At 71.2% G+C, this 56,183-nt stretch carries 54 protein-coding genes (1 of these 54 only partly in view); 30 read left to right on the plus strand and 24 right to left on the minus strand.

Features of this window, described 5'->3' with window-relative positions:
• Positions 1-126: 126 nt before the first annotated feature.
• From OG230_RS27185 to abc-f, 4 genes are all read right to left on the minus strand, one after another.
• Entirely contained in the window at positions 127-1,716 is a 1,590-nt protein-coding gene (locus OG230_RS27185; protein ID WP_328906343.1) for an MFS transporter, read from the minus strand.
• 68 nt (positions 1,717-1,784) lie between these two features.
• Positions 1,785-2,258 (minus strand): MarR family winged helix-turn-helix transcriptional regulator, encoded by a 474-nt coding sequence (locus OG230_RS27190; protein WP_328906344.1) that lies wholly within the window; start codon positions 2,256-2,258, stop codon positions 1,785-1,787.
• A gap of 72 nt (positions 2,259-2,330) precedes the next feature.
• A complete protein-coding gene (locus tag OG230_RS27195; RefSeq protein WP_443051602.1) occupies positions 2,331-3,500 on the minus strand; it encodes a macrolide family glycosyltransferase in 1,170 nt (389 codons plus the stop codon).
• Positions 3,501-3,587: 87 nt separating this feature from the next.
• The gene (gene abc-f / locus OG230_RS27200) at positions 3,588-5,195 is read right to left on the minus strand and encodes a ribosomal protection-like ABC-F family protein (protein WP_328906346.1); all 1,608 of its coding nucleotides are present in this window, start codon (positions 5,193-5,195) and stop codon (positions 3,588-3,590) included.
• Between the two features lie 153 nt (positions 5,196-5,348).
• Here abc-f and OG230_RS27205 point away from each other — a divergent pair, with 153 nt between their 5' ends.
• Complete coding sequence (locus tag OG230_RS27205) at positions 5,349-6,002, plus strand: TetR/AcrR family transcriptional regulator (RefSeq protein ID WP_328906347.1); 654 nt, start codon at positions 5,349-5,351, stop codon at positions 6,000-6,002.
• A 26-nt stretch (positions 6,003-6,028) separates the two neighbouring features.
• Here the strand turns inward: OG230_RS27205 and OG230_RS27210 are convergent, their stop codons facing one another.
• Entirely contained in the window at positions 6,029-6,913 is an 885-nt protein-coding gene (locus tag OG230_RS27210; RefSeq protein WP_328906348.1) for a helix-turn-helix transcriptional regulator, read from the minus strand.
• A 108-nt stretch (positions 6,914-7,021) separates the two neighbouring features.
• On the minus strand, positions 7,022-8,053 hold the full coding sequence (locus OG230_RS27215; protein ID WP_328906349.1) for a LacI family DNA-binding transcriptional regulator: 1,032 nt from the start codon (positions 8,051-8,053) through the stop codon (positions 7,022-7,024).
• Positions 8,054-8,193: 140 nt separating this feature from the next.
• Here OG230_RS27215 and OG230_RS27220 point away from each other — a divergent pair, with 140 nt between their 5' ends.
• The 4 genes from OG230_RS27220 to OG230_RS27235 are packed head-to-tail and all read left to right on the plus strand — an operon-like array spanning position 8,194 to position 13,770.
• Positions 8,194-9,501 (plus strand): ABC transporter substrate-binding protein, encoded by a 1,308-nt coding sequence (locus OG230_RS27220; RefSeq protein ID WP_328906350.1) that lies wholly within the window; start codon positions 8,194-8,196, stop codon positions 9,499-9,501.
• Positions 9,502-9,533: 32 nt separating this feature from the next.
• Entirely contained in the window at positions 9,534-10,481 is a 948-nt protein-coding gene (locus tag OG230_RS27225; protein WP_328906351.1) for a carbohydrate ABC transporter permease, read from the plus strand.
• Entirely contained in the window at positions 10,478-11,299 is an 822-nt protein-coding gene (locus tag OG230_RS27230; protein ID WP_328906352.1) for a carbohydrate ABC transporter permease, read from the plus strand. The genes OG230_RS27225 and OG230_RS27230 overlap by 4 nt, the downstream gene beginning before the upstream one ends.
• Complete coding sequence (locus OG230_RS27235) at positions 11,296-13,770, plus strand: beta-glucosidase (protein WP_443051387.1); 2,475 nt, start codon at positions 11,296-11,298, stop codon at positions 13,768-13,770. Before OG230_RS27230 ends, OG230_RS27235 begins: the two co-directional genes overlap by 4 nt.
• 86 nt (positions 13,771-13,856) lie before the next feature.
• Here the strand turns inward: OG230_RS27235 and OG230_RS27240 are convergent, their stop codons facing one another.
• The 7 genes from OG230_RS27240 to rpmG all read right to left on the minus strand — a co-directional run bounded on the left by OG230_RS27240 (position 13,857) and on the right by rpmG (position 21,531).
• Complete coding sequence (locus OG230_RS27240; protein ID WP_443051603.1) at positions 13,857-15,191, minus strand: endo-1,4-beta-xylanase; 1,335 nt, start codon at positions 15,189-15,191, stop codon at positions 13,857-13,859.
• A gap of 115 nt (positions 15,192-15,306) precedes the next feature.
• Positions 15,307-16,389, minus strand: a complete 1,083-nt coding sequence (locus tag OG230_RS27245; protein WP_328906354.1) for an endo-1,4-beta-xylanase — start codon at positions 16,387-16,389, stop codon at positions 15,307-15,309.
• 44 nt (positions 16,390-16,433) lie between these two features.
• Positions 16,434-19,637, minus strand: a complete 3,204-nt coding sequence (locus tag OG230_RS27250; RefSeq protein WP_328906355.1) for a glycosyl hydrolase 115 family protein — start codon at positions 19,635-19,637, stop codon at positions 16,434-16,436.
• A 159-nt stretch (positions 19,638-19,796) separates the two neighbouring features.
• Entirely contained in the window at positions 19,797-20,021 is a 225-nt protein-coding gene (rpsR, locus tag OG230_RS27255; protein WP_328906356.1) for a 30S ribosomal protein S18, read from the minus strand.
• Positions 20,022-20,032: 11 nt separating this feature from the next.
• A complete protein-coding gene (locus OG230_RS27260; protein WP_328906357.1) occupies positions 20,033-21,187 on the minus strand; it encodes a CobW family GTP-binding protein in 1,155 nt (384 codons plus the stop codon).
• Positions 21,187-21,336 (minus strand): hypothetical protein, encoded by a 150-nt coding sequence (locus OG230_RS27265; protein WP_328906358.1) that lies wholly within the window; start codon positions 21,334-21,336, stop codon positions 21,187-21,189. Before OG230_RS27265 ends, OG230_RS27260 begins: the two co-directional genes overlap by 1 nt.
• Before the next feature lie 30 nt (positions 21,337-21,366).
• Positions 21,367-21,531 (minus strand): 50S ribosomal protein L33, encoded by a 165-nt coding sequence (rpmG, locus tag OG230_RS27270; protein ID WP_328906359.1) that lies wholly within the window; start codon positions 21,529-21,531, stop codon positions 21,367-21,369.
• Between the two features lie 67 nt (positions 21,532-21,598).
• Between rpmG and rpmB the strand changes: the two genes are divergently transcribed.
• The 11 genes from rpmB to OG230_RS27325 all read left to right on the plus strand — a co-directional run bounded on the left by rpmB (position 21,599) and on the right by OG230_RS27325 (position 30,160).
• Entirely contained in the window at positions 21,599-21,835 is a 237-nt protein-coding gene (rpmB, locus tag OG230_RS27275; protein ID WP_328906360.1) for a 50S ribosomal protein L28, read from the plus strand.
• Positions 21,835-22,140, plus strand: coding sequence for a 30S ribosomal protein S14 (gene rpsN, locus OG230_RS27280; RefSeq protein ID WP_328906361.1), 306 nt, complete (start codon positions 21,835-21,837; stop codon positions 22,138-22,140). The genes rpmB and rpsN overlap by 1 nt, the downstream gene beginning before the upstream one ends.
• A 331-nt stretch (positions 22,141-22,471) precedes the next feature.
• Positions 22,472-22,768 (plus strand): hypothetical protein, encoded by a 297-nt coding sequence (locus tag OG230_RS27285; RefSeq protein ID WP_328906362.1) that lies wholly within the window; start codon positions 22,472-22,474, stop codon positions 22,766-22,768.
• 78 nt (positions 22,769-22,846) lie between these two features.
• On the plus strand, positions 22,847-23,629 hold the full coding sequence (locus OG230_RS27290; RefSeq protein WP_328906363.1) for an amino acid ABC transporter ATP-binding protein: 783 nt from the start codon (positions 22,847-22,849) through the stop codon (positions 23,627-23,629).
• Positions 23,630-23,690: 61 nt separating this feature from the next.
• Positions 23,691-24,527, plus strand: coding sequence for a glutamate ABC transporter substrate-binding protein (locus OG230_RS27295; RefSeq protein WP_328906364.1), 837 nt, complete (start codon positions 23,691-23,693; stop codon positions 24,525-24,527).
• A 100-nt stretch (positions 24,528-24,627) separates the two neighbouring features.
• Positions 24,628-25,293 (plus strand): amino acid ABC transporter permease, encoded by a 666-nt coding sequence (locus OG230_RS27300; RefSeq protein WP_328906365.1) that lies wholly within the window; start codon positions 24,628-24,630, stop codon positions 25,291-25,293.
• Entirely contained in the window at positions 25,290-26,225 is a 936-nt protein-coding gene (locus OG230_RS27305; RefSeq protein ID WP_328906366.1) for an amino acid ABC transporter permease, read from the plus strand. The genes OG230_RS27300 and OG230_RS27305 overlap by 4 nt, the downstream gene beginning before the upstream one ends.
• Before the next feature lie 126 nt (positions 26,226-26,351).
• Positions 26,352-27,401: an iron-siderophore ABC transporter substrate-binding protein gene (locus OG230_RS27310; protein WP_328906367.1), complete on the plus strand. Its 1,050-nt coding sequence runs from the start codon at positions 26,352-26,354 to the stop codon at positions 27,399-27,401.
• Between the two features lie 31 nt (positions 27,402-27,432).
• Entirely contained in the window at positions 27,433-28,470 is a 1,038-nt protein-coding gene (locus OG230_RS27315; RefSeq protein ID WP_328906368.1) for a FecCD family ABC transporter permease, read from the plus strand.
• Positions 28,467-29,531, plus strand: a complete 1,065-nt coding sequence (locus OG230_RS27320) for a FecCD family ABC transporter permease (protein WP_328906369.1) — start codon at positions 28,467-28,469, stop codon at positions 29,529-29,531. Before OG230_RS27315 ends, OG230_RS27320 begins: the two co-directional genes overlap by 4 nt.
• A 65-nt stretch (positions 29,532-29,596) precedes the next feature.
• Positions 29,597-30,160 carry a hypothetical protein gene (locus OG230_RS27325; RefSeq protein ID WP_328906370.1) on the plus strand — a complete coding sequence of 188 codons (564 nt, stop codon included), beginning with the start codon at positions 29,597-29,599 and terminating at the stop codon, positions 30,158-30,160.
• An 88-nt stretch (positions 30,161-30,248) separates the two neighbouring features.
• Here the strand turns inward: OG230_RS27325 and OG230_RS27330 are convergent, their stop codons facing one another.
• The gene (locus OG230_RS27330) at positions 30,249-31,133 is read right to left on the minus strand and encodes an SIS domain-containing protein (RefSeq protein WP_328906371.1); all 885 of its coding nucleotides are present in this window, start codon (positions 31,131-31,133) and stop codon (positions 30,249-30,251) included.
• A gap of 205 nt (positions 31,134-31,338) precedes the next feature.
• On the opposite strand from OG230_RS27330, the gene OG230_RS27335 reads away from it, so the two are divergent.
• The 10 genes from OG230_RS27335 to argF all read left to right on the plus strand — a co-directional run bounded on the left by OG230_RS27335 (position 31,339) and on the right by argF (position 42,241).
• Positions 31,339-32,139, plus strand: coding sequence for a DeoR/GlpR family DNA-binding transcription regulator (locus OG230_RS27335; RefSeq protein ID WP_328906372.1), 801 nt, complete (start codon positions 31,339-31,341; stop codon positions 32,137-32,139).
• Positions 32,140-32,255: 116 nt separating this feature from the next.
• Positions 32,256-32,660 carry a cell division protein SepF gene (locus OG230_RS27340; RefSeq protein ID WP_328906373.1) on the plus strand — a complete coding sequence of 135 codons (405 nt, stop codon included), beginning with the start codon at positions 32,256-32,258 and terminating at the stop codon, positions 32,658-32,660.
• 84 nt (positions 32,661-32,744) lie between these two features.
• A complete protein-coding gene (locus OG230_RS27345) occupies positions 32,745-33,104 on the plus strand; it encodes a nucleotide pyrophosphohydrolase (protein ID WP_328906374.1) in 360 nt (119 codons plus the stop codon).
• Positions 33,105-33,228: 124 nt separating this feature from the next.
• The gene (locus OG230_RS27350) at positions 33,229-33,735 is read left to right on the plus strand and encodes a DUF6099 family protein (protein WP_328906375.1); all 507 of its coding nucleotides are present in this window, start codon (positions 33,229-33,231) and stop codon (positions 33,733-33,735) included.
• A gap of 38 nt (positions 33,736-33,773) precedes the next feature.
• Positions 33,774-34,697 (plus strand): LLM class F420-dependent oxidoreductase, encoded by a 924-nt coding sequence (locus OG230_RS27355; RefSeq protein WP_328906376.1) that lies wholly within the window; start codon positions 33,774-33,776, stop codon positions 34,695-34,697.
• A 94-nt stretch (positions 34,698-34,791) separates the two neighbouring features.
• Positions 34,792-35,736, plus strand: a complete 945-nt coding sequence (gene mmuM, locus OG230_RS27360) for a homocysteine S-methyltransferase (protein ID WP_328906377.1) — start codon at positions 34,792-34,794, stop codon at positions 35,734-35,736.
• A gap of 43 nt (positions 35,737-35,779) precedes the next feature.
• Complete coding sequence (locus OG230_RS27365; RefSeq protein WP_328906378.1) at positions 35,780-37,267, plus strand: 3' terminal RNA ribose 2'-O-methyltransferase Hen1; 1,488 nt, start codon at positions 35,780-35,782, stop codon at positions 37,265-37,267.
• A complete protein-coding gene (locus OG230_RS27370; RefSeq protein ID WP_328906379.1) occupies positions 37,264-39,831 on the plus strand; it encodes a polynucleotide kinase-phosphatase in 2,568 nt (855 codons plus the stop codon). The genes OG230_RS27365 and OG230_RS27370 overlap by 4 nt, the downstream gene beginning before the upstream one ends.
• A 55-nt stretch (positions 39,832-39,886) precedes the next feature.
• Positions 39,887-41,119: an arginine deiminase gene (locus OG230_RS27375; RefSeq protein WP_328906380.1), complete on the plus strand. Its 1,233-nt coding sequence runs from the start codon at positions 39,887-39,889 to the stop codon at positions 41,117-41,119.
• A 105-nt stretch (positions 41,120-41,224) separates the two neighbouring features.
• A complete protein-coding gene (gene argF, locus OG230_RS27380) occupies positions 41,225-42,241 on the plus strand; it encodes an ornithine carbamoyltransferase (protein WP_328906381.1) in 1,017 nt (338 codons plus the stop codon).
• Here the strand turns inward: argF and OG230_RS27385 are convergent, their stop codons facing one another.
• Positions 42,242-42,706, minus strand: a complete 465-nt coding sequence (locus OG230_RS27385) for an ATP-binding protein (protein WP_328906382.1) — start codon at positions 42,704-42,706, stop codon at positions 42,242-42,244.
• Positions 42,707-42,952: 246 nt separating this feature from the next.
• On the opposite strand from OG230_RS27385, the gene OG230_RS27390 reads away from it, so the two are divergent.
• Both OG230_RS27390 and OG230_RS27395 read left to right on the plus strand, forming a co-directional pair.
• A complete protein-coding gene (locus tag OG230_RS27390) occupies positions 42,953-43,780 on the plus strand; it encodes an enoyl-CoA hydratase family protein (protein ID WP_328906383.1) in 828 nt (275 codons plus the stop codon).
• Positions 43,781-43,784: 4 nt separating this feature from the next.
• Entirely contained in the window at positions 43,785-46,067 is a 2,283-nt protein-coding gene (locus OG230_RS27395; RefSeq protein WP_328906384.1) for a bifunctional salicylyl-CoA 5-hydroxylase/oxidoreductase, read from the plus strand.
• Here the strand turns inward: OG230_RS27395 and OG230_RS27400 are convergent.
• Genes OG230_RS27400 through OG230_RS27415 form a run of 4 tightly spaced genes read right to left on the minus strand, consistent with a single transcriptional unit; the run spans position 46,054 to position 49,961 of the window.
• The gene (locus tag OG230_RS27400) at positions 46,054-46,605 is read right to left on the minus strand and encodes a hypothetical protein (protein WP_328906385.1); all 552 of its coding nucleotides are present in this window, start codon (positions 46,603-46,605) and stop codon (positions 46,054-46,056) included. The two genes, OG230_RS27395 and OG230_RS27400, sit on opposite strands and share 14 nt — an antisense overlap.
• On the minus strand, positions 46,602-47,426 hold the full coding sequence (locus tag OG230_RS27405; RefSeq protein ID WP_328906386.1) for a GNAT family N-acetyltransferase: 825 nt from the start codon (positions 47,424-47,426) through the stop codon (positions 46,602-46,604). The genes OG230_RS27400 and OG230_RS27405 overlap by 4 nt, the downstream gene beginning before the upstream one ends.
• 53 nt (positions 47,427-47,479) lie before the next feature.
• Positions 47,480-48,298: a PaaX family transcriptional regulator gene (locus tag OG230_RS27410; protein WP_328906387.1), complete on the minus strand. Its 819-nt coding sequence runs from the start codon at positions 48,296-48,298 to the stop codon at positions 47,480-47,482.
• A gap of 4 nt (positions 48,299-48,302) precedes the next feature.
• Positions 48,303-49,961: an AMP-binding protein gene (locus OG230_RS27415; RefSeq protein ID WP_328906388.1), complete on the minus strand. Its 1,659-nt coding sequence runs from the start codon at positions 49,959-49,961 to the stop codon at positions 48,303-48,305.
• A 91-nt stretch (positions 49,962-50,052) separates the two neighbouring features.
• Here OG230_RS27415 and OG230_RS27420 point away from each other — a divergent pair, with 91 nt between their 5' ends.
• Entirely contained in the window at positions 50,053-51,180 is a 1,128-nt protein-coding gene (locus OG230_RS27420) for an acyl-CoA dehydrogenase family protein (protein ID WP_328906389.1), read from the plus strand.
• Complete coding sequence (locus OG230_RS27425) at positions 51,177-51,578, plus strand: RidA family protein (protein WP_328906390.1); 402 nt, start codon at positions 51,177-51,179, stop codon at positions 51,576-51,578. The genes OG230_RS27420 and OG230_RS27425 overlap by 4 nt, the downstream gene beginning before the upstream one ends.
• A gap of 3 nt (positions 51,579-51,581) precedes the next feature.
• Here OG230_RS27425 and OG230_RS27430 read toward each other — a convergent pair whose 3' ends face one another.
• The 5 genes in view from OG230_RS27430 to OG230_RS27450 are tightly spaced (at most 53 nt apart) and all read right to left on the minus strand, a layout consistent with a single transcriptional unit that may run on beyond the window.
• On the minus strand, positions 51,582-52,715 hold the full coding sequence (locus OG230_RS27430) for an FAD-dependent monooxygenase (RefSeq protein ID WP_328906391.1): 1,134 nt from the start codon (positions 52,713-52,715) through the stop codon (positions 51,582-51,584).
• Between the two features lie 53 nt (positions 52,716-52,768).
• On the minus strand, positions 52,769-53,338 hold the full coding sequence (locus OG230_RS27435; protein ID WP_328906392.1) for a GTP-binding protein: 570 nt from the start codon (positions 53,336-53,338) through the stop codon (positions 52,769-52,771).
• 6 nt (positions 53,339-53,344) lie between these two features.
• Positions 53,345-53,752, minus strand: coding sequence for a DUF742 domain-containing protein (locus OG230_RS27440; protein WP_443051390.1), 408 nt, complete (start codon positions 53,750-53,752; stop codon positions 53,345-53,347).
• The gene (locus tag OG230_RS27445) at positions 53,749-54,186 is read right to left on the minus strand and encodes a roadblock/LC7 domain-containing protein (protein ID WP_328906393.1); all 438 of its coding nucleotides are present in this window, start codon (positions 54,184-54,186) and stop codon (positions 53,749-53,751) included. Before OG230_RS27445 ends, OG230_RS27440 begins: the two co-directional genes overlap by 4 nt.
• A protein-coding gene (locus OG230_RS27450) for a sensor histidine kinase (RefSeq protein ID WP_328906394.1) crosses the window boundary here: on the minus strand, positions 54,183-56,183 show its 3' portion. 738 nt of this gene lie beyond the right edge of the window; only the last 2,001 of its 2,739 coding nucleotides appear in the window; its start codon lies beyond the right edge, outside the window; its stop codon occupies positions 54,183-54,185. Before OG230_RS27450 ends, OG230_RS27445 begins: the two co-directional genes overlap by 4 nt.

Raw genomic sequence — 56,183 nt, forward strand, 5'->3', positions numbered from 1 at the left:
GCGCCCCGCGTGAACCGCGCCCCCCCCGACGACCCGTCCGGAGTCCCGACTCAACGGAAAGGCCCGGCCGTTGGCACGTCCGCCCTCACGGAGCGCGCCGACGGCCGGGCCACCCGCCCGCTGCCCTCAGTGGAGCGCGGGAGCCTCCGGGTCGCGCCGGACGCCGACCGCGGCGAGGACCGCACCGGCCACGCAGAGCACGCCCGTGACGAGCGCCGCGGTGTGCACCCCGTTCATGAACGCCTGCCCGCTGCCCTCGACCACCGCCGCCCGAAGCTGCGCGGGCATGTCGGCGGAGACCGGTGACACTCCCATCGCCACCGCGTCCTTGGCCTCCTGCAGCCCCGCGGCCATGGGTCCGGGGACCCCGGCGGAGGTGAGTTCACCGGTCAGTGTCGAACCGACCCGGCTGCTGATCAGGGAGATCAGTACGGAGGTGCCGAGCGCCCCGCCGACCTGGAGCGCGGTGGCCTGGAGACCGCCCGCCACCCCGCCGTCCTTCACGGGCGCGTTGCCGACGATCGCGTCGGACGAGGCGGCCATCACCATGCCGACGCCGAGGCCCAGGGCGATGAAGGGGGGCCACATCGCTGCGTACGAGGAGTGCACGCCCCAGCCCAGCAGCCCGAAGGAGGCGGCGGCCTGGAGCACCATGCCCAGCGGCATGGACAGCCTGGCCCCGAAGCGCTCCGTGATCTTGGCACCCAGTGGCGCCGCGACGACCGACGCGAGGCTCAGCGGAAGGGTCCGTATGCCCGCCTCGACCGGGGTGAAGCCGCGGACGTTCTGGAGGTACAGCATGACGAAGAAGATCACGCCGAGCAGGACGAAGAAGTTGACCGCGGTGATGACCGTGCCGATGGTCAGGGCCGGACTGCGGAACAGCCGCATGGGCAGCAGCGGATGGGCCACCCGGGTCTCGTACCGGCCGAACACCGCCAGCAGGACGACGCCCGCGCCGAGCGTGGCCAGGGTGGAGGCCGAACTCCAGCCCCAGGTCTCGCCCTTGACGACGCCGAAGACGAGGACGAGCAGTCCGAGCGCCAGCAGGAGCACGCCGGGGACGTCGAAGCGCTGCTCGCCGGCCGGGTTCTTGCTCTGCGGCAGGACGAACGCGCTGAAGGCGAGCGCGACGATGCCGATCGGGAGGTTGATGAAGAAGACCGATTCCCAGCTGACGTGCTCGACCAGCAGCCCGCCGACGATCGGGCCGAGCGCGGTGGAGACGGAGGACACCATCGCCCAGATCCCCACGGCCATACCGAACTTCCTCGGCGGGAACACCGCGCGCAGCAGACCGAGCGTGTTGGGCATCAGCAGTGCGCCGAAGAAGCCCTGGAGGGCGCGGAAGGCGATGACGCCCTCGATGGAGCCCACGAGGCCGATGGCGACCGAGGCCACGGTGAAGCCGGCGACGCCGACCAGGTAGTAGGTGCGCCGTCCGAAGCGGTCGCCGAGCTTTCCGCCGAGGATCAACGCGGCAGCCAGCGCGAGGAGATAGGAGTTGGTGACCCATTGCAGGTCGGCGGTGGACGCGTGGAGGTCCCGGCCGATCTCCGGGTTGGCGATCGCGACGACGGAACCGTCGAGGCCGACCATGAACAGGCCGAAGGCGACGGCGACGAGCGTCAGCCAGGGGTTGCCCCGACGGCCGGCCGGCCCATCGGGCAGGGCGCGGGTGGGCAGGGGGGAGTGGTCCACGGCAGTGGAGGGCATACGGATGCCTTGCTTCCTGAAAAAGGGTCGAGCGACGGGAGGGTGACCGACGGCCGCGCGGGGCGTCGTCAGTGAGAGGCGGCGCGCAGGTGCCGCGTCAGTCCCTGGAGCGCACCGAGGGCGGAGCCGATCGCATCGAGATCGCCGTCGGTCAGCGCCGACAGGGCCTCGGCCACATACCCGTCCTTGAGCGCCCCGACGACGGCGAGGCGCCTACGGGCCTCGGGCGTGAGGTGCAGGTGGGCGATCCGCCTGTCGGCCGGGTCCTGCCTGCGCTCCAGCAGCCCCTCGGCCGCCAGCTGGGTGACCAGCGCGCTCACGTTGTTCGGCTTCATGAGCAGCTCGTCGGCCGCCGCGCGCACGGTGATGGCCTCGCGGTCGCCGACGAGCCGCAGCAGCGCCAGCTGGCCCTCGGGGAGCTTGGGGTACGGGATGTCCTGGGCGAGACGCCGGTCGAGTGCCCGGTGCAGCGCGGGCAGGACAGCCGTCATCGCGGACGCGATGCGGCGGATGTCCTGTTCGGACGCGCTGGGGGCAGACATACGGGCATCATAAGTATGCCTGGATACCTATGTCAAAATAGCCAAGTGTCGCGATGGGCGGAGCGGTGCCGGTCAGTCCGCCGGTCCGTCGGCGAGAGCCGGCATGTTCTCGATGAGGTCGGCGGCGCGCCGGGTACCTCCCTCGGCCCGTGCGTCGGTGCGCAACTGTGCGGATCGGCGGGCGACTTCCGGATCGGTGACCAGGTCCTTCAGGGCCGCTCGCAGGGTCTCGGCAGTGGCGTCCGGGGTGTCGATGCGGCGGGCGATGCCCAGCTCCACCAGCCGGTCCGCGTTCATGAACTGTTCGGCGCCCTGCGGTACGGCGATCATCGGGACGCCCGCGAGGAGCCCTTCGCCGCAACCGCCCATTCCGGCGTGGGTGACGAAGGCGTCCGCCTGCTCCAGGATCGCCCTCTGCGGGACCCAGGAGTGCACCTCGACGTTGGGTGGGACGTCGCCGAGCTCGTCCGGGTCGGTGTACCTGCCGATCTGGAGCACGACGTGCCAGCCGGGCAGGTTTCCGTACGCGGCGACGCACTGCCGGTAGAACTCCGGTTGGCGCGTGTACGCCGAGCCCAGGGAGATCAGCAGTACGTTCTCCGCGTCCGCCGGCCTGGTCCAGCCGTCCGTGCCGGCGCGCACGTCGAAGCAGGGCCCGACGAAGGTCACCGCCTCCGTGTCGACCCTGTCGGCGTTCGGCTGCATCGCCTTGGGGATCAGGGCCAGGGCCTGCGCGGGAGGACCGGAGAAGGCGTCCACGTCGAGGGTGGTCGCCCCGCAGCCGGCGAGCCAGTGGGCGAACTTCTCCCGGTAGGCGTCGGCGCCGGGCACCTTCCGCAGGTGCGCGGCGACGTCCTCCTCGTAGCCGTCCCAGGCCACGAACGTCGGGGACAACTGCAGGAGGGGCCGGCCCTGCGCTTCGGCGAGCGCGCGTGCGGCGTAGGCGCCGATGTCGTACAGATACAGGTCCGCGGGGTCGTTGTCGTAGGCGGCGTGCAACTGGGGCAGTGCCTGGACGGCCTCGTCGAGGAAGAGGTCCATCGCGGCGATGGGGTCGGTGGGCCAGTTGTTGTCGGCGACCGGCAGCACGGAGGTGCAGGGCACCGGTTCGGCGCCGGTGGCGGCGATCCGGTCGGCCATGACGGGGGCGTTGGCGTAGGTGACCCGGTGGCCGCGGGCCACCAGCTCGCGGATGAGCGCGAGGCTGGGCAGGACGTGGCTGACGATCGGGATGCCGATCATCGCGATGTGGGAGCGGCGGCGGGACAAAAGTGATCACTCGTTTCGGGTGCGGGGCGGGCAGAAGCGGCGCGGTCGAGGTGGACGGGCCTACGTCACGGCTGCGGTGTGCAGGGCGAGGTGGGTTCCTCGCCAGCGCTGCCGGAGCAACCGGTCGTGGCTGACGAGGACGACGGTGCCGGCGAAACCGGCCAGGGCGGTCTCCAGTTCCTCGGCGAGGGCTGGAGACAGATGGTTGGTGGGCTCGTCGAGCAGGAGGACGTCCGCAGGCCGGCTCACCAGCCGCGCCAGGGCGAGCCGCTGCCGCTGGCCCGTGGAGAGCCGCGCCGTCGGGACGGCGAGCTGGGTGCGCTCGAACAGCCCGAGAGCGAGGAGCTGTTCGGCGTGCTCGTCGGCGTGCCCCGCCCGCCCACGGGCGTAGGCGGTCAGGAGGGTCTCGTCCGCCGAGCCGGGGTCCGGGTCCTGCGCGAGGTACCCGATCCGGCCGCAGCTCGTGACGTGCCCGCGGTCGGGGGCCAGGTCGCCGGCCAGGACGCGCAGCAGGGTGCTCTTGCCCGCGCCGTTCCCACCCGTGATCAGCAGGCGTTCGCCCGCCCGGACCGTCAGATCGATCGGGTCCAGTCTGCCGGCGACAGTGAGTCCGGCGGCGTCGAGCACGGCGCCGTGCAACTGTCCCGCGCGCAGCTCGGGCGAGAAGTTCAGGGGCTCAGGCGGGGCCGGGACCGGGGCGTCCAGCAGGCGGCGCAGCCGTTCCTCGGCGTTGCGGACGCGGCTGGCCAGGGACTGCTGCACACGGGCGCCGGCCCGGTCGTAGGCAATTTTGTTCCCGTCCTTCATCGGCCTCCCCGGGGCCACGCGGCGGGCCGTACCCGCAGCCGCCTCGCGCACCCGGTCGACCTCGCCACGCCACCGGTCGTGATGCTCGGCCCACCGCCGCCGCGCCGCCGCCTTCTCCGCGAGGTAACCGGCATAGCCGTTGCCGTACCGGACGACGCCGTGCCGGTCGCCGTCCACCTCCAGCAGGCTCGTCGCGACGTGTTCGAGGAAGCCCCGGTCGTGGGAGACGACCACGGTGGTGCCCCGCCGGCTGCGCAGGTGCTCCTCCAGCCACGTCAGGGCGGGCTCGTCCAGATGGTTGGTCGGCTCGTCCAGTAACAGCACCTCCGGGTCGGCTGCCAGAACCGCCGCCAGACGCAGCCGGATCTGTTCGCCGCCGGAGAGGCTGCCGATGGTGGAGGCGCGGTCCACCTGCCTCAGGCCGAGGCCGTGCAGGGCGCGTTCGAGCCGGGCATCGGCGTCGTAGCCGCCGCGCAGCTCGAAGGCCGAGACGGCCTCGCCGTACTCGTCCAGCACCGATGGGTGGCCTCCGGCCATCGCCTTCTCCAGGTGGCGCATCCGCGCTTCGATCGCGCGGAGATCGCCCAGGGCCCGGTCGATGACCTGTCGGGCCGTCATGTGCGGCGGCAGGCCCCCGTCCTGGGCGAGGTAACCGACGCCGCCGTCGGCCTGCAGGACGATCTCCCCCTGGTCGGGGCGCTCCCGCCCGGCGAGCAACCGCAGCAGGGTGGTCTTGCCCGACCCGTTCTCGCCGACGATCCCGGTGCACTCGCCCTTCGTGAGCGCACAGGTCACCGAGTCGAGAACGGGCCTGCCGTCGAAGGACTTGCTGACTGCGAGCGCAGTGATCTGTGTGGGCATGCGAGCAACTCCGAAGCTGTCGGGGACGGAACGGTCGGCTGGGACCGCAAGGCCGGAAGGACGCTTCGGAAGAGCATCGGCAACTCCACTAGTGCGACAACTGTTGCTTTAAGATGCTGGCATGAGCTGGCCCGCCGGGCAACCGGATTCACGATGACCGACGCACCGGACAACGTTCCGGAGCACGACGGCCCCACCGCGCCGCCCGACCGCCGACCGGGCGGCCGTACGGCCCGCATCCGTGCTCAGGTACTCGACGCGGTACGCGCCGAACTCGGGGAACACGGGTACGAGGGGCTCACGATGGAGGGCGTCGCGGCCCGTGCCGGCGTGCACCGCGCCACGGTCTACCGGCGCTGGCAGGACGTCGGTGGCTTGCTCGCCGATGTCCTCGACGCCGCAGGCGAGGACGACTGGCAGCCCCCGGACACCGGCTCCCTGCGCGACGACCTGACGGCTCTCAACGAAGAGATCCAGGAGTCCTTGGTCGCACAGCCGTCGATTCCCGAAGCCCTGATGGCCGCCTCGTTCCGCTCCGCACAGGCCGCCCACGCCCAGACCCGGCTGTGGGAGGACCGGTACGCGCGCTGCGAGGTCCTCGTCGAGCGTGCCGTCGAACGCGGTGAACTCCCGCCGCACACGGACGCGCGGCGTCTGCTGATCACCGCCACCGCACCGCTCTACCACCAGCTGGTACTTCTGCGGACCGCCCCTGATCCGCGGCTGCCCGCCCACGCGGCGACCACGGCGACCCTGGCCGCCGCCGCCGGAGCGTTCACCCGCCCGGCGCCGGGCGGAGGATCCTGACGGTCGGCCTGCCCGGGCCGCGTGCGTTACCGGGTGTTCCGTCGGTCCTCGCGGCCGGAGAGGGCCATGGGGTGGTCCGCGGCCCAGGACGCGAGGATGCGCAGCCCGTCGTGGGAGGGGGTGCCCGCCTCGGCCGTCCAGACGACGAGCTGCTGGTCGGGGTCGGTGCTGGCGGTGAGCGTGTCCCAGTCGAGGGTGAGATCACCCGCGACCGGATGGTGGAGCGTCTTCGTGCCGACACCGAGGGTGGCGACGTGGTGGGCGGCCCACCACCGGCGGAAGTCCGGGTCCTGGACGGAGAGTTCGCCCACCAGCGTCGTCAGACGGGGGTCGTCGGCGTATCTGGCCGCCTCCATGCGCAGCTGGGCGACGCAGGTGCGGGCGACGGTCTCCCAGTCCGCGTACAGCGACCTCATGGCCGGGTCGGTGAAGATCAGCCGGACGTAGTTCCGCCGATGCTCCGGAAGGCTGCCGAAATCGGCGACGAGGGCGGCGCCGAGCGTGTTCCACGCCAGGATGTCCATGCGCCGGCCCATGACGATCGCGGGAGTGGAGGCGAGATCGTCGAGGAGCCGCTGCAGCTGGGGCTGGACCTTCTGCCGGGTGCGCCGCCGGGGCCGCTTCTGTTCCTTGCCGGCCAGACCGAAGAGGTAGCCGTGCTGGTCCTCGTCGAGATTCAGGGCCCGGGCGAGGACGGCGAGCACGGCCGCGGACGCCTGGATGCGCCCCTGCTCCAGGCGGGTGTAGTAGTCGGTGCTGATCGACGCCAGCCGGGCCACTTCCTCCCTGCGCAGACCGGGCACCCGGCGCGGTGACCCGTCGTCGGGCAGGCCCACGCTGCGGGGGCTGAGCTCGGCCCGCCGGGCCTTGAGGAATTCACCCAGCTCGTCGAGATGTGCGTCGCGGGTCATGAAATCCAGTCTGCCACCGGCCGCCCGCGGTGTGAGGGGGAGAGTTCTGTCCCAGGGAGCGGCGATCCGAAGGGGCGGTCCGCCCGGCCGGTGGCCGTACGGGCCCGCTCACTCCTCGGGCGGCGGCGCCGTGCTCTTGCGTACGACCAGGCTGGTGGCCAGCTCCAGTCGCGTCGACACCGGTTCCTGGGCCCGCAGCCGCATCAGCATCTGTGCCGCCTCCTCCGCCATCTGACGCAGCGGCTGATGCACCGTCGTCAGCGCCGGGCTCGCCCAGCGGGCGATGGACACGTCGTCGTAGCCGACTACCGAGAGGTCGTGCGGAACACGCAGTCCGTTGACCCGGGCGGCCTCCAGGACGCCGAGCGCCTGGAGGTCGCTGCCCGCGAAGATCGCCGTGGGCCGCCGGGACCGGGACAGCATCTCCGCGGCGCGGTCGTATCCGCCCTCCACGTGGAAGTCGCCGAACATGATGAGCTCGGGGTCGACCTCCAGTCCCGCCATGCTCATCGCCGACCGGTAGCCGTCCAGGCGGGCCCGCGAGCACAGCATGTCCTCGGGTCCGGTGATGATGCCGATGCGCCGGTGGCCGCACTCGATCAGATGCCGGGTGGCGGCGAGTCCGCCGTTCCAGTTGGCCGAGCCGACCGACGGTACGTCGGGGTCGGGGTCACCCGCCGGGTCGATGATGACGAAGGGGATCGAGCGCGCCCTGAGCTGCTGCTTGACCTCGCTGGGCAGGGCGGAGAAGACCAGGACGACACCGAGCGGCCGGCGCTGGAGCATCGCCTCCATCCAGTCGGGGCTGGGCGAGTGCCGGGTTCCGCTCTCGGTGAGGACGACCCCGGCGTTGTGGGCCTTGGCGACGTTCTCCACCCCCCGGATCAGCTCCATCGCCCAGATGCTCTCCAGCTCGTGGAACACGATCTCGATGAGCGGTGCCTCGCGGGCCGAGCGCGTGGTGCGCCGGTACGCATGGGCCTCCAGCAGGCGCTCCACCTTGGCCCTCGTCGGGGGCGCCACGTCCTGCCGGCCGTTGAGGACTTTCGAAACTGTCGAAATGGAGACGCCGGCCTGTTGGGCCACCTGGGCGAGGGTGATGCGGCCCATTTCCTCGTCATCGCGCATGGCGAGGAGCATAAAGCACGAAACAAGAGCCACCGCGGCGTAACGCTTTGATAACCCGGTGACCGAGGGTTGACCCCCCAGATGAGGAGTCCTAGCGTCCCGACTCAGGAAGTTTCGGTAATGGTACCGAAAATGTTTCGAGAGGCGAGTCGATGAAGCAACGCGCACGGTTCCTGCGGACCGCTGTCGTCGGTGGTGCCGCGCTGGCCATGGTGCTGTCCCTGTCCGCATGCGGAGGTGGGGGTTCCGACTCGGCCGGCGGGGACGACACCATCCACGTCCTGGTCTACGGGGACGCGACGAACAAGGTGGAGAAGGAGCTCGTCGCCACCTTCAACAAGACGTCGAAGGTGAAGGCCGTTCTGGATACGATCCCGGGCGCCGACTACCAGGCCAAGCTCCAGACGATCATCAGCAGCAAGCAGGCACCGGACGTCTTCTTCAACTGGGGCGGCGGAAGCATCAAGCCGTTCGTCGACGCGGGCCTGCTGCTCCCGCTGGACGACTTCATCGCGGAGGACCCCGACCTCAAGGCGAAGTTCCTGCCCTCCGTGTTCAACAGCGCGGTGCTCGACGGCAAGTCGTACGGCGTACCCATGCGCGGCACGCAGCCGGTGCTGCTCTTCAACAACGGCAAGGTCCTCAAGGACGCCGGCGTCGAGGCGCCGAAGACCTGGGACGACCTCCTCGGCGCGGTCGAGGCGCTCAAGGCCAAGGGCGTCACCCCGATCGCGCTGGGCGGCGGTGACCGGTGGCCGACGCTGATGTGGTTCGAGTACCTCTACGACCGCATCGCCGGCCCGGAGCTCTTCCAGAAGGCCCTCGACGGCGACAAGGAGGCGTGGGCGAGCCCCGACAGCCGCAAGGCGCTGGGCATGATCAAGGAACTGGTCGACGCGGGCGCCTTCGGCACCAACTACGACTCGGTGAAGTTCACCGACCAGGGATCGCCGACCCTCCTCGCGACGGGCAAGGCCGCCTTCGAGCTGATGGGTTCGTGGGAGTACTCGACCCAGCAGGACGCCTTCCCCGAGTTCGCGAAGAGCGACCTCGGCTTCAGCGCGTTCCCGTCCGTCGCGGGCGGCAAGGGCGACCAGGCGAACATCGTCGGGAACACCAACAACTTCTACTCGGTGCTGAAGAAGACGAAGCACCCGGAGGCCGTCGCGGAGTTCCTGAAGCTCCAGTACTCCGACCAGTTCGTGAAGGCGCAGCTCGGCATCGGGAACCTGCCCACCACGACGAACACCGAGGGCTTCCTCGACACCGCCGCCAGCCCCGAGTTCGCGAAGTTCCAGTTCGACCTGGTCAAGGCCGCGCCGGCGTTCCAGCTCTCCTGGGACCAGGCGTATCCGCAGGCGGCGAGTACCACCATGCACCAGTCCCTCCAGCAGTTCTTCAACGGCTCGATGGACGAGGACGCCTTCATCAAGGCCATGCAGGCACTGCCGACCTCGTGAGCTCCCTGAAATCCGGACTCGGAACACGTGACATGACCGCAACTGCCACTGCCTCCGTGGACAGCGAGAAGGCCGGACGGACCGGTAAGCCCTCCGGTCCGTCCGGCATCGGAGCGGGCCGCCCGGGATTCGTCTGGGCGGCCCCCGCCGCTGTCTTCTTCGGCCTCTTCGCCATCGTCCCGCTCATCCTGGTCGCGGTGCTCTCCTTCGCCAGCTGGGACGGCCTGAGCGACCCCGAATTCGCCGGCCTCGACAACTGGAAGAAGCTCCTCGACGACCCCGTCATGATCAAGAGCCTCTGGCTCAGCGTCCTGCTCACCGTGCTCGGGGTTGTCGTCCAGACCCCGCTGAGCATCCTGCTCGGTGTCTGGGCGGCGGGGCACCAGCGCAACCGGGCCGTCCTGTCCGCCATCTACTTCGTCCCGATGCTGCTGTCCATCGCGGCCGTCTCCGTTCTGTGGCGTGCCGTCCTGGACCCCAACTTCGGGGTCCCCGCCCAGGCCACGTGGCTGTTCGGCGACGGCAATCTGTTCGGAGTGCAGTCCAGCGCGATCGGCGTGCTCGTCTTCGTCAGCACCTGGCAGTTCACGCCGCTGCACACACTGATCTACCAGGGCGCGGCGCGCGCGGTGCCGCCGGTGCTCTACCAGGCGGCGCAGATCGACGGCGCGGGCACGGTGCGGCAGTTCTTCCACATCACGCTGCCCCAGCTGCGCAACTCGATCATCACCTCGATGATCCTGATGGTGGTCGGCGGGCTCACGACCTTCGACACCGTCCTCATCCTGACCCAGGGCGGACCGGGCAGCGACACGACCATCAGCGCCTTCTACATGTACCAGAAGGCGTTCAAGAGCTTCGACTACGGAGCGGCGTCCGCCATCGCCCTCCTGCTGGTCCTCGTCTCCACCGTCATCTCGCTGATCGTGGTGCGGCTCTCCGGCTACGACAAGATGCGCAGCACCATGGAGGGACTGTGAGCAAGAGCCGTCCCAACTACTTCGCCGGATTCGGCTCGCTGGTCTGGCTCCTCGTGGTCGGGCTGCCGCTGTACGTGATGCTCGTCGCCACGTTCCAGTCGCGCCCCGACTACGCGGCGAACGGACCGCTGGCCTTCCCCGAGCACTTCACGTTCGACAACTACGTCAACGATCTCAACAGCGGCTTCGCGCAGTACTTCCTCAACACCGTGATCGTCACCGTGTGCGTGGTGGGCATCGTCGTGCTCCTCGTGCCGCCGCTGGCGTACACCATCGTCAGAAGCCGCGGCCGGGCCGCCGGCACGGTGTTCCGGCTGTTCCTCCTCGGCCTGGCGATCCCCTCGCAGGCGGTCATCGTCCCGATGTTCTTCGTCATCAGCGAGGCGGGCCTCTACGACCACCTCATCGGCGTCATCCTGCCGACCGCGGCCTTCGCGATGCCGGTGTGCGCCCTGATCCTCACGGGCGTGATGCGCGACATCACCCCCGACCTGTACGAGGCCATGACGATGGACGGTGCGTCGTCACGGCGGGTCTTCTTCCAGCTGGTGCTGCCGCTGTCCAGGAGCGGCCTCTCCACGATCATCGTCTTCTCCGCGCTCCAGGCGTGGAACGGCTTCCTCTTCCCCCTCGTGCTGACGCAGTCCGCGGAGACCAAGGTGATCACCATGGGTCTCTACGACTTCCAGACCGAACACGGAGTCGACACCCCCGGCCTGCTCGCCGCCGTCGTCCTCTCCATGCTCCCCATCCTGCTCGTCTACCTGTTCGCCCGTCGTGCCCTGGTCCAGGGGCTGATGGGGGTCGGAGGAAAGTGACCGCCAACATCGACAACGCCGGCGTGCAGACACCCGCCGAGGCCACGGAATCCCATGCGCCGGTCTCCGGCGCCACGGATTCCCGCACCCCGCCGTGGCGCGACCCCACCCTCGATCCCGGGACCAGGGCCGACGCCCTGATCGCCGCGATGACCCTTCAGGAGAAGATCTCCCAGCTCTTCGGCGTCTGGGTGGGAGCCTCCGACGACGGGGCCGAAGTGGCCCCGTACCAGCACGACATGGAGGAGGCCGTCGCCCTCGACGAGCTCCTTCCGTACGGCCTCGGCCAGCTGACCCGCCCGTTCGGGACGGCGCCGGTCGACCCGGCCCTCGGCGCGCTCTCGCTGGCGCGCACCCAGGAGCGGATCGTCGGGGCGAATCGATTCGGCATTCCGGCGCTGGCCCACGAGGAATGCCTCGCCGGCTTCGCCACCTGGGGCGCGACCGCGTATCCGGTGCCGCTGTCCTGGGGCGCCACCTTCCATCCGGCGCTGGTACGGGAGATGGCCGCGGCGATCGGCCGCGACATGCGTTCCGTCGGTGTGCACCAGGGCCTCGCCCCGGTCCTCGACGTCGTACGCGACGCACGCTGGGGCCGGGTCGAGGAGACGATCGGCGAGGACCCCTATCTCGTCGGCACCGTCGCCACGGCCTATGTCCAGGGCCTGGAGTCGACCGGTGTCGTCGCCACGCTCAAGCACTTCGCGGGGTACTCCGCCTCACGGGCGGGACGCAACCTCGCGCCCGTCGGCATGGGGGCCCGCGAGCGGGCCGACATCATCCTGGCCCCGTTCGAGATGGCCGTACGCGAAAGCGGCGTCCGGTCCGTCATGCACGCCTACACCGACACCGACGGGATCCCCTCCGCGGCCGACGGGCTCCTGCTCACCGGTCTTCTCCGCGACACCTGGGGCTTCGACGGAACCGTCGTCGCGGACTACTTCGGCATCGCGTTCCTCAAGACGCTGCACGGAGTCGCGGGCACCTTCGGGGAGGCGGCCGGCGCGGCCCTCGGCGCGGGCGTGGACGTGGAACTGCCCACCGTCAAGGCGTTCGGCCGCCCCCTCAACGAGGCGATCGCCGAAGGGCTGGTGCCCGAGTCCCTGGTCGACCGCGCGGTACGCCGAGTGCTCGTCCAGAAGGCCCAGTTGGGGCTGCTGGACCCGGACTGGAGCCCCGTGCCCCCGGCGCTCGCCGGTGCCGCGCCGGACACCGGCACGGACGGACCGGGCTCGGCCGCACTGCGCGGAACCGTCCGGCTGGACACCGGCGCGAACCGCGCGCTGGCCCGCCGCGTCGCCGAGCAGGCCGTCGTCCTCCTCCGCAACGACGGAACCCTGCCGCTCGCCGCCGACCCGGCCGCCGGGGCCCCGGCCCGTATCGCGCTGATCGGGCCCAACGCCGACACACCCACCGCGGTCCTCGGCTGCTACGCCTTCCCCGTCCACGTCGGCGGTCAGCACCCCGAGAGCCCGCTGGGAATCGAACTGCCCACGCTGCGTGCTGCGTTGGCGGCGGAGTTCCCGCACAGCGAGATCGTCACCGCCCGGGGGGCCGACATCGACGGCCTCGCCACCGACGGCTTCGCCGAGGCCGCCGAGCTGGCCCGGGGCGCCGACCTCGTGATCGTCGCGCTCGGGGACCGGGCGGGGCTCTTCGGCCGCGGCACGAGCGGGGAGGGCTGCGACGCGGAGAACCTGGCACTGCCCGGTGTGCAGCAGCAGTTGCTCGACACGCTCCTGGACGCCGGCACCCCGCTCGTCGTCACCCTGCTCGCCGGACGCCCGTACGCCCTCGGGGGCGCGGTGGACCGGGCCGCCGCGGTCGTGCAGTCGTTCTTCCCCGGTGAGGAAGGCACGACGGCCATCGCCTCCGTGCTCAGCGGCCGGGTCGCACCGTCGGGCCGGCTGCCCGTCGGTGTCCCGCGCCACCCCGGCTCCCAGCCCTCCACCTACCTGGCGGCGCGGCTCGGCCACTCCAGCGACGTGTCCAGCATCGACCCGACCCCGGCCTTCGGCTTCGGGCACGGTCTCACGTACACCGAATTCGAGTGGAGCGACCTCGTCGTGGAGCACGGACGGGCTTCCACGGAAGGGGAGTTCGCACTCTCCTGGACCGTCCGCAACACCGGGGCGCGCGAGGGGACCGAGGTGGTCCAGGTGTATCTGAACGACCCGGTCGCCTCCGTGGTCCAGCCGGTGCAGCGCCTCATCGGCTACGTACGCCTGGACCTCCGGCCCGGGCAGGCGGCGAGCGTGCGGGCGAGGGTCCCCGCGGACCTCGCCTCGTTCACGGGCCGCGACGGACACCGGATCGTCGAACCGGGCGATCTCGAACTGCGGCTGAGCGCGTCGAGCACCGACCCGCGGCTGACGGCCCGGGTCACCCTCACGGGGCCGGTGCGCACGGTGGACCACACCCGCCGGCTGCACATGGACCTCGGGGCCGAGATCCTGGCGGACGCGCAGTAGACCCCCACTTGTGCGGGAAGGGCCCTCGCGGGCGGTGGACCAGCCACCCGCGAGGGCTCTCTGCTTCTCCCGGCGGGGCTCCCGGGTCAGGAGGCGGTGCAGGCGCCGACGGTGGGCGGCGCGGTGTTGCCGTGGGTCATGACGGTGAAGCCGAAGCTCGTCGTCCCGCCGGCCGCGAGGCTGCCGTTGCCGTTCGGCGTCATGGTCATCACCTTTCCGGTGCCGTCCCAGCTGGGCGTGCCGTTCCAGGTGGCCGAGATCTCCTGCACGGAGGCGATGGTCACCCGTACGTTCCAGCCGCTGATCGCCGAACTCCCGGCGGTCACCGTCACCTTGCCGTTGTAGCGGTCTCCCCACTCCTCCTGCTTCGCGTAGGAGACCGAGCAGGTGCGGGTGCCGCCCCCGCCGCCGCTCGTGCCGCCGAGCGCGGCGAGTACGGAGTCGTAGGCCGGCTTCTTGGCGTAGTTGCCGTCGAACAGCAGCGGGGTGCCGCCGCTGCGCCAGGAGTACTTGTCCGTGACACCCCAGACGGTGATGCCGGTGCAGCGGGACACCGCCAGACATGCCTTCACCGCGTTGGCGTAACTGGTCGCCTGCGAGGATCCCGATCCTTCGATGTCCAGCTCGGTGATCTGCACGTCGACGCCGAGGTCGGCGAAGCGCTGAAGGTTCTGCTGGTAGTCCGCCGGGACGGGGGACTGGCTGTTGAAGTGGCTCTGGAAGCCCACGCAGTCGATGGGCACGCCGCGCTGCTTGAAGTCCTTGACCATGGCGTACACGGCGTTGGACTTCGCGTTCACCCCGTCGGTGTTGTAGTCGTTGTAGCAGAGCTTCGCCGCCGGGTCGGTGGCCCGCGCGGTGCGGAACGCCTCCTCGATGAAGCCGCTGCCGAGCTTGTCCTGGAAGGGCGAGCTGCGCCGGGCCCCGCTGCTGCCGTCCTGGAACGCCTCGTTGACGACGTCCCAGGAGTGGATCTTCCCCTGGTAGTGCCGCATGACCTGCGTGATGTGGTTGTTCATCGCCGTACGCAGGTCACTCGCGGCCAGCGTGCCCACCCAGGAGGGGAGTTGGGAGTGCCAGACCAGGGTGTGTCCGCGCACCTTCATTCCGCGGCCCTGTGCGTGGGCGAGGATCTGGTCCGCGGCTCCGTAGGTGAACGATCCCCGGGACGCCTCCAGGGCGTCCCACTTCATCTCGTTCTCCGGCGTCACCGAGGTGAACTCGGCGTTCAGCGTGGCGGCGTAGGGCGCCTCGCCGAGATGGTTCGCGGCGACCGCCGTGCCGAAGTAGCGGCCCTTGGCCGCGGCCGACTCGCCGAGCGTGCTCGCGGCGTGCGCGGTGCCGGACAGGGCGACGACGCCGGTGGCGGCGAGCAGCCCCGTGGTGGCGAGGACCAGCGCCTTGCGCGCGTGGGAGCGCAGAGGCACGCGGACTTCCCCGGGAGCGCGGGGAGGTGCGGTCCTCAGATTTGTACTGATCATGACAATCTCTTCCTTCTGTGGACGGACGGTGCGGGATGAGGGGTGGTGGGAGGGGTTACCGCTTGGTGCGCGCGGCGTTCCTCAGCTCGTCGGCGAGCGCGGCGTACGCGGGCTTCGCGGCGAAGTTCTCGTCCAGGATGTTGGCGGCGCCCTGTCCGTCGAAGACTCCGGGCACCCACGAGTACTTGTCGGTGAAGCCCCACACGGTGAACGAGGTGCAGGAGCGGACCGCGAGGCAGGCGGCCAGGAGCCGCCGGTAGTCGTCGGCCTGCCGGACCAGCGACGGGCCGTCGGCCGGCAGGGTCATCCGGATGTCGACTTCCGTGAACGCGGTCTCCAGGCCCAGCGCGGCGAAGCGCTCCAGGTTCGCCCGTACGTCCCCGGGGAAGCCGTACTGGATGTCCAGGTGGCCCTGGATGCCGAGACCCTGGACCGGCACGCCTTCGGCGAGCAGCTGTCGGGCCAGCTCGTAGTACGCGGTCGACTTGGCGTTGATCCCCTCGACGTTGTAGTCGTTGAAGAAGAGCGTGGCCCGGGGGTCGGCGGCGTGCGCCCACCGGAACGCGTCGGCGACGTAGGACGGGCCCAGCTCCCGCAGCCAGAGCGAGTCCCGGTAGCCGCCGTCCTCGTCGAAGATCTCGTTGACGACGTCCCACTGGTAGATCCGGCCCTTGAAGTGCCTGACCTCGGCCGTGATGTGGGCCCGCAGGATCGCGCGCAGCTCGGCCGAGTCGATCGAACCGTCGGCGACGCCCGAGGTGAGCCAGGCCGGGAGCTGGCTGTGCCAGAGCAGGGTGTGGCCGCGCACCTCCTGCTTGTGCTTCTCGGCGAAAGCCATCAGGCGGTCGGCCTGCGACCAGTCGTAGGTACCGCGGGCGGGCTCCACCACCTCCCACTTCATGACGTTCTCGGCGGTCAAGGAGTCGAACTCGCCTGCGGTGAGGGCGCGGTAGGGCGCGTCGGCGGCGAGGGCGGAGGTGTCGACGGCCGTGCCGATCCGGAGATCGGGGCGCTCGGCGAGCGAGCGCAGCGTCCGGTCGGGCCGGCCGGGGTGGGCGGACGCCGTCTGGGCGGCGGCTCCCAGGACGAGCACGGCGGCGGTCGCCGCGGCCAGGGCGTGGAGGGTACGTCTGGGCATGGTGGTCTCCTGACAAGGGGGAATACGGGTGCCGGGTCGGCCGGTCACGGCAGGCGGAGGCTCTCCGGAGGTCCGAGAAGGGTGTCCGGAAGGCCGCCGGTGTCGAGGACGAGCCGCTGGAGGACGACCGTCGGGTCGACCATCCAGAACGTCAGCCGGTGCACGCCCGCGGTCAGCGTGTGCCGGGTCGAGGTCCGGCTGATGTTGTCGGAGGTGTTGCGCGCCCACTGGACGTTCATGCCGCCGTCGTCGGCTCCGGTGGCGGCGGTGATGTCGACGGTCTGCGGGACGTCGTCGTCGAAGGAGACCGCGTACCGCAGTCCGCCGCCCGCGAGGGCCGGATTGCGGGGCGAGAGACAGGCCCAGAGGGTGACCGCGCCGCCGGTGAGCAGGCTCACCTCGTACTCCAGGCGTGGTGCGTCGCGCCCCGGCGTCCGGCTCGGCGCCGTGACGGGCACCGGCGTGAGGCCCGCGCAGTCCCGCCCGGCACCCTCGACGCGCTGCCACTCGATTCCGTCGGCGCCCACGGCGCGGTCGGCGTGCTCCGCGTCGACGGCCACATGGCCCCCCGCCTCCACGAAGCCGCGCAGACCCCGGACGTCCGGGTTCTCGGCGACGGCGGTGACCTCGACGCGTGCGCCACCGGGGCCGTGCACCGTGAGCGTCGCCCGGGTGGTGCCGCGCGGCGCCCGGTCCCAGTCGGCGCCCACCGTCAGCCGGAGCTGCTGGGAGACGCGCCCGGCCGGGGCGTCCACCCGGAGCCAGGGAACCGAGGACTCGACCCGGTACGCGAAGGGCTCCGTACCCCGGTTGAACACCTCGATGTGCGGGGCCGGGGCCGTTCCGTAGCGGCTGAGGGCGGGCAGCTCGGCCGGTCCGGCCTCCTGCGGCCACCAGCGGTCCGATCCGGAGACCGCCACGCCGAGCGAGGCTGCCTCGGGGACCTCGATGCGGCGCACCGCCGGGAAGATCTCGTCGGGCAGCGCCACGTTGTTCCGCTCGGGCTGCTGCCAGGGCGCGTTGGGCCCGTAGCGGGCGACATCCCCGTAGCCGATGTGCGGCTGCGTCTGGAAGCCCTCCCATTTGCCGCCCGCGATACGGGAGTTGAACCGCTCGGACAGGGCGAAGTCCCGGTCGAGGGCGGCCTCGGCGCGTGCGGCCCTGGCGTTGGTGGCGGCCCGCCCCTGCGCCGCGTAACGGAGGTTGGTGAACTGCGCCTCCCGCAGGGCGTACACGTTCGCGGTGGCGGCGACCTCGTACCCGACGAGTTCGAACCAGGCGTCCTGGTCGGCGGCGGGCAGGCGCCGGCCTATGCGCTCCGAGCGGCCGGCCAGCTCCTGCCAGCGGGCGGTGATCCGCTCCAGTTCGCGGAAGTGGTCGAGGGAGAACGGCGTCGCCCCGTCGTCGTACACGATCGCGGAGGGATCGGTGGCCGGGTCCTTGCCGGGGGCCAGGGTGATGCGGCGGTTGAGGAGCTCCGGCTTGCGCAGCGTCTGGAGGCGCGCGTAGTCCGCCAGGACGTCGGCGATCGCCCGGTCCTGCGCCTCCCCGAAGTTCTGCCGCGCATAGCGGCGCTCCCACGCCGGGAGGTCGTCGAGGTCCCAGCGGTCCGGGTTCCAGGCGTAGTCGAGGAAGAACTGCGTCGGCAGCTCGTTGCCCTTCAGGTCGCCCACGTTGGTCACCCAGAGACCGTGGTTCCCGTACGCGACGGCCTGGCGCAGCTGGTCCCACATGTTCGGCAGCGACGTGGTGTCCACCCACTTGTAGTTGCGTCCGACGCCCACGTAGTCGAAGTGGTAGTAGAGGCCGTAGCCGCCGGGCCGGGCGGGCTCCGCCGGGTCGGGGTGCTTGCGGATGTTGCCCCAGTTGTCGTCGCACAGCACCACCGTGACGTCCTCGGGCGCACGCAGGCCGCGCGCCCAGTAGCGCTGGACCTCCTTGTAGAGCGTCCACACCTGGGGGATGTCGGTGACATCGCGGTCGGGGAAGACCTCGGCGAGGATCTCCCGCTGCGCGGCGATGATCTCCCGCATCAGCTCGACGCCGTCGCCGTCCGGCAGGCTCACATCGCCGTTGCCGCGCATGCCCAGGGTGACGACTCCTTCGAAGCCCTGGTCCTTCATCCGGCGGACGCCGTCCCGCCAGTACGCCTTCACGGCCTCGGCGTTACGGCGGAACGACCACTCCCCGGTGCCGCCGTAGGGGTCGTGGCCCGGCGTGACGATCGCGCCCGCGCCGTCGCGCACGGCGGCCACCGCGTGCCGGTTCCACTCCTCGATCCCGCGCATCATGGGCGCCTCGTGCGAGGTGCCCATCACGATCCCGTACTCCTGCGCGCGGGCGTGGTTGGCCGGATCGTCCTCGGCGAACGCCCGTCCCCACACCGCCGGCCAGAGGTAGTTGGCCTTGAGCCGGAGCAGGACCTCGAAGACCTTGGCGTAGAAATCGGCGTTGAACCCACCGGGGAAGCCCTCGGCCTTCCCCGGACCGAAGTATCGGGGAGCCCAGGTGCCGAGCGCGGGGTTCTCGTCGTTGATGAAGATCCCTCGGTACTTCACGGCTGGCGTGCCCTGGGTGTGCCGGCCGGGCAGTGCGTAGAGCGAGGTGCGCCGCACCGGTCGCACGTCCGCCCACCAGTACCAGGGCGAGACCCCGATCCCGTAACTGACGTCGTACGCACCGAAGACGGTGCCGCGCTGGTCGCTTCCCGCGATCACGAAGGCGCGGTCCACGCCGGGCATCGGCCGCTCGACGACCGTCTGCAGCGAGGTCTCCCAGCGGCCCGCGACACCGCGTGTGTCGAGCACGCCGTCGGCGACCATCCGGTCGATGAGCGGACTGCGTCCCAGGGTGCCGATCAGCACCAGCTCCCGTCCGAAGCCGGAGGTCCCGCCGCCCCGGGACCGCTTCAGCGCGGGCCGGACGCCGGTGACGCGCTCGATGTCCTCGCACAGGTCGGACGCCACCCGCAGCACGCCCGGGTGGTCGGCGCCGTCCACCACCACCGGCACGGCAGATCCCGGGCGCACGAGGGCGAACGCACCCTTGCGCGGGCCGAACGAGATGTAGGCGCCGCAGTCGGTGACATGGAGCGGACCGCCGTCGGCTCGGCTCTCGTTCGCCTCGGCCCTTCCCGCTATTCCCGGAACATTTGCGAAAGTCGTGAGGGTCAACGCACTCACCCCGGCGCCCGCTCCTGCACCCAACAGCGTCCTGCGGTCGGGAAGGATGGGTTCATCTCTGCTCATAACGCTCCTCAGCGCGCATCTGTCGCTCCGAAAGACGGCTGCGCAACAGATCCTGAGCGATACATGACGCCGAAACAATGGCGCGTCACGACCGAAACAATTTCGATCCGGTCGTGACGCGTCGGGGGCGTGATGCGTACGAGAGCGCCGACGGCTCACCTACGGCAGCAGCGCCATCTCGCGAGCGTTCTTGATGGCCGTGGCCATCCGCCTCTGCTGTCGCGCCGTGATCCTGGTGACGCGACGGCTGCGGATCTTCCCCCGGTCGGAGACGAACGTCCGCAGGAGAGCGGTGTCCTTGTAGTCGATGTACGTGATCCCCGCCGCGTCCAGCGGATTGGGGCGGGGCTTCAGCGGCTTGTGCGGGTCCTGTCGGCGGGCCACGGGGGTTCCTTTCAGGAGACGGGGTCGAGGAGGGAGTCGAAGGCGGCCGGAAGCTTCTTCCACGCCTCGCGGCCGGACGCGTACTCCGCGTCGGTGAGCAGGCAGGATTCGAGGAGTTTGGCCAGTCCCTCCCGGTCCAGGGCGGGGGAGGTGAAGACCAGGTGCTGGCAGCAGTCGCCGTGCTCGGGGTGCCAGTCGAGCGAGGCCGCGGCCCGGCGCATCGGAGACACCATGTCCCAGGCGGCATCCGGTAGGGAGGCCAGCCAGGGGCCGGTGTTCTCGACGCAGAGCGCGCCGCCCGCGGCGTCCCAGGAGAGCAGCGTGTCGGGACGGTCGGCGAGCCAGAAGCGGCCCCGGCTGCGGGCCGCGGCGCAGCACAGGTCCTCCAGGGCGGCGAGGAGCCGTTCGGGGTGGAAGGGCCGGTGCCGGTGCCAGACGAGGGTGGAGACGCCGGCCTCGTCGGCGTCCTGCGGCAGGAGGGCGCAGGCCGGGTGCTGTGCGGCAGCCGCGCTCTCCACGTCGAATCCGGCGAACGCGAGCGCGGCGAGTTCCCCTGAACGGGCCGACACCTGACGGGCGGTCGGATGGAGCTGGGAGAGCAGGGCCCGGTCCTCGTCGCAGGCCGCTTCGCTGTCGACGAGCGCGAGGACGGGGGCGTACTCCAACTGCCGCGCCCAGGTGTCCCCGACGGTCCGCCGGTCCGTGGTCGCCGCCGCGAGACCCGCCTCCGACAGGTCGTCCCCGTTGGCGAGGCAGGGGAGTACGAGTGCGGGATCGACCGCGGTCATCACGCCGGTGAGTTCGAACACGTCGGCCCCGTGTGCGGCGACCACCTCGGCCATGGCCCGGGGTTCGACCGAGTCCCAGAGCTCGACGACGGCCAGCGGGGCCGGACCGTTGCGGGCGAGCCGTTCGAGCTCGGGGACGAGGTCCTCCCGCAGCGCGCAGCACGCGCAGTCGTTGACGAGCGGCGCCTCGCCGCGGGACAGCTCGCCCGAGGCGTCGCGCATCACGCGCCGCACGGTGCCCTGCGGTGCCGTGGCCAGGTCGTGATGGAGCGCGACGCTGCCGGGGACGGCGCGCAGCAGGCGGTCCACGACCTGCTTGCGGGCCTCGGAGTGGAGCCCGCCGACGATGACGACGGGCATCGGGGTCCTGTCCCGCATCAGTTGGCTCCGCGCAGCGCGTACCGGCGCTCGAACCGCTCGGCCCGGCCCGCGGTGTCCAGCGCGCGGGGAAGGGTGGGAGAAGCGGCGTCGGCGACCTCGACGCGGAGGGCGACGGGGCAGTGGGCGGGGTGGATTCCAGGCTTCATGGCGGTCTCCTCGTGTCCGGTGCGGTGGGGTCAGCGCTCTTCGCGGAAGTCGACGTGGCGGCGGACCGCCGGGTCGTACTTGCGCAAGGTCATGCGGTCGGGGTCGTTCCTGCGGTTCTTGCGGGTGACGTAGGTGAAGCCGGTGTCCGCGGTGGAGCGGAGCTTGATGACCGGGCGGAGTTCGTTGCGTGCCATGACGCTAGTATATGACAATGGTTTCCATTATCAAAAAGCCCCCGATGGAAGAGAGCAGGTACCTCCCATGTCCGCCCACTGCCAACTGACCGGCGCCCGGCCGGGCTTCGGCAACCGCGTCTCGCACTCGCACCGCCGTACCTCGCGCCGCTTCGACCCGAACATCCAGCGCAAGCGCTACTGGCTTCCCAGTGAGGGTCGTTACGTGCGCCTGACGATCAGTGCCAGGGCCGTCAGGGCCATCGACGCCATCGGGATCGAGGCCGCGGTGGCCCGTATCCGCGCGCGGGGAGGCAGGGTCTGATGGCGAGGAAGAGCAAGATCGCGCAGAACGAGAAGCGCAGGGCGGTCGTCGCGCGGTACGCGGCCCGCCGGTCCGCGCTCAAGGAGATCGTCCGGCGGACGACCTCCACCGAGACCGAACGGCACGCGGCCGTCGCGGAGTTGCGCGCGCAGCCCCGTGACGCGAGTGCCACCCGGGTCCGCAACCGGGACGGCGTGGACGGCAGGCCCCGGGGGCACCTGCGGAAGTTCGGGCTGTCCCGGATCCGGATGCGCGAACAGGTGCACGCCGGATTCCTGCCCGGAGTCACCAAGTCGTCCTGGTGAGACGGTTTCCCGCTGAGCACGGCGGCCCGCACCCCGGCGGGGTGCGGGCCGCCGCCTCCGGTGTCAGCGGCCGACGGGGTCGCGGGGGGAGGCGTCGCCGGGTTCCGTCAGGGCGAGGAGTCCGCCCTCGTCCAGCGGGGTCGGCACGGTGATCGGCGCCGTCTGCCGGGCCGTGTGCAGGACAGCACCTGGAGCTGCGGGGACACGGATTCCGCCACCCGGCGGTCTCCCGCGTGACGCCCCTGCGGATCGGCTCGTTGGGGAGGAAAATGAGTCAGTGGCGCAAAGGCACAGCGTGCGGCTGACCTCGGAAGCACAAGCGGAGAGAGCCATGACGACTGCACACGCCCCCCACACCGACCACACCCACGAGCACGGCGAGGGCTGCGGCCACGTCGCCTTCCCGCACGGTGACCACGTGGACTACGCCCACGACGGCCACGTGCACCGGGTCCACGACGGGCACGCGGACGAATGCGAGACCGGCGGGCACGCCGCCCACGGGGACCACGCCCACCAGCACGGCGAGGGCTGCGGTCATGTCGCGGTCCCGCACGACGGCCACACCGACTACGTGCACGACGGCCACCGGCACGCCGAGCACGAAGGGCACTGGGACGACCACTGACCCCTGGTCGCGGGGATCGGTGTGCCGCTCCGTCCTCCCGGAGTGCGGGGGACCCGTGGACGGCGGACCATGAAGCTGATGAGCCGTTCAGCGGGCACGACGGGACACGACGGGCCGGGCAGGACAGACGCCCTGGTCGTGCTGAACAATGTCAACAAGCACTTCGGCGCGCTGCACGTGCTCCAGGACATCGACCTCACCATCGGCCGGGGCGAGGTCGTCGTCGTCATCGGCCCCTCCGGGGGCGGTAAGTCGACACTGTGCCGGGCGATCAACCGGCTGGAGACCATCGACTCCGGTGAGATCTTCATCGACGGCAAGGCACTGCCCGCCGAGGGCCGTGAGCTCGCCGCGCTGCGGGCCGATGTGGGCATGGTGTTTCAGTCCTTCAACCTTTTCGCCCATAAAACCGTGCTGCAGAACGTCACTCTGGGCCAGCTCAAGGTCCGTAAGAAGAACAAGCAGGCGGCGGAGGAGCGGGCGCGCTCGCTCCTGGAACGCGTGGGCGTGGCCTCGCAGGCGGCCAAGTACCCCGCGCAGCTCTCCGGCGGCCAGCAGCAGCGTGTGGCGATCGCACGGGCGCTGGCGATGGACCCCAAGGTCATGCTCTTCGACGAGCCGACCTCGGCACTCGACCCGGAGATGATCAACGAGGTACTGGAGGTCATGCAGCAGCTCGCCAGGGACGGCATGACCATGGCCGTCGTCACCCACGAGATGGGCTTCGCACGGTCGGCAGCCAACCGTGTGGTCTTCATGGCGGACGGGCGGATCGTGGAGGAGGCGACGCCCGCCCAGTTCTTCAGCGACCCGCGCAGCGACCGGGCCCGAGACTTCCTGTCGAAGATCCTTCACCACTGAGCGGGCCGGGGGAACCGGCCGCTCGTCGAGGTCCCCACCGAGATCCCCAGGGATGATCACCATGAACGTTCGCAGGACATCCGCAGCGGGCGCCACAGCCCTCGCGCTCTCCCTGACGGCCGTGGTCGGCGGCTCCGCATGGGCCCAGGCCGCCGGCGCGGGCAGCAGCGCCGACACGATCACCATCGGCATCAAGTTCGACCAGCCCGGCATCGGCCTGAAGACGCCGGACGGCACGTACACGGGCTTCGACGTCGACGTGGCGACCTACGTGGCCAAGCAACTCGGCTTCGACGCCGCCGACATCCAGTGGAAGGAAGCCAAGAGCGCCGACCGCGAGACGCTGCTCGAACGCGGCGACGTCGACTTCATCGCCGCGTCGTACTCGATCAACGACGAGCGCGAGGCGAAGGTCGACTTCGCCGGACCGTACCTGCTCGCTCACCAGGACATCCTGATCAGGGCGGACGACGACTCCATCAAGGAGCCCCAGGACCTGAACTCCAAGAAGCTCTGCTCGGTCACCGGCTCGACCTCCGCACAGAACGTCAAGGAGGAGATCGCGCCGCAGGCGCAGCTCCAGGAGTACGGCGGCTACTCGGAGTGCCTGACCGGCCTGGAGAACGGCGTCATCGACGCGCTGACCACCGATGACTCGATCCTCGCCGGATACGCCGCGCAGGACGAGTTCAAGGGCAAGTTCAAGCTCGGCGGCTTCAAGCTGAGCAACGAGAACTACGGAATCGGCGTCCAGCAGGGCAGCGAACTCAAGGACAAGATCAACACGGCCCTGGAGAAGATGGTCGCCGACGGCTCCTGGGAGTCGTACGTGGAGAAGAACTTCGGACCGGCCAACTACCAGAACGAGCCCGCGCCGAAGATCGGCAACGTCGTCTAGACGAGAGGCCCTAGGGGCCTTCCCGACAGCCGGGCCCTGAGGTGCGCCGCCGGCCGGGCGGCGCACCGGCCTCTCCCCACACGCGAAAGCGCGGGACATCGTGTTCGACTTCCTTGAAGGCTATGACCTGCTCGGGGCCTTCTGGGTGACGGTGCAGCTCACCCTCTACTCCGGCGTCGGCTCCCTCGTCTGGGGCACGGTCCTGGCCGCGATGCGGGTCAGCCCCGTCCCCCTGATGCGGGGGTTCGGCACCGCCTACGTCAACATCGTGCGGAACATCCCGCTCACGGTGATCATCATCTTCACCTCGCTCGGACTCTTCCAGACACTCGGCGTCAACCTCGGCGCCGAGGACTTCACGGCCATCAACTTCCGGCTCGCCGTGCTGGGACTGACCGCCTACACCTCCGCGTTCGTCTGTGAGGCGCTGCGGTCCGGCATCAACACGGTGCCCGTGGGCCAGATCGAGGCGGCGCGTGCCATCGGGCTGACCTTCACCCAGAGCCTGCGCCTCGTCGTCCTCCCGCAGGCGTTCCGTTCCGTGGTCGGCCCCCTGGCGAACGTGCTGATCGCGCTGACCAAGAACACCACGGTGGCCGCGGCGATCGGTGTCGCCGAAGCCGCGGCACTGATGCGGGAGATGATCGAGAACGAGGCCCAGCTCATCCTCATCTCCACCGTCTTCGCCGCCGGATTCGTCTGCCTCACGCTGCCGACCGGACTCTTCCTCGGCTGGGTGAGCAAGAAGGTCTCGGTGCGGCGATGAACGCCCCCCTGTACGACGCCCCGGGGCCGCGCGCCAAGCGGCGCAACGTCGTGTACACGCTGCTGTTCCTGGTGGCGATGGCCGCGGTCGCCTGGTGGGTGTACACGAGCCTGGAGGAGAAGAACCAGCTCGAATGGGAGAAGTGGAAGCCGTTCTTCACCGACTCCCGCGCATGGAGCACGTACATCCTGCCGGGCCTGAAGAACACCGTCATCGCGGCCTCCCTCGCCATGGTCATCGCCCTGCCCCTCGGAGCGTTCTTCGGTATCTCCCGGCTCTCCGAACACCGCTGGGTGCGTGCCACGGCCGGCACCGTCGTGGAGTTCTTCCGCGCCATCCCCGTGCTGATCCTGATGCTCTTCGCCAACGCCGCGTTCTCCGAGTTCACCGACATCAGCCCCGAGACCCGCCCGCTGTACGCGGTGGTCACCGGGCTCGTCCTCTACAACGCCTCGGTGCTGGCCGAGGTGGTACGGGCCGGAATCCTGTCCCTGCCCCAGGGGCAGACCGACGCCGCCAAGGCGATCGGCATGCGCAAGGGGCAGACCATGCTGCACGTGCTGCTGCCGCAGTCCGTCACCGCGATGCTGCCGGCGCTCGTCAGCCAGCTGGTGGTCATCGTCAAGGACACGGCGCTCGGCGGCGCCATGATCGGGTTCTCGGAACTGCTGGCCTCGGTGCGCCCGATGAGCGCGAACTACGGTGCCAACACCATTGCGAGCTTCACCGTCGTCGCGGTCATCTTCGTCGCGATCAACTTCGCCCTCACCACCTTCGCGAGCTGGCTGGAAGGCATGCTGAGGCACGGCAAGAAGTCGACCGGCGCGGTGGTGGGTGCCGAGGCCGTGGAGGAACTGGCGACCCCGGGTGAGCACATGGGACCGGGAGGTCCGGGCGGCACCGGGGGCGGTTCGCGGGACGGCGAGAGGTAGGAACCCGGGCAGGTTTCCCGCGATGACTTTCGGTGGATATTCGGTAACGGGCCCCGGTTGAACCGGAAAACATGATTAGCTTAGGCTTGCCTAACTCTCACCGTTCGCCAATCATGAGGAACACCAATGCTGGGGTCCACCCGCGTGCGCCGTCACACTGTCGCAGCTTCGGCCACCGCCGCCGCTCTCGCACTCGTCCTGGGCGGCTGCTCGTCCGGCAGTGACGACGAGAAGAAGACGACGGAGTCCTCGGCGAAGGGCGGGGGGGCGTTCCCCGTCTCGATCAAGAGTGCCCTCGGCACCGCGAAGATCGACGCGAAGCCCGAACGGATCGTCACGCTGGGCCAGGGCTCCGCCGAGACGGCGATCGCGCTCGGCCACACCCCCGTGGGCATCGAGAGCTACGAGTGGGGCAGCGACAAGAGCGGCTACCTGCCGTGGATCAACGAGGCCGTGAAGAAGTCGGGCGACGAGCTGCCCAAGCAGTTCACGGGCGGCGAGGACATCGACTTCGAGGCGATCACCGAGCTCGCCCCGGACGTCATCCTCGCCCCGTGGTCGGGTGTCACGCAGGAGCAGTACGACATCCTCAAGGACATCGCCCCGACGGTGGCGTACCCGGACCAGGCGTGGAGCACCGACTGGGACCAGCAGATCGACATCATCGGCCAGGCCCTCGGCCAGACCGACGACGCCAAGGGTCTCAAGACGAAGATCGAGAAGCAGCTCGCCGACGCCGCGGCCACCCGGCCGAACTACAAGGACGTCACGTTCTCGTACATCTACAACACCGGCCCCGGCTCCCTCGGCGTCTTCAAGCCCGAGGAGCAGCGCGTCAAGATGGTCTCGTCCCTCGGCCTGACCGTCGACCCGGTGGTGAACACCTTCAAGGAGACCGAGGGCACCGACTCGGCGCTCATCGGCCTGGAGAACGCCGAGAAGCTGAAGGACAGCGACCTCGTCTTCACGTTCTACACGGACGCCAAGAGCCGCAAGGAGATCGAGGCGCAGCCGCTCTACGGCGCCATCCCCGCGATCAAGAACGGCGCGGTCGTCGCCAGTAACGACAACCCGTTCGTCACGGCTTCCTCGATCATCAACCCGCTCACCGTCCCGTGGGTGATCGACCGCTACCTGCCGCTGATCGACAAGGCCGTCGCCGCCGCGGCCAAGTAGGAACCGAGGGCAGGACGCTGCGGGCATCCCCATGACCACCACCGCACAGGCATCGCCGAGCGGCGCAGGTACCTCGCGTACCGGCGCCGCTCGGCGGGCGTTGACCCTGATCGCCGGAGTGGCCGTCCTGGCGCTCGCCGTGTGCGCGAGCGTCATGTTCGGCAGCAGGTCGACCTCGTTCGGCGACGTCCTCGACGTCCTTTCCGGCACCGCCGACCCCAACATCACCACCATCATCGAGAGCCGCTATCCGCGGACCGCGCTCGGTGTCCTGGCCGGGCTCTGCCTCGCCGTCGCGGGCACCCTGATGCAGGGCGTCAGCCGTAATCCGCTCGCCGATCCCGGACTCCTCGGCATCAACGCGGGCGCCTCCGCGAGCATCGTCACCGCGACGGCCTTCCTGGGGGCCACCGGCAGCACCGCCACGATGTGGTGGGCCCTGCCCGGAGCCCTGATCGCCGGAGTGCTCGTCCACGTCATCGGCTCCTCGGGAGCGGGCAGCGGACTGGTGCGCCTGGTACTCGCCGGCGCCGTCCTGTCCGCCGTGCTGATGGCGTACATCCAGGCCGTCACCCTGGGCAGGCCCAAGGTGTTCGACAGCTATCGCTACTGGGTCGTCGGAGCGCTCGGCGGGCGGGACTTCGACGTCTTCATGGCGGTCCTGCCGTTCGCGGCCGTCGGATTCGTCATCGCCCTGGTGCTGGGCCCCGGACTCAACACCCTGGCGCTCGGCGACGCCACCGCGGCGTCTCTCGGCGCGCATCCCGCACGGGTGCGGGCCGGCGGACTCTTCGCGGCCACGCTGCTGAGCGCCGCGGCGACGGCGGCCGTCGGCCCCATCGCCTTCGTCGGCCTGGCCGTGCCGCACGTCGTACGGGCCCTGGTCGGCGTGGACTTCCGCGTACAGATCGTGTTCTCGGCCATCGCCGGACCCGCGCTGTTGCTCGCGGCGGACGTGGTGGGCCGCATCGTCCTGCGTCCGCAGGAACTGATGGTCGGCGTCGTGACCGCGTTCATCGGAGCGCCCGCGCTGCTCCTTGCCGTACGCAGAATGAGGGGAAGCACATGACGGCGGACCAGGCGGGTTTCCGGACCGCCTCACCACGGGGCTTCCTCACCCTCGGCCGCACCGTCGCGGTGCCCGTCCGGCGGGTGTCCGTCGTCACCGCACTCGTCCTGCTGTTCCTGACGGCCGGCGCCGCGATCGCCACGCTGTCCCTCGGACGTCTCGGCATCCCGCTCGCCGACCTGCCCGGGGCGCTCACGGGCGGAGCCGAGGGCACGGACGCGTTCGTCCTGGAACGCCTGCGCGGCCCGCGGCTGGTCGTGGCCCTCGGCACCGGAGCGGCGCTGGGTCTGTCCGGGGCGCTGTTCCAGTCCGTGACCCGCAACCCGCTCGGCAGCCCCGACGTGATCGGGCTGGGGTCCGGAGCCGGCGCGGGCGCCGCCATCGTCGCGCTCATGCTGCCGGACACCGTTCCGGTGTCCGTGGGGGCCCTTCTCGGAGCCGTGCTCGCCATGGTGCTCGTCTACGTGTCCACGGGGACCGGATTCCGCAATCCCGCCCGGCTCGTGGTCGCGGGGATCGGCGTCGCGGCGATCTGCACGGCGGTCACGCAGTACGTCGTCTACGCGATGGAGCGCGACCGGGCGGCCGTCCTCTCGGCGTACGTCAACGGCAGCCTCTCCGCGAGGGCCTGGGACGACGCGAGCGCGATCTGGCTGGTGCTGCTCGTCGCGGCCCCGCTGTGCGCGCTGATCGCCCGCCGGCTCGACATCGGCGAGATGGGCGACGACATCGCCGCGGGGCTGGGCTCCGAGCCGCAGAAGACCAAGACGTTCGCCGTGGTCCTCGCGATCGTCCTCTGCGCCGGTGCCGTCAGCGTGGCGGGCCCCATCGCCTTCATCTCGCTGACCGCCGCTCAGATCGCCAAGCGCATCACCCGGGTGTCAGGGCCCCATCTGCTGCTGTCCGCGGTCACCGGGGCCCTGCTGCTCGTCCTGGCCGATCTCGCCGCCCAGCAACTGCCCCTCTTCGACAACCTTCCCGTCGGCATCTACACGATGGCGATCGGTGGGGCGTACCTCGGATACCTGCTGACCCGCGAATGGAGGAGGGGAGTCCTATAGCTTCCGCATCGCCTGCCGGTGGACGCCACTGGCCTCGTACAGGTTCGTCGTCCATACTGCCCGCCGTGGAGCAGCGCATAGATTCGAAGACCAAACCCGAGTTCGCCGCAGGCACCGACCCGGCGTACATCCCCGGCCTCACGGCCCCTGTCACGGCGCGGACGGAGGAAGACCCGGAGCCGGCCGACTCCCTCCCCGAGGACACGGAGGGCGCGAAGGAGACCGAGGCCGCCGAGCCGGCGGACACGGCTGCGCAGGCGGACGCGGAAGCGGACGCCGACGCGGAACCGGAAGCGGACGGCGCCGCCGCGTCGGACGCCGCGGAGCGCCCGGCAGACGACGACGGGGACGGTCCCGTCTTCGAGGTCAGCGACCGTCGTGGGTCGATCAGGGCCGACCGTACGGGCATCCGCTTCCGCCTGGACGACCAGGAGGCCGAGTTCGGCTGGGACGAGATCGGCGCCGTCGAGGTCAAGACGGCCCGCTTCGGACGCCGGTTCACCGTCACCGTCCACGTGTCGAGCCGCCGTTGGTTCAACGCCGAGGTCGAGGCCGCCACGCGGAGCGGCCTCAAGGAGTGGCCCGCCCTGCTCGACGAGGCGCTGGACGCCTACTTCGAGGAATCCTGACCCGCACGCTCCGGACCCGTGCGGGGCGGTAGGGGTTCGCCCCTCCCGCCCCGCACCTCTCCGCCCCGCACTCCGGCGCCGGAACGGCTCAGCCCTGGCTGAGGACCACCGAGCGCGTCAGGTGGCGGGGGAGGTCCGGGTCGAGCCCGGCCGCGAGCGCCCGGGCGATTGCCAGGCGCTGTACGCGCACGAGGTCGGCCAGCGGGTCGAGGCCGCCGTCGATCCAGCGGGCACCGGTGTCGAGCACCTGCTGCTCCAGGCCCTCCGGCGCGGAACCGAACATCCAGGTCGCCGTCCCGGCGGTGGAGATGCTGATGGGGCCGTGGCGGTACTCCATCGCCGGGTAGGACTCGGTCCAGGACAGCGACGCCTCCTTCATCTTGAGCGCCGCCTCGTTGGCGAGTCCCACGGTCCAGCCCCGGCCCAGGAACGTGAACTGGGTGCAGTCCAGCAGCCCTTCGGGCAGCGGCTCGGCGAGCGCCGTCTCGGCGTCCCGTACCGCCTGCTCCGTGTGCAGCCCGAGGTGGGCGCGGAGCAGGGTGAGCACCGTGGTCGCGAACCGCGTCTGCACGACGGACTGTTCGTCGGCGAAGTCGAGGACGACGACGTCGTCGGCGGCCGTCATGACCGGGGTGTGGGGGTCCGCCGTGAGGGCGACGGTGCGGGTCGTGCCACTCAGCCGGGTGAGGAGCTCCAGCACCTCGGTCGTCGTGCCCGAGCGGGTGAGGGCGACGACCCGGTCGTACGTGCGCCCGGAGGGGAACTCCGAGGCGGCGAAGGCGTGGGACTCGCCCTGCCCGGCGTCCTCACGGAGCGAGGCGTACGCCTGCGCCATGTAGAAGGAGGTGCCGCAGCCGACGACCGCGATGCGTTCGCCGGTGGCGGGCAGGGCGTCCGCCCTGTCACCCGCCAGTTCTGCGGCGCGGCGCCAGCATGCGGGCTGGCTGGCTGTCTCGCTCGCTGCAAAGGACACGTCTGCACTCCATCTGGCCGTGGGTGAACTCTGAGTGGCATGCTTGAATTTGCACGTTACAGGCACCCAATGAGCAAAAACAAGCATCGGGCGGCGTGGGGGCGGGGCTGCCGACGGCTTGTGCGACGCTTGCGCTGTCCGGCGCCCGGCGACCGCGTTCCCGGGAAACGTGGTGCCGCAGGCCGGACAGGTGAGGAGCGCACACGTGGCCAGGGACGCCCGGTGGGACGCATTGCTGGAACTGGTCGGGAAGAACGGCCGGGTGGAGGTCGAGGACGCGGCGGCGGCGCTGGACGTGTCCGCGGCGACCATCCGCCGCGATCTCGACCAGCTCGCCGAACAGCACCTGCTGACCCGGACCAGGGGCGGCGCCGTAGCCCACGGCGTCTCGTACGAACTGGCCCTGCGCTACAAGGCCGGCCGGCACGCCCCGGAGAAGCAGGCCATCGGCCGCGCCGCATCCGAACTGGTCGCCGTGGGCGAAGTGGTGGGCCTCACCGGCGGCACCACGCTGACCGAGGTGGCCAGGGCGCTGGCCCTGCGCCCGGACATCGTGGGCGAGACGGGGGCGTCGGCCGGCGGCCAGCCCACGCTGACCGTCGTGACCAACGCGCTCAACATCGCCAACGAACTGGTGATCCGGCCGCAGATCAAACTGGTGGTGACCGGCGGGGTGGCGAGGCCGCAGTCGTACGAACTGACGGGACCGCTGGCCAGTGGGGTGATGAGCGAGATCACCCTGGACATCGCCGTGCTGGGCGTGAACGCGATCGACATCGAGCGCGGTGCGTACGTCCATCACGAGGGCGAGGCCAGTATCAACAGGCTGCTCGCCGAGCGGGCGCAGCGCGTGGTCGTGGCGGCGGACTCCTCGAAGATCGGCAAGCGGGCCTTCGCCCGTGTCTGCGACCTCGGGCAGGTCGACGTGCTGGTGACCGACTCCGGCATCACGCCGGAGGCGACGGCCCGTTTCACCGAGGCGGGAGTGAGCGTCATCGCAGTCTGAGTCGTCACACCGGCCGTGTCGGTGGTACGCCGAACGGGTGAGAGGCGAGAGACTTGCCCGATGAACAGTGAGCGCAGCCGGCGGGCAGTCAGCCGGCGCACGGACGGGGTGGCCCTGTGAGCAGGTACGACAGGTACGACAGGTACGACGCCACCGACGAGCAGTGGGAGGGGCTTGCCCAGGTCGTGCCGTTGCGCGGCCGGAACGAGTGGCCCTCGCGGGTCGACCACCGCACGGTGCCGGACGAGCCGGTCGCCGAGCAGCGGCGGCTCGTCGTGCTGCGGGTGCAGGTGTTCGCGGACGCCCGCGAGGTGGCGGAGTATCTGGTCGCCCAGATTCCGGTGCTGCTGGATCTGACGGCGGCCGAGACCGATGTGGCCAAGCGCATCCTGGACTTCAGCAGTGGCGTGGTCTTCGGGCTCGGCAGTGCGATGCACCGCGTCGACCGCAACGTGTTCCTGCTGGCGCCGGTCGGCATGGAGGTCGAGGGAGTCGCTGCGGCGGGCGTTCCCCACGCGTAGGAGGCGCGCCGGGCGCCGTGCGGGGTGGCAGGCCGTGCCGCTGCGCTGTGAGGCGCCCGGAGCCGCAGTGGTAGACCTGGGGCCGTGACCGAATTCGATGTAGCTGGACTTCAGCGGCGGCTGGCCGCGTTCGCCGCCGCGCGGGACTGGGAGCAGTACCACACGCCGAAGAACCTGGCGGCGGCGCTGAGTGTCGAGGCGTCCGAACTGGTCGAGATCTTCCAGTGGCTGACGCCGGAACAGTCGGCCCGGGTGATGGAGAAACCGGAAACGGCGCACCGCGTCGCCGACGAGGTGGCGGACGTGCTCGCGTATCTGCTGCAGTTCTGCGAGGTGCTGGGTATCGATCCGCTGGCCTCCCTCGCGGCCAAGATCGACCGGAACGAGGTGCGCTTCCCGGTCCCGGAGCGCCCGGAACCCGGAAATAGTCACTCTTCGGAGTGATCGACTTGTCCACAGTCGATTTCGTGTCCACAGATTTCCGAATTCCTCTGTTCTTTCGGTGCCCGCCACCTCACTGTGGGTAATGAAAGAGGTGACCGGGTTTTCGTACTGACGGGGGAATGGCATGGAAGCGGAGCGACTGATCGAGGCCGGACGCCGGGCGCTGGCCGAGAGCCGCGGCGCGTTGAACGTGATGGCGGAGGCGTGGCAGGCCCAGGCGCTCGCCAGGACGGTCGGCAGCAGGCTGGTTCTGAGCGGGCCGATGGAGTTACGCGGCGAGGCGCGGGGGCTCAGCGAGGTCGGGGGACGGGGCTGCTCGGCGCTCGACCATCCGATGGTGCTCGCCGGCGGGACACGGGCCGCGCAGCTCACCGAAGTGACGGATGTGCAGAGGGCGCTGACGGCCCTGGTCGCCCTGCTCGGCGAGGTGGGGATCGCTCTGGTCGGGGTGGCCTGCGACACCGACGAGGAAGGTCTCTACTGGCAGTGCATCGAGGCCATAGACGCGGCGGACGAGTCGGTCGACAGAGTGCACGGAATGCTGAGAAGGCTGGCGGAGCGGGAGCGTGAGCGCGACGGCCCGCACGGCGCCCTCCACGGCCCGGCGGGGTCCGCCACGGGCCCGCCCTGACACGGGACGCCCGGAGTTCGAAGGTGCAGGATGGATGCATGGATCTTCGAATCTTCACCGAGCCCCAGCAAGGGGCGAGCTACGACACGCTGCTCACCGTGGCCAAGGCCGCCGAGGACCTCGGTTTCGACGCCTTCTACCGGTCCGACCACTATCTCCGCATGGGATCGGGCGACGGACTGCCCGGCCCGACCGACGCCTGGATCACCCTGGCCGGTCTGGCGCGCGAGACCAGGCGCATCCGGCTCGGCACGCTGATGACGGCGGGCACGTTCCGGCTGCCGGGTGTGCTGGCCATTCAGGTCGCGCAGGTCGACCAGATGTCCGGCGGACGGGTCGAACTGGGCCTGGGCGCGGGCTGGTTCGAGGCGGAGCACAGGGCGTACGGCATCCCGTTCCCCAAGGAGAAGTTCGGCCGCCTGGAGGAGCAGCTGGCGATCGTCACCGGCCTGTGGGCGACCGAGCCCGGTAAGACGTTCAATTACGACGGCACGTACTACCAGCTGACCGACTCGCCCGCGCTGCCCAAGCCCGCGCAGGCCAAGGTGCCGGTCCTGATCGGTGGTCACGGGGCGATCCGCACTCCGAGGCTCGCCGCGCAGTACGCGGACGAGTTCAACATCCCGTTCGCCTCGCTGGAGGACACCGAGAAGCAGTTCGGCCGGGTCAGGGAGGCGGCGAAGGCGGCAGGCCGGGCGCCCGACGAGCTGGTGTACTCCAACGCCCTGGTGGTCTGCGTGGGCAAGGACGACGCCGAGGTCGCGCGACGTGCCGCCGCCATCGGGCGGGACGTCGAGGAGCTCAAGGCGAACGGGCTGGCGGGCTCGCCCGCGGAGGTGGTCGACAAGCTCGGCCGGTACGGCGCGATCGGATCGTCCCGGGTCTATCTCCAGGTCCTGGACCTGGACGACCTCGACCATCTGGAGCTGATCTCCTCGCAGGTCCAGTCCCAGCTGGGCTGACCGGCCGGGGGAGCCGGCCCCGCGAGACGGTTCCGACCGACCGACCGACCGACCGACCGGCCGCCCGCCCACCCACTCACGAGGAGGAGCGCACGTGCACCCCGAACGGCCACCGCACGACTCGGCACCCGCACAGGGCCCACCGGGCCGCACGCTCGCCGCCGCCCTCGCCGAGGGGACCGTCCTGCTCGACGGCGGGCTCTCCAACCAGTTGGAGGCCCAGGGCTGCGATCTGTCGGACGCGCTCTGGTCGGCCCGCCTGCTGGCCGACGCGCCCCACCAGATCGAGGCCGCGCACACCGCGTACGTACGGGCGGGTGCGCAGGTGCTCATCACCGCCAGCTATCAGGCGACGTTCGAAGGGTTCGGGCGGCGCGGGATCGGGCGGGCCCGCGCCGCGGAGCTGCTGGCCGGCAGTGTGACGCTGGCCCGCCGGGCCGGAGAGGGGGCCGGGCGGCAGATCTGGGTCGCCGCGTCGGTCGGTCCGTACGGGGCGATGCTCGCGGACGGCAGCGAGTACCGGGGGCGCTACGGGCTCCCGGTAAGCGAGTTGGAGCGCTTCCACCGGCCCCGGGTGGCGGCGCTGGCCGCGGCGGAGCCCGATGTGCTGGCGCTGGAGACGGTGCCCGACCTGGACGAGGCGGAGGCGCTGCTGCGGGTGGCGGGGGAGTACGGGCTGCCCGTCTGGCTCTCGTACAGCGTGGCGGGGGACCGGACCCGGGCCGGGCAGCCCCTGGCGGAGGCGTTCGCCGTGGCCGCCGGGAACGCGCAGGTGGTGGCCGTCGGGGTGAACTGCTGCGAGCCGGCCGACGCGGACCGTGCCGTGGAGACGGCGGCGGCGGTGACGGGCAAGCCGGTCGTCGTCTACCCGAACAGCGGTGAGCGGTGGGACGCGAGGCGCCGGGCGTGGGCGGGGGACAGCACCTTCGACGCCGGTCGGGTGCGGGCCTGGCAGGCGGCCGGGGCGCGGCTCGTCGGGGGCTGCTGCCGCATCGGGCCCTCGCGGATCGCTGAGCTCGCGGAGGTGCTGGCGCCGTGAAATTACCTGGTGGGGGCGGGGACGCGGGGCCATACTCGGACGGGTGTTCCTGACTATCAGCACAACCGGCACCCCGGAGCGTCCCGCCACCGATCTCGGCTTTCTGCTGCACAAGCACCCCGAGAAGGCGCAGACGTTCTCCACCTCGCACGGCACCGCGCATGTCTTCTACCCCGAGGCGTCCGCGGAGCGTTGCACGGCAGCCCTGCTGCTGGAGGTGGACAGTGTGGCGCTGGTGCGGCGCGGCAAGGGCAAGGGCCGGGGCGGTGCCCCGGACGCGGCGCTCGCCCAGTACGTCAACGACCGCCCCTACGCCGCTTCCTCGCTCTTCGCCGTGGCCATGAGCGCGGTGTTCAAGTCCGCCCTGAGCGGTGCCTGCCGGGCCATGCCCGAGCGGGCGGAGCAGCCCCTGCCGCTGCGGATCGAGCTCCCGGCGCTGCCCGCGCGCGGTGGTATCGAGCTGGTGCGGAAGCTCTTCGGGCCGCTCGGCTGGGCGAGCGTGGAGGCCGTGGCCGTGCCCCTGGACGGGGAGTTCCCGGAGTGGGGCGACTCGCGCTACGTACACCTGGTGCTGGAGGGGGAGCTGAGGCTCGCCGACGCCCTGCGGCAGCTCTATGTGCTGCTGCCGGTGCTCGACGACGCGAAGCACTACTGGGTGGCCCCGGACGAGGTGGACAAGCTGCTGCGGGCCGGTGAGGGGTGGCTGGCCGAGCACCCCGAGCAGAAGCTGATCACCAGCCGTTACCTCTCGCGCCGCTGGGGCCTGACCCGGCAGGCGATGGAGCGGCTCGAACTGCTGCGGCTCGCCGAGTCGGACGACCTCGACGTGGCCTGTGTCGACAACGCGGTGGACGAGACGAAGGACACCGAGGAGAAGCCGGTCCCGCTCGCCGAGCAGCGGCGTGCGGCGATCCTGGAGGCGCTGCGTGCCTCCGGGGCGAGCCGGGTGCTCGACCTCGGCTGCGGCCAGGGCCAGTTGGTCCAGGCACTGCTGAAGGACGTCCGCTTCACGGACATCGTCGGCGTCGACGTGTCGATGCGCGCCCTGGCCATCGCCTCGCGCCGGCTCAAGCTGGACCGGATGGGCGAGCGGCAGGCCGGCCGTGTCACGCTCCTGCAGGGCTCGCTGACCTACACCGACAAGCGGCTCAAGGGGTACGACGCGGCGGTGCTCAGCGAGGTCGTCGAGCACCTCGATCTGCCGAGGCTGCCCGCCCTGGAGTACGCGGTGTTCGGCTCCGCACGGCCCCGCACCGTGCTCGTGACCACGCCCAACGTCGAGTACAACGTCCGCTGGGAGACGCTGCCCGCCGGACATGTGCGCCACGGCGACCACCGCTTCGAGTGGACCAGGGCCGAGTTCCGCCGGTGGGCGGAGGAGGTCGCGCAGCGCCACGGCTACGAGGTGGCGTTCGTGCCCGTGGGGACGGACGACCCCGAGGTGGGGCCGCCGACGCAGATGGCCGTGTTCACGATGACCGCGGCAGCCGGGACCAAGGACGAGACCAAGAAGGAGGCGAAGGCCGCATGAACAGCAGCAGCACCACCGACACCACCAGTACCTCGCGCACGCTGCCGGTGACCGACCTCTCCCTCGTCGTGCTCATCGGAGCCAGCGGATCGGGCAAGTCCACCTTCGCCCGCAAGCACTTCAAGCCCACCGAGATCGTCTCCTCGGACTTCTGCCGCGGTCTCGTGGCCGACGACGAGAACGACCAGAGCGCCAGCAGCGACGCCTTCGACGTCCTGCACTACATCGCGGGCAAGCGCCTCGCGGCCGGGCGTCTCACCGTGGTCGACGCCACCAACGTCCAGGCCGAGAGCCGCAAGCAGCTCGTGCGGCTGGCGCGTGAGCACGACGTGCTGCCCATCGCGATCGTCCTCGACCTTCCCGAGGAGGTCTGCCTCGCGCGCAACGCGAAGCGCCCGGACCGGGCCGACATGCCGCGCCACGTCATCCAGCGCCACCGCCGCGAACTGCGCCGTTCGCTGCGCGGCCTGGAGCGGGAGGGCTTCCGAAAGGTGCACGTCCTGCGCACCGAGGAGGAGGCCGAGCAGACCGGGATCGTGCTGGAGCGCCGTTACAACGACCTGCGCCACCTCACCGGCCCCTTCGACATCATCGGTGACATCCACGGCTGCAGCTCCGAGCTGGAGACCCTGCTCTCCACCCTCGGGTACGCCGACGGCGTGCACCCCGACGGTCGCACGGCCGTCTTCGTCGGCGACCTCGTCGACCGCGGCCCCGACAGCCCCGGCGTGCTGCGCCGGGTGATGGCCATGGTGTCCTCCGGCAACGCCCTGTGCGTGCCGGGCAACCACGAGAACAAGCTCGGCCGTTACCTCAAGGGCCGCAGCGTCCAGCACACCCACGGGCTCGCCGAGACCATCGAGCAGCTCGAACGCGAGGACGCCGTCGACCCCGAATTCCGGGTGTGCGTGAAGGAGTTCATCGAAGGGCTCGTCAGTCACTACGTGCTGGACGGCGGAAAGCTCGTCGTCTGCCACGCCGGCCTGCCCGAGAAGTACCACGGCCGTACGTCGGGCCGGGTGCGCTCGCACGCGCTGTACGGGGACACGACCGGCGAGACCGACGAGTTCGGCCTGCCCGTCCGCTACCCGTGGGCCGAGGAGTACCGGGGCCGCGCCACCGTGGTCTACGGCCACACGCCCGTGCCCAGCACCTCCTGGGTCAACAACACCATCTGCCTGGACACCGGCGCCGTCTTCGGCGGGAAGATGACCGCGCTGCGCTGGCCGGAGCGCGAACTCGTCGACGTACCCGCCGAGAAGGTCTGGTACGAGCCGACCCGTCCGCTGGTGTCCGAGGCGCCCGGCGGGCGCGAGGGCCGTCCGCTGGACCTCGCCGACGTCCAGGGCCGGCGCATCGTGGAGACCCGGCACATGGGCCGCCTCTCGGTGCGTGAGGAGAACGCCGCCGCGGCGCTCGAAGTCATGAGCCGGTTCGCCGTCGACCCACGGCTGCTGGCCTACCTCCCGCCGACCATGGCGCCGACCGCGACCTCGCACGAGGAGGGGTATCTGGAGCACCCGGCCGAGGCGTTCGCCCAGTACCGGGCGGACGGTGTCACCCGGGTCGTGTGCGAGGAGAAGCACATGGGCTCGCGCGCCGTGGCCCTGGTCTGCCGCGACGCGGAGGCGGCGCGCGAACGCTTCGGTACCGAAGGCCCGACCGGCGCCCTGCACACCCGCACCGGCCGGCCGTTCCTCGACGACCCGGCGCTCACCGAAGCGGTCCTCGACCGGCTGCGTACGGCCGTCACCGCGGCCGGACTGTGGGAGGAGTGGGACACCGACTGGGTCCTCCTGGACGCCGAGCTGATGCCGTGGTCGCTGAAGGCGGCCGGGCTGCTGCGCTCCCAGTACGCGGCGGTCGGCGCCGCGTCCGGCGCGGTCTTCCCCGCGGCTCTCGCCGCCCTCGACGCGGCGGCGGCCCGCTCGGTCGACGTCGGTGGGCTGGCGGAGCGGCAGCACGGCCGTGCCGAGGACGCCGCCGCGTTCACACGGGCGTACCGGCGTTACTGCTGGAGCACCGAAGGGCTCGAAGGGATGCGGCTCGCGCCCTTCCAGATTCTCGCCGTCCAGGGCCGTTCCCTGGCCTCCGTACCGCACGACGAGCAGCTGGCGTGGCTGGACAGGCTGGTCGAGCACGACCCGACCGGGCTGCTCCAGGTCACCCGGCGGCTCGTCGTCGACACCGGCGACGAGGACTCGGTGCGCTCCGGCATCGACTGGTGGCTGGAGATGACGGGCCGGGGCGGCGAGGGCATGGTCGTCAAGCCGCTCGGGGCGCTCGTGCGCGACGGGAAGGGCAGGCTGGTGCAGCCGGGCATCAAGGTGCGCGGTCGGGAGTACCTGCGGATCATCTACGGTCCCGAGTACACCCGTCCGGAGAATCTGGAGCGGCTGCGCTCCCGTTTCCTCGGCCACAAGCGGTCGCTGGCCCTCCGGGAGTACGCGCTGGGTCTGGAGGCGCTGGACCGGCTGGCCGACGGGGAGCCGCTGTGGCGGGTCCACGAGGCCGTCTTCGCGGTGCTGGCCCTGGAGTCGGAGCCGGTCGACCCGCGGCTGTAGGAACGCGGAGGCGATTCGCCGGGTGAACGGCGCTCCGTGCGGTGAGGATGGAGGCATGGGATTCCATGTCGACTCCGAGGCCGGGCGGTTGCGCCGCGTCATCCTGCACCGCCCCGATCTGGAGCTCAAGCGGCTCACCCCCGGCAACAAGGATGCGTTGCTCTTCGACGACGTGCTGTGGGTGCGCCGCGCCCGCCAGGAGCACGACGGGTTCGCCGATGTGCTCCGCGACCGGGGGGTGGAAGTGCACCTCTTCGGGGATCTGCTCCGCGAGTCGCTGGAGATCCCGGTCGCCAAACGGCTCGTCCTGGACCGGGTCTTCGCGGAGAAGGAGTACGGTCCGCTCGCCACCGAGCACCTGCGGACCGCCTTCGAGGAGCTGCCCACGGCCGAGCTGGCCGAGGCGCTGGTCGGCGGGATGACGAAGCGGGAGTTCCTGGAGCGGCACAGCGAGCCGACCTCGGTCCGGTTCCATGTGATGGGTCTGGACGACTTCCTGCTCGCGCCGCTGCCGAACCACCTCTTCACCCGTGACACCTCCGCCTGGATCTACGACGGCGTCTCCATCAACGCGATGCGCTGGCCGGCCAGGCAGCGGGAGACCGTCCACTTCGAGGCGATCTACCGGCACCATCCCCTCTTCACGGGTCCGGAGGCCGGGGTCTTCCACCACTGGTCGGAGGGGCAGGACGACTACCCCTCGACCATCGAGGGCGGCGACGTGCTGGTCATCGGCCAGGGGGCCGTGCTGATCGGGATGAGCGAGCGGACCACTCCGCAGGCGGTGGAGATGCTGGCCCGGGGGCTCTTCGACGCGGGGTCGGCCCGGACGATCGTGGCGCTCGACATGCCCAAGAACCGGGCGTTCATGCACCTCGACACGGTGATGACGATGATCGACGGCGACACCTTCACCCAGTACGCGGGGCTCGGGATGCTCCGTTCGTACACCATCGAGCCCGGCACCGGTCCCCGGGAGCTGAAGGTCACCGACCATCCGCCCGAGCACATGCACCGGGCCATCGCCGCCGCACTGGGCCTGGAGTCGATCCGGGTGCTCACCGCGGTCCAGGACGTCCACGCGGCGCAGCGCGAGCAGTGGGACGACGGCTGCAACGTGCTGGCCGTCGAGCCCGGGGTCGTCGTCGCCTACGAGCGCAACGCCACCACCAACACCTATCTGCGCAAGCAGGGCATCGAGGTCATCGAGATCCGCGGCAGCGAGCTCGGGCGGGGGCGCGGCGGCCCCCGGTGCATGAGCTGCCCGGTGGTCCGTGATCCCGTGTAGATCCACGCGGTCCCGGACGGACGGGGTCTGTATAGCGATGCAGGGCTTCGTATAGACTTCCAGGGTCAACGTATGAGCGACCCTCGCCCGACCAGGAGCAGTCACATGGCCATAGACCTCGCAGGCCGCCACTTCCTCAAGGAGCTGGACTTCACGGCCGAGGAGTTCCGCGGCCTGATCGCCCTGGCCGCCGAGCTCAAGGCGGCGAAGAAGGCGGGGACCGAGGTCCAGCGGCTGCGTGGCAGGAACATCGCGCTGATCTTCGAGAAGACCTCGACCCGTACGCGCTGCGCATTCGAGGTCGCCGCCGCGGACCAGGGCGCCTCCACGACGTACCTCGACCCCTCCGGCTCGCAGATGGGCCACAAGGAGTCGGTGAAGGACACGGCCCGGGTGCTCGGCCGGATGTTCGACGGCATCGAGTACCGCGGCGACAGCCAGCAGGCCGTCGAGGAGCTGGCCGCGTACGGCGGCGTCCCCGTCTTCAACGGGCTCACCGACGAGTGGCACCCCACCCAGATGCTCGCCGACGTGCTGACGATGACCGAGCACAGCGAGAAGCCGCTGGACCGGATGGTCTTCGCCTACCTCGGCGACGCCCGCTTCAACATGGGCAACTCGTACCTGATCACCGGCGCCCTGCTGGGTATGGACATCCGGATCGTCGCCCCCGAGGCGTACTGGCCGGCCGCGGACGTCGTCGCTCAGGCGCAGAAGCTCGCGCAGGCGAGCGGCGCGACGGTCACCCTCACCGAGGACATCGCCGAAGGCGTCCGCGGTGCCGACTTCGTCGCCACGGACGTCTGGGTCTCGATGGGCGAGCCCAAGGCGGTGTGGGCCGAGCGCATCGCCGCGCTCGCGCCGTACGCCGTGACCATGGACGTCCTGCGGGCCACCGGCAACGACGGCGTGAAGTTCCTGCACTGCCTGCCGGCCTTCCACGACCTCGGTACGAAGGTCGGCCGGGAGATCCACGCCGAGTACGGCATGACCGAGCTGGAAGTGACCGACGAGGTATTCGAGTCCGCGTTCTCGGTCGTCTTCGACGAGGCGGAGAACCGGATGCACACCATCAAGGCCGTGCTCGTGGCCACCATGGCCGCCCCGGGTCCCGGCGCCTGATCACTCCGCCGCGCGGGCGTGCCGTGCGGGAGGGGACGGCTGGGCCGGCATCGCGGGCAGCGTGAACCACACCGCCTTGCCCTGATCCGTCGTGCGGTGACCGCAGGCGGAGCTGAGCGTGCGGATCAGGAGGAGGCCGCGGCCGTGCTCCTGCCAGGGGTCCGGTTCGCTGCCGGGTCCCGGGCGGGAGAGGTCGCCGGGCGGGGAGGGGTCGCGGTCGTGGACCTCGACCTGGCAGCCCGTCGCCATGAGTTCCACGACCAGCTCGATGGGCTCGTCCCCGTCCGTGTGCTCCACGGCGTTGGCGACGAGCTCGGCGGTCAGGAGCTCGGCGGTGTAGCTGTCCGCCGGGGCGTCGATGTCCGTCAGGGCGGTACGGATGAGGGCGCGGGCGATTGGCACCGCTGCCGTGGAGTGCGGCAGGGCTATGCGCCAGGACGCGGGAATGGGGACATCGGCGGGCACAGCTGGTTCCGTTCCGGGGCGGGACTTCCTGGTATCGACCATTGCTCCGTTCAACCTTACGAACAGGGGTGGCGCAGTCATAGAGGCGGTCGACCGGAACGAAAGGGACGTTCGCCACAACGCGCTCAGGTTTGGGGTATCGCGTCCTCCTGACGGCAGTCACGTATGAGTGATAACTTCGAGGTGGATCGAGTCGTCCGATGCGGGCCGGACCAGCGGCCCGTCGGCTGAAGGGGACCACCTCCCATGAGCCCGTTTCCCAGCTCCGCCCCCCGCACGGAGGACTGGCGCCACCTGCGGCTGACCCTGGACGACGGAGTCGCGACCGTCACCCTCGCCCGCCCCGAGAAGCTCAACGCGCTCACCTTCGGCGCCTACGCCGACCTGCGCGACCTCCTCGCCGAACTGTCCCGCGAACGCTCCGTGCGCGCCCTCGTACTGTCGGGCGAAGGGCGCGGGTTCTGTTCCGGAGGCGATGTGGACGACATCATCGGCGCCACACTGGCGATGGACACCGCCCAGCTCCTCGACTTCAACCGGATGACGGGACAGGTCGTACGGGCCCTTCGTGAAACCCCCTTCCCGGTTGTCGCCGCCCTACACGGGGTGGCCGCGGGAGCCGGGGCCGTTCTCGCGCTCGCGGCCGACTTCCGCGTCGCCGACCCGTCCGCGCGCTTCGCCTTCCTCTTCACCCGGGTCGGCCTCTCCGGCGGCGACATGGGCGCCGCCTATCTGCTGCCCCGCGTCGTCGGACTCGGCCACGCCACCCGGCTGCTCATGCTCGGCGAAGCCGTCCACGCCCCCGAAGCGGAACGGATCGGCCTGATCAGCGAGCTGACCGCCGAAGGGCAGGCCGACGCCCGCGCGGCGGCGCTCGCCCGCAGACTCGCCGACGGACCGGCTCTCGCACTCGCCCAGACCAAGGCCCTGCTCACCGCCGAGCTCGACATGCCCCTCGCGGCCTCCGTCGAACTGGACGCCGCCACCCAGGCGCTCCTGATGCACGGCGAGGACTACGCCGAGTTCCACGCGGCCTTCACCGAGAAGCGCCCGCCGAAGTGGAAGGGCAGGTAGCGCGATGTCCGGTGACACGAGGCGGATCGCGGTCATCGGCGGCGGCCCCGGCGGGCTGTACGCGGCGGCGCTGCTCAAACGGCTCGGCCCCGAGCGCGACATCACCGTCTGGGAGCGCAACGCCCCGGACGACACCTTCGGCTTCGGGGTCGTCCTCTCCGACGAGACCCTCGGCGGGATCGAGCACGCCGACCCCGTCGTGTACGCGGCTCTCAGGGACGAGTTCGTCCGCTGGGACACCATCGACATCGTCCACCGGGGGAGGACCGAGACCTCCGGCGGTCACGGCTTCGCCGCGCTCGGCCGCCGCAGGCTCCTGGAGATCCTGCACGCACGCTGCCGGTCCCTCGGCGTCCGCCTCCACTTCCGCACCGGCGCCCCGCCCGCCGCCGAACTCGCGGCGGACCACGACCTGGTGATCGCCGCCGACGGGGTGCACAGCGCCACCCGCGAGGCCCACGCCGACGTGTTCCGCCCGCGGATCGACACCCACCGCAACCGCTACATCTGGCTCGCCGCCGACTTCGCGCTCGACGCCTTCCGCTTCGAGATCGCCGAGACCGAGTACGGCGTGATGCAGCTGCACGGCTACCCCTTCTCGGCCCACGCCTCCACCGTCATCGTGGAGATGCGCGAGGAGGTCTGGCGGGCGGCCGGGCTCGACCTCTGCGACCCGGTCGAGTCCACCGAACGCTGCGCCAAGATCTTCACCGAGGCCCTCGACGGACGCCCCCTGCGCTCCAACAGGTCCTCGTGGCTCACCTTCGCCACCGTGGTCAACGAGCGGTGGTCGCACGGCAACACCGTCCTCATCGGCGACGCCGCCCACACCGCGCACTTCTCCATCGGCTCCGGCACCAAGCTCGCCGTCGAGGACGCCCTCGCACTGGCCGCCTGCATCGAGGAGCAGCCCGACCTGCCGACGGCGCTCTCCGCGTACGAGACGGAGCGCCGCCCGGTCGTCGCGTCGACCCAGCGCGCCGCCGCGGCCAGCCTGCGCTGGTTCGAGGAGCTGGACACCTACCTGGACCAGCCGCCGCGCAGGTTCGCCTTCAACCTCCTCACCCGCAGCCGCCGGGTCACCCACGACAACCTCCGGCTGCGCGACCCCGCGTTCACCGGCGCCGTCGAGGAGGAGTTCGGCTGCCCGCCCGGAACCCCGCCGATGTTCACCCCGCTGCGGCTGCGCGGTCTGGAACTGCGCAACCGGGTCGTCGTCTCACCCATGGACATGTACTCCGCCACCGACGGCCTCCCCGGCGACTTCCACCTGGTCCACCTGGGCGCCCGCGCGCTGGGCGGCGCCGGACTCACCATGACCGAAATGGTCTGCGTGAGTCCCGAAGGCCGCATCACCCCCGGCTGCGCCGGCCTCTACACCGACGAACAGGCCGCCGCCTGGACCCGGATCGTGGACTTCGTCCACGAGGGTGCCCCCGGCGCCGCGATCGGCGTCCAGCTCGGCCACTCCGGCCGCAAGGGCTCCACGAAGCTGATGTGGGAGGGCATCGACCAGCCACTGGACCACGGCAACTGGCCGCTGTCGGCCGCCTCCCCGATCCCGTACGCACCGGGCGTCAACCAGGTCCCGCAGGCCCTGGACCGGGCCGGACTCGACGCGGTCCGCGAGCAGTTCACCGCGGCGGCGCGGCGCGCCGCGGACTGCGGATTCGACCTGCTCGAACTGCACTGCGCGCACGGCTACCTGCTCTCCGGCTTCCTCTCCCCGCTCACCAACCACCGCACCGACGCCTACGGTGGTCCGCTGGAGAACCGGCTCCGCTTCCCCCTGGAGGTCTTCGACGCGGTCCGGGCGCACTGGCCGGCCGACCGGCCCATGACCGTCCGGGTCTCCGCCACCGACTGGGCCGACGGCGGTACGAGCCCCGAGGACGCCCTCGGCATCGCGCGGGCCTTCGCCGACCACGGCGCCGACGCGATCGACGTGTCCACCGGACAGGTCGTCCCGGAGGAACGCCCCGAGTACGGCCGCTCCTACCAGACCCCGTTCGCCGACCGGATCCGTAACACCCTCGGCGTCCCCGTCATCGCGGTCGGCGCCATCTCCTCCTGGGACGACGTCAATTCGCTGCTGCTCGCGGGCCGCGCCGACCTCTGCGCCCTGGCCCGCCCGCACCTCTACGACCCGCACTGGACCCTGCACGCGGCAGCCGAGCAGGGCTACCACGGACCGGGTGCCTCCTGGCCGCTGCCGTACCGCGCGGGCAGCCGCACCCCGCCCGCAGGACGCACGGACGCGCCGAAGCCACGGCTCACGCTGAACTGAGCGCCAGGCACTCGTGGCAGCGGCAGGGGGTGGGGTGGGGCACGCCGGGCCACCGGGCGAGACGCTCCTCGGCGGCCTGCTGCTCGAACCGGGCGGCACGCGCCTCGGCGCTCTCCCGGCTGTCCCAGTCCCGGCCCGCACGATCCTGAGCCTCACGCCGGAGCACCGCGGGGCTGTGGACCAACGCCGCCCGGAAGGTGTGCAGATGGCGCGTCGCCAGGTCGAGCGTGACGTGGGTGCCGGTGTGGCGCCCCCGTCCGACAGTGGTCAGCACGTCGGCGCCGCCGGGGCGGTAGCCGATCACGTACACCTTCGAGCCGCCGCGGTAGGACGTGGTGCCCGGCCGCAGTTCCTGGCCGCCCTTCCCGTACCGCCGCCACCGCACCACGTTCGCCGCTATCAGCCACTGCGGCTCCAGCTCCGGCTCCGGCTCCAGCTCCGGCTCTGGCTCCGGCTCTGGCTCCGGACCCGGCTCCGGCTCCGGACCCGGCTCCGGCTCCGTCCTCGACTCCGGTCCCGCCGCCTCGACCTCGCTCATGCCTGCCCCACCGCACTGACCAGCAGCCGGTCCGAGACGGCCTCGTAGCCGATGCGCCGGTACACACCGTTGCTCGTCGGGTTGGCGAGGTCCGTGAACAGCAGCACCTCCTCGGCGCCCGCCTCCCGTGCCGCCCGGCTGACCTCGGCCGTCACCGCCGCACCGAACCCGCGGCCCCGGTGCTCCGACGGCGTGTAGACCGTCGTCACCCGCACCGTGCCCGCGATGTTCCGGGAGACGCCCGCCATCGCCACCGGTACACCGGCGTCCTCCCAGAGCGTCAGCCCGCCGTACGTCGTCCGGTCGTCGACGAGCCGCTCGACATGCGTACCGGGCTGGCCGACCTGCTCGGCGAACGTGCCGTGCCAGTCCAGCAGCAGGTCCCGGTCGGCGGCCGTCGCCGTCCGTGGCCGGCCCGCCGGGGCCGGGGAGGGCGGGACGAGCGTCCCGAGCCGGTAGAGCCGCTGCTCCTCCTCGACCCGGTGACCGGGCCAGTGCGCGGCCAGCGCCTCGGCGGTCGGGCGGTCCGCGTTGATGCGGGTCAGCGGGAGCGCGCGAGTGAGCGGAGTGATTGCTTCCGGGACGGTCGCGCCCAGGAACGGGGGATACGGCGCGGTGTGCACCAGCGTTCCCCCGACCTCGCCGTCGGACCCGCGCCACCAGCCGAGCACCGGGTCGGCCCCGCCGTAGGCGTGCCGGCCGTCGCGCCGCAGCGCCGCGGTGACGGTCAGCACCAGGGTGTTGTCCGCGGGCCGGGCGGCCAGCCACGCACCTGCCGTATCCAGAAAAACATCGACATCGTCCGTGAAAGTCCAGGTCATGCCTCATCCTGCCGGTTCCGCGGACCGGCAGTCACCCGAATTCCGGGCGCCGTTCACGGCCGTACGAAGCGCTCCCCGGCGTCCCGCAGCATGGCATGCAGCAGCCCGAACACCTCGGCCGAGCGGCCCCCGGGCCACTCCTTGGGCAGCAGCTCGTCCGGCAGCCCCGGGTCCGCGTACGGCAGCCGCCGCCAGGAGTCCAGGGCGGGCAGGTAGTCCCGGTACGCCTCCTCCGGGTCCGGCACACTGCCGGGGGGCCGCGCCTCCCATGCCTTCAGCACCGGCTCCTGCTGCTCCAGGAAGTCCAGGTGGAGCCGGGCGATGCCGTCGAGGTCCCACCAGCGCGCCACCGACTCCTTCGTCGCCGCGAAACCGAGGTGCTCCCCGCGGAACAGCTCCACATACGGGGCGAGTTCGAGCCGTTCCAGGGTGTGCCGGGTCTCCTCGTACAGTCCGGCGGGCGCGATCCACACCCCGGGGGCGGCCGTGCCGAAACCGAGACGGGCCAGCCGCGAGCGCAGCAGATGCCGCTTGTTGCGCTCGGCCTCCGGTACGGAGAAGACGGCCAGCACCCAGCCGTCGGCGACCCGGGGCGCCGGATGCTGGTAGATGCGCCGGTCGCCGTCGTCCAGCAGCTGCCGCGCGTCGGCGGACAGCGCGTAGCCGGCCGCCCCGGCCGCCGTGCGGGCCGGGACGAGCAGCTCGCGGCGCTTGAGCCGGGAGACGGAGGAGCGTACGGAGGGCGCGTCGACACCGACGGCGCGCAGCAGCCGGATCAGCTCGGCCACCGGCAGCGGTTCGTTGCCGGGGGAGCGACCGTACGCGCCGTAGAGGCTGACGATCAGGGATCGGGGGGTGTGCAGCTCGGCCACGTGATCACTCTAGAGCCCGCGTGCCGTGCGGGTCGCCGTCGCTGCGCAGCCGGAAGCGCTGGAGCTTGCCGGTCGCGGTCCTGGGGAGCTCGGCCAGGAACTCGATGACACGGGGGCACTTGTGCGGAGCCAGCTCGCCCTTCATGTAGGTGCGCAGGGAGTCGGCGGACTGTCCGGAGCCCTCGCGGAGCACCACGTACGCCACCACGACCTGGCCGCGCAGCGCGTCGGGCCGGCCCACCACGGCGGCCTCCGCCACCTCCGGATGGCGCAGCAGGGCGTCCTCCACCTCGGGTCCCGCGATGTTGTAGCCGGAGGAGATGATCATGTCGTCGGCGCGGGCGACGTAGCGGAAGTAGCCGTCCGGCTCGCGGACGTACGTATCGCCGGTGATGTTCCAGCCGTGGCGCACGTACTGCGTCTGGCGCTCGTCGGCGAGGTACCGGCAGCCGACCGGGCCGCGCACCGCCAGCAGGCCGGGTTCGCCGTCGGGCAGCTCCTCGCCGGCCTGGTCCACCACCCGCGCCTGCCAGCCGGGGACGGGTCTCCCGGTGGTGCCGGGGCGGATGGCGTCGTCGGCGGCCGAGATGAAGATGTGCAGCAGCTCGGTGGCCCCGATGCCGTTGATGATGCGCAGCCCGGTCCGCTCGTACCAGGACTGCCAGGTGGCCGCGGGCAGGTTCTCCCCGGCCGAGACGCAGCGGCGCAGCGCGGAAAGGTCGTGCCCGTCCAGGTGGTCGAGCATCACCCGGTACGCGGTCGGAGCGGTGAACAGCACCGAGACCCGGTGGGCCGCGAGAGCGGGCAGCAGTTGCCGGGGCCCCGCCTGCTCCAGCAGGAGCGCCGAGGCGCCCGCGCGGAGCGGGAAGATCACCAGCCCGCCCAGTCCGAAGGTGAATCCGAGCGGCGGGCTCCCCGCGAAGACGTCACCGGACTCCGGGCGCAGGACGTGGTGCGAGAAGGTGTCGGCGACGGCCAGCACGTCGCGGTGGAAGTGCATACAGCCTTTGGGGCGTCCGGTGGTGCCCGAGGTGAAGGCGATCAGCGCGACGTCGTCGGCCGCGGTGTCCACCCGCTCGTACGGGCCCCTCCGGGACTCCGCCAGGCGGGTCAGATCGCCGGGTGCGTCGCCCCCGTACTCCGTGATCCGCAGCTCCGGGACCCGGGCCTTCAGCAGGTCCTCCACGGACCGGGCATCGCACAGGGCGTGGCTCACCCGGGCGAGTGAGCAGATGGTGGCCAGCTCCTGCGACCGCGCCTGCGCCAATACGGTGACGGCGACCGCGCCCGCCTTCATGACGGCGAGCCAGCAGGCGGCCAGCCAGGGAGTGGTGGGGCCGCGCAGCAGCACCCGGTTGCCGGGGCGTACCCCCAGATCGGTGGTGAGGACGTGGGCGATCCCGTCCACCCGGTCCAGCAGTTCCCCGTAGCTCCACACCGCGCCGTCGGCGCTGCGGAAGGCGGGGCGGTCCGGCCCGAAGCGGCCGACGGTGCGGTCGAGCAGCTCGTATCCGCAGTTCAGCCGGTCCGGGTAGCGCAGTTCGGGCCGTTCGTGGACCAGCTCGGGCCATTGGGCGGCCGGTGGCAGATGGTCGCGGGGAAAGGTATCGGTATGTGCGGTGGCACCGTGCGCCGACGCGCCCGGCGAGGAACTCGGCTCCATGAAGGATCGCCCCCTTGTCGCACTTGGAGCGTATCGTTTGAGTGACGGTAGTCAACGGTTCGCGATAAGACGTGACAAGAGAGGCGCCGCCATGACGGCATTCTCGCTCGACCCGGCCCGCACCGCCTGGTGCGCGGAGCTGTACGAGCTCTCCGTGCAGAAACTGCGGCCGCTCGCCGAGAAGGGGGAACCGGGACGGGTGAACCGCCCCCTGGTCGCCGCGCTCGGCGAGCTGGGGCTCCTCGACCGGCTCTTCGGCTCCGGGGCGCTCGACCTTTGCCTGCTGCGCGAATCCCTCGCACGCGGCTGTACGGAGGCCGAGACCGCCCTCGCGCTCCAGGGCCTCGGCGCGTCCCCGGTCGTCCAGGCCGGCACACCCGCCCAGCGCGAGCGCTGGCTTCCCGAGGTGCGCGCCGGGCGGGCCGTCGCCGCGTTCGCGCTGAGCGAGCCGGGCGCGGGCTCCGACGCCGCCGCGCTCTCCCTCGACGCCCGGCGGACCTCCGAGGGCTGGCGGCTGACCGGCGAGAAGTGCTGGATCTCCAACGCGCCCGAGGCCGATTTCTACACCGTGTTCGCCCGTACGGCAGAGGACGCGGGAGCCCGTGGCATCACCGCGTTCCTGGTCCCCGCCGACCGCCCGGGGCTCAGCGGGACGGCGCTCGACATGCTCTCCCCGCACGCCATCGGGGCCCTGGCCTTCGATGCCGTGCCCGTCACCGCCGACGACGTCCTGGGCGAGCCCGGCCGGGGGTTCCGGGTCGCGATGAACACCCTCAACCTCTTCCGGCCGAGCGTCGGCGCCTTCGCGGTCGGCATGGCCCGCGCCGCACTCGACGCGACGCTCGCACACACCGCGGAGCGCACCGCGTTCGGCGGACCGCTCAAGGACCTCCAGGCCGTCTCGCACCAGGTCGCCGAGATGGCGACCCGCACCGAGGCGGCCCGGCTCCTCGTGTACGCGGCAGCGGCGGCGTACGACGCGGGGGAGAGCGGCGTCCCCGGGCGCGCCGCCATGGCCAAGCTGTTCGCCACCGAGACCGCGCAGTACGTCGTCGACACGGCCGTCCAGCTGCACGGCGCCCGCGCCCTGCGCCGCGGCCACCTGCTCGAACACCTCTACCGGGAGGTGCGCGCCCCCCGGATCTACGAGGGCGCGAGCGAGGTGCAGCGCACGATCATCGCCAAGGAGCTGTACGCGACCCAGGAGCCGCCCGCATGAACCCGGTCCACCGCATCAACCCCGCCGAACTCTCCCCGCCCACCGGCTTCTCGCACGCCGTCACCGTCTCCGGCGGCCGGCTCGTCTTCCTCGCGGGCCAGACGGCCCTGGACGGCGAGGGCAAGGTCGTCGGCGAGACCCTGCCCGAGCAGTTCGAGAAGGCACTCACCAATCTGCTCACCGCCCTGCGCGCGGCCGGTGGTACCCCGGCCGGTCTGGCCAGGGTCACCGTCTACGCCACGGACGTCGCCGACTACCGGGCCCGGGCGTCCGAACTCGGCCGGATCTGGCGGCGGCTGGCGGGCCGGGACTACCCGGCCATGGCCGTCATCGGCGCCGTCCGGCTCTGGGACGAGCAGGCGTTGGTCGAACTCGACGGGGTGGCGGTCCTGGACTGAGCGTCAGTACGGCTGCACCAGCACGTGCGCCGCGCCGGGGATGCCGATCTTCAGCAGCTCGTCCTCCTCCGGCGTGGTCGCCCGGCCGGTCTCCTGCTTGAGCACGGCACGCGACATGTTCTGCACCCACATCGCGCGCGGACGGCGGCGTGCCTCCCACGCGTCGAGCGCCTCGGCCACCCCGTCGGCGCCGTCCAGCGACTGCGCCAGGACCAGCGCGTCCTCGACGGCCATCGCCGCACCCTGCGCCAGATGCGGGGTCGAGGCGTGCGCGGCGTCGCCGGCCAGGACGACCCGGCCGAGGTGCCACGGCTCCTCGACCGCCACCTGCGAGATCCGCGAATACACCACGGCGGACGGGTCCTTGACGTGGGAGAGGGCCTCGGCCACCGGGCCCCCGAAGCCCGCCAGCCGCTCCCTGAGCTGCTCGTGGGCCAGCTCCGGGTCCGGCCTGAAGTCCTCGGTCTCGGCGAACACCGCGCCCAGGTACATCAGTTCGTCGGTGATCGGGGTGAGCAGCGCCTTGGCGGCCTGGTTGCCCGTACTCATGACGACGCCCTGCACCTCGGGCTGACGCGGCACGGTGACCCGCCAGTTGGCGAATCCGGTGTACTCGGGGCGGTAGCGGTCGCCGTACAGCCGGGTCCGCAGCGGCGATCCGATGCCGTCGAAGCCCACGACCAGGTCCCAGCGGTCCGCCGAACCGTCGGACAGGGTCACGTCCACGCCCGAACCGTCGTCGGCCAGCTCGGTGATCGTCGTCCCGAAGCGGACGGGGACACCGGCCGCGGCGGTGGCGTCACCGAGAATCCTCGCGAGCGCGGGGCGCGGGATGCCGTTGTTGGACGGTGCGTCGTCCATCCGCGGCTGCGGGATCTTGGCGAGTGTGGCGCCGGCCGGGTCGCAGATGGTCAGCACCTCCCACGGGAAGCCCGCCTCGACGCACGCGTCGAGGACGCCGATCTCGCGCATGACGTGCAGGGCGTTGGACGGCTGGATGATGCCGACGCCGAGCGCCTCCAGCTCGTCGCGTACCTCGACGACCTCGACGGTGTGACCGCGCCCGGCCAGCGCGACGGCGAGGGTGAGCCCGCCGATTCCGCCGCCGTGGACGAGGACGCGCAGGGGTGATGCCATCTCAGATCTCCAGTGCGAAAGAGGGAAGCGGAAGGGAGGGTGCCGCCCCGGGGTCAGCCGACCGCGGCGGGCAGTCCCATCAGGTGGTCCACCAGCGCCAGCAGCACGTCCCGGCCGAACGGCCGCTCCCGGACGTCCCCGATCAGCAGGGGGACGTGCGGGTCGAGGTCGAGGGCGGTCCGGATCTCCGCGGGCGTACGGGTGTTGTGGCCGTGGAAGCAGTTGATCGCCACCACGAAGGGGATGTCGCGGCTCTCGAAGAAGTCGATCGACGCGAAGCTGGTGTCGAGCCGGCGGGTGTCGGCGATCACGACGCCGCCGAGCGCGCCGTTTACCAGGTCGTTCCACATGAACCAGAAGCGCTCCTGGCCCGGGGTGCCGAAGAGATAGACCACCAGCTCCGGACTGACCGTGATCCGGCCGAAGTCCAGGGCCACGGTGGTGGTGTCCTTCCGGCCGACACCGGCCAGGTCGTCCACACCGATGCTCGCCTTGGTCAGGTACTCCTCGGTGCGCAGGGGCGCGACCTCGCTGACGGCGCCCACCAGAGTGGTCTTCCCGACACCGAAACCGCCGGCTATGAGGATCTTGACGGCGGCAGGCGCCGTCTGACTGTCAGTCATCTTGGCTCAGAGTCTCCGGAGTCCGTCACGTACGGCGGCCAGCAGGCCCATGTTCGCCCCGCCGGAAGCCCGGGCCACCGAGAGCGGGGCACGGGCCAGCAGCAGGCCCTGCGCGACCAGATCGGCCAGCAGGATCTTGGTCACCGAGACCGGCAGACCGAGGTCGGCCGAGACCTCGGCGACCGCCGCCGGGCGGCGGCAGCGGTCCAGGATCATGCGGTGCTCCGGCTGGAGCCGGCCCGGCCGCAGGGGCGCACCGTGCTCGTCCACCGGGTTCTGCGCGGTGCTCAGCACGGTGATGAGGGTGAAGTCGTCCCGCTCGGGCGCGGTCCGGCCGCGGGTGATGGTGTACGGGCGGACCATGGTGCGCGCGCCGTCCTCCTCCGGCTCCTCCTCGTGCCAGTACGGACTCACACCCGCTGCCCGTCCCCGGTACCGAAGGCGTCGAACTCTCCGCGCACCGGTGCGCTGAGCTTCTGGCCCACCTGCTGGACGAGGTTGTGCATGGCGAGGGACATCACCTCGGCGTCGACCTCCTGGGAGGCGATGACGGCCAGGTGCGTGCCCTGTCCGGCGGTGATGATGAAGAGCCAGAGGTCGGCCAGTTCGACGATGACCTGGTGCACGGACCCGCCGTCGAAGAGCTGCCCGACACCCCGGGCGAGGCTCTGCTGCCCGGTGCAGATGGCGGCCAGCCGCTCCGCGTCGGCGCGCTCGATGGTGCGCGAATGGCTCACCACCAGCCCGTCGTCGGAGAGCAGGACGGCGTTCAGGGTCTCGGCCACCGAGTCCACCAAACCGTCGAGCAGCCAGTCGAGATCCTGGAGGGTGGCGGTTGTGCGTGTCATGACCGGTCTTCTTCTCTCGTCGGGAGGGGGAATGGGGGAGGGCCGGACGGCGTCGGCGACGGCGGCTCCTCCGCCGTGCGGGCCGCGCGCGACCTGCGCTGGAACGCCCCGATCGCGGCGCCGGCCCGGCGGGGAACCGGCCGGAGCAGCGGGTTCTCGTCCCATTTCGGGCGCCTGGGCGCGGTGGGCCCGGCGACCGGGTCGATGCGGAGCTCGTCCACCAGGCTGGCCTGCCTGACCCGGCGCGGAAGGGGCGGCTCCGCGTCGGCCCGCGCGGCGTCGGGCGCACCCACCGGAAGGGCGGGCCGCTCGGCCGCGTACGGACCCGGAACGGGCTCCTCGTACGGCACGGGCTCCGCGTACGGGCCGGGCACCGGCTCCGCGTACGGTTCCGGCTCCGCGAACGGCTGGTCCACGACCGCGAACGGGTCGTCGGACGGCACGTACGCGGTCTCCGGGCCCGGCACCGGGTACTGCCCCGCCGCCGTCATGTACGGCCGCTCGGCCGGTACGTACGCGTCCTCGTCCGCCGCGTACGGCTGTCCGGGCTCCGCGTACGGAGTCTCGGGGGCGAGGTGCGAGGGCTCCGGAGCGGCATACGTGTTCTCGGCGCCGACATACGCGGTCTCGGAGCTGACGTAGGGCTGCTCGGGCTGCTCGAAGGCGCCGTCCTGCCCGGCGTACGGGTCCTCTTCGGCGGTGTGCGGCTGCGGAGGAGCGCTGTACGAGGAGGACCGCGCGGCACGTTCCCGCTGCTCCGGCCATCCGGACAGGGCGGTGACACCCGCCATGGCCTGCCCCTGCACACGGGTGGGCAGGGTGCCCGGAACCTGGGCGGCGGGCGCGGCGGCCGGGGCGGACGCCACGGCGGTGGGCACGCCCACGGGGCGGGAGCCCGGATCGGCGACCGTCAGCTCGTCGGGGACGAGCACGACGACCCGGGTGCCGCCGTACGCGGACGGCCTGAACTCGACCCGCAGACCGTACTGGTCGGCGAGGCGGGCGATCACATAGAGGCCCAGCCGGATGTCGTCGGCGTGCGCGAGCACGTCCATCCGGGGCGGACGGCTCATCAGCTCGTTGGCCGCGGCGAGTTGTTCCTCGTCCATGCCGAGCCCGCGGTCCTCGACCTCGATGGCCAGCCCACGGCTCACCCGGGCGGCCCTGACCTCCACCGGGCTCGGCGGCCGGGAGAAGGACAGCGCGTTCTCGATCAGCTCGGCGAGCACGTGGGAGACGGGGCCGATGGCACGCTCGGCCAGCCACGGGGCGCCGTCGAGGTCGAGGACCACACGGCGGTAGTCCTGGACCTCGCCCTGCGCCGAACGCATCACGTCCAGCAGCGGTACCGGCTTGCGCCAGCGGCGGTGCGGCGACCCTCCGGCGAGGATCACCAGATTCTCCTCGTAGCGCCGCAGCCGGGCCGTGAGGTGGTCGAGGTCGTAGAGACCCTCCAGCACCTCGGGGTCCTCGTGCTTGCGCTCCAGCTCGTCCAGCTTCTTCAGCTGCTGCCCGATCAACTGCTGCGTACGGCGGGCGATCCGCTGGAGCAGCCGCTCGAATCCGCGGTGCTGGTCCGCCTGGCCGACCGCGGCCTGCAGGGCGCTGGTGCGCGCCAGGTTGAGTGCGTCACCGAGCTGGGTCAGCTCGTCGGACCTGGCGCCGCCGCTGTCGCTCTCGATGGCGCGGGCCTCGGCCTCGACGTCGATCTTCTCGCCCCGGCCGAGCCGCTCCACGACCTCGGGCAGGGCCTTCTCCAGCTCCTCGGCCTGCACCTGGAGGCGGCCGATCCGGTTCCGGAGGTTGCGGGTGAGGCGCCAGGTGGTCAGCACGACGGCGATCACCGCGAGCAGACCGATCACGGTGGTGAGGACCATCTTGAGCAGCAGGGACATGACGCTGCCCTTGCCCTCCTCGACCACCAACGCGGTCCGGTGCTCCAGCAGTTCCACCAGCGGGGGAGTGACGCCGTCGATCGCCTCGCGCCAGGTCTTCTC

This window comes from Streptomyces sp. NBC_00234 (assembly GCF_036195325.1).
Classification (GTDB): Bacteria; Actinomycetota; Actinomycetes; order Streptomycetales; family Streptomycetaceae; genus Streptomyces.

What these genes read in the sequence shown, in the direction of transcription:
- OG230_RS27185 (WP_328906343.1), bottom strand. Translation starts at nt 1,716, where the DNA reads ATGCCCTCCACTGCCGTGGACCACTCCCCCCTGCCCACCCGCGCCCTG.
- OG230_RS27190 (WP_328906344.1), bottom strand. Translation starts at nt 2,258, where the DNA reads ATGTCTGCCCCCAGCGCGTCCGAACAGGACATCCGCCGCATCGCGTCC.
- OG230_RS27195 (WP_443051602.1), bottom strand. Translation starts at nt 3,500, where the DNA reads ATGATCGGCATCCCGATCGTCAGCCACGTCCTGCCCAGCCTCGCGCTC.
- abc-f (WP_328906346.1), bottom strand. Translation starts at nt 5,195, where the DNA reads ATGCCCACACAGATCACTGCGCTCGCAGTCAGCAAGTCCTTCGACGGC.
- OG230_RS27205 (WP_328906347.1), top strand. Translation starts at nt 5,349, where the DNA reads ATGACCGACGCACCGGACAACGTTCCGGAGCACGACGGCCCCACCGCG.
- OG230_RS27210 (WP_328906348.1), bottom strand. Translation starts at nt 6,913, where the DNA reads ATGACCCGCGACGCACATCTCGACGAGCTGGGTGAATTCCTCAAGGCC.
- OG230_RS27215 (WP_328906349.1), bottom strand. Translation starts at nt 8,053, where the DNA reads ATGCTCCTCGCCATGCGCGATGACGAGGAAATGGGCCGCATCACCCTC.
- OG230_RS27220 (WP_328906350.1), top strand. Translation starts at nt 8,194, where the DNA reads ATGAAGCAACGCGCACGGTTCCTGCGGACCGCTGTCGTCGGTGGTGCC.
- OG230_RS27225 (WP_328906351.1), top strand. Translation starts at nt 9,534, where the DNA reads ATGACCGCAACTGCCACTGCCTCCGTGGACAGCGAGAAGGCCGGACGG.
- OG230_RS27245 (WP_328906354.1), bottom strand. Translation starts at nt 16,389, where the DNA reads ATGCCCAGACGTACCCTCCACGCCCTGGCCGCGGCGACCGCCGCCGTG.
- OG230_RS27250 (WP_328906355.1), bottom strand. Translation starts at nt 19,637, where the DNA reads ATGAGCAGAGATGAACCCATCCTTCCCGACCGCAGGACGCTGTTGGGT.
- OG230_RS27260 (WP_328906357.1), bottom strand. Translation starts at nt 21,187, where the DNA reads ATGCGGGACAGGACCCCGATGCCCGTCGTCATCGTCGGCGGGCTCCAC.
- OG230_RS27265 (WP_328906358.1), bottom strand. Translation starts at nt 21,336, where the DNA reads ATGAAGCCTGGAATCCACCCCGCCCACTGCCCCGTCGCCCTCCGCGTC.
- rpmG (WP_328906359.1), bottom strand. Translation starts at nt 21,531, where the DNA reads ATGGCACGCAACGAACTCCGCCCGGTCATCAAGCTCCGCTCCACCGCG.
- rpmB (WP_328906360.1), top strand. Translation starts at nt 21,599, where the DNA reads ATGTCCGCCCACTGCCAACTGACCGGCGCCCGGCCGGGCTTCGGCAAC.
- rpsN (WP_328906361.1), top strand. Translation starts at nt 21,835, where the DNA reads ATGGCGAGGAAGAGCAAGATCGCGCAGAACGAGAAGCGCAGGGCGGTC.
- OG230_RS27285 (WP_328906362.1), top strand. Translation starts at nt 22,472, where the DNA reads ATGACGACTGCACACGCCCCCCACACCGACCACACCCACGAGCACGGC.
- OG230_RS27290 (WP_328906363.1), top strand. Translation starts at nt 22,847, where the DNA reads ATGAGCCGTTCAGCGGGCACGACGGGACACGACGGGCCGGGCAGGACA.
- OG230_RS27295 (WP_328906364.1), top strand. Translation starts at nt 23,691, where the DNA reads ATGAACGTTCGCAGGACATCCGCAGCGGGCGCCACAGCCCTCGCGCTC.
- OG230_RS27305 (WP_328906366.1), top strand. Translation starts at nt 25,290, where the DNA reads ATGAACGCCCCCCTGTACGACGCCCCGGGGCCGCGCGCCAAGCGGCGC.
- OG230_RS27310 (WP_328906367.1), top strand. Translation starts at nt 26,352, where the DNA reads ATGCTGGGGTCCACCCGCGTGCGCCGTCACACTGTCGCAGCTTCGGCC.
- OG230_RS27315 (WP_328906368.1), top strand. Translation starts at nt 27,433, where the DNA reads ATGACCACCACCGCACAGGCATCGCCGAGCGGCGCAGGTACCTCGCGT.
- OG230_RS27320 (WP_328906369.1), top strand. Translation starts at nt 28,467, where the DNA reads ATGACGGCGGACCAGGCGGGTTTCCGGACCGCCTCACCACGGGGCTTC.
- OG230_RS27350 (WP_328906375.1), top strand. Translation starts at nt 33,229, where the DNA reads ATGGAAGCGGAGCGACTGATCGAGGCCGGACGCCGGGCGCTGGCCGAG.
- OG230_RS27355 (WP_328906376.1), top strand. Translation starts at nt 33,774, where the DNA reads ATGGATCTTCGAATCTTCACCGAGCCCCAGCAAGGGGCGAGCTACGAC.
- OG230_RS27370 (WP_328906379.1), top strand. Translation starts at nt 37,264, where the DNA reads ATGAACAGCAGCAGCACCACCGACACCACCAGTACCTCGCGCACGCTG.
- OG230_RS27375 (WP_328906380.1), top strand. Translation starts at nt 39,887, where the DNA reads ATGGGATTCCATGTCGACTCCGAGGCCGGGCGGTTGCGCCGCGTCATC.
- argF (WP_328906381.1), top strand. Translation starts at nt 41,225, where the DNA reads ATGGCCATAGACCTCGCAGGCCGCCACTTCCTCAAGGAGCTGGACTTC.
- OG230_RS27390 (WP_328906383.1), top strand. Translation starts at nt 42,953, where the DNA reads ATGAGCCCGTTTCCCAGCTCCGCCCCCCGCACGGAGGACTGGCGCCAC.
- OG230_RS27395 (WP_328906384.1), top strand. Translation starts at nt 43,785, where the DNA reads ATGTCCGGTGACACGAGGCGGATCGCGGTCATCGGCGGCGGCCCCGGC.
- OG230_RS27400 (WP_328906385.1), bottom strand. Translation starts at nt 46,605, where the DNA reads ATGAGCGAGGTCGAGGCGGCGGGACCGGAGTCGAGGACGGAGCCGGAG.
- OG230_RS27405 (WP_328906386.1), bottom strand. Translation starts at nt 47,426, where the DNA reads ATGACCTGGACTTTCACGGACGATGTCGATGTTTTTCTGGATACGGCA.
- OG230_RS27415 (WP_328906388.1), bottom strand. Translation starts at nt 49,961, where the DNA reads ATGGAGCCGAGTTCCTCGCCGGGCGCGTCGGCGCACGGTGCCACCGCA.
- OG230_RS27420 (WP_328906389.1), top strand. Translation starts at nt 50,053, where the DNA reads ATGACGGCATTCTCGCTCGACCCGGCCCGCACCGCCTGGTGCGCGGAG.
- OG230_RS27425 (WP_328906390.1), top strand. Translation starts at nt 51,177, where the DNA reads ATGAACCCGGTCCACCGCATCAACCCCGCCGAACTCTCCCCGCCCACC.
- OG230_RS27430 (WP_328906391.1), bottom strand. Translation starts at nt 52,715, where the DNA reads ATGGCATCACCCCTGCGCGTCCTCGTCCACGGCGGCGGAATCGGCGGG.
- OG230_RS27435 (WP_328906392.1), bottom strand. Translation starts at nt 53,338, where the DNA reads ATGACTGACAGTCAGACGGCGCCTGCCGCCGTCAAGATCCTCATAGCC.
- OG230_RS27445 (WP_328906393.1), bottom strand. Translation starts at nt 54,186, where the DNA reads ATGACACGCACAACCGCCACCCTCCAGGATCTCGACTGGCTGCTCGAC.